Below are 56,763 nucleotides of genomic sequence, written 5' to 3' on the forward strand. Positions count from 1 at the left end.
CTCTCCTAATGCAGAGGCACTCTATATTACCAGGTCAATTCAGGGAGTAACCCTCGGCAGTTTTGCACCTGTTGCCTTCGCTTATTCTTTTGACCTTTTTCAGCCAAGGAGCCGTACGCTTCTGCTGGTTTTCATCAACACAGGATTTCTTGCTGCAGGCATACTTGGGCAGCTGATCAGCTCTGCAATTACTTTTTATTATAAATGGAACTATGCTTTTTATTTCTTTGCTGTTTGCTATTTCATTCTTTTCCTGGTCTCGTATAAAATACTCCCGCCCGCTTCTCGTCCCTTTAAATCAGAGATTTCCACTGTTACTATTATGAAAAAACTAATAAGACAGGGAAGCCTGCTCAGATGTTACGCTATCACCTTTACTCTTCTGTTTTCCTTCGCAGCTTTTTATGATGCAATAGGCAGGTCTTTCAGGGGAACTATGGAGGAATTGTTCACAATAAGGGCAGTGGGGTTGATTGGGGCTCTTTTGTCACTCTTTACCGGTAAATTAATTGCGCGGATTGGGGCTTACTCCACATTGAAGCTTGGTTTACTTTTGGGGACAGTAAGTATTATTAATATGTTTTTCTTCAGCAGCACGAAGGCCCTGATAGCTATTTCCATCATGTTTGTGGCCGCAATATCCCTTCTTGTTCCCACTGTTATCACATTGATTGGCATGCTTGCAGGAGCTGACCGTGCAAAAGCCCTTTCTCTCTATTCTTTTATCCTATTAACCGGTGCGAGCCTTGCACCGCCAGCAGCAATGATTCTTCAATTTCATAATGTATTGTATTTGCTTCTTGCGTTTTTTCTACTGAATTTTGTTTTTTGTTATTTTCTATCAAAAGAAGCTGCTCTTGATCTTCAGTCATAATAATAGGCTAAGCGCGGACCATATCCGCGCTTCTTCACTCTTTCCATTCCTTTCGGAGGAGGCCATAGAGATACATATCATGCCGTTTTCCATCGCGTTCCAGAAACTCTCTGTAGCAGCCTTCTCTCAGAAATCCAAGGCTTTCATAAAGAGTCTTGGCTCTGGTATTATACGAAAATACTGTAAGCTGCAGCCTATACAGATTCAGTTCCCTAAAAGCATAGCGGATCAGGCATTGCATAGCTTCTTTTCCATACCCTTTTCCCCATTTGGTTTCATCTGCAATGACTATGGTAACCCAGCCTGTTCTGTGCGGCCATAAAATACCGTCTAACTCTGCATAGCCGATTAATTCATTTCCTTCTTTTAACCTGAGCGAAAACCTGAAGGTGTCTTGCGGGCACTCATCAAGCCATTTCTTAATTTCTGTTTCCTTTTTAGGTTTTACCGGCAGAGCATCCAGATTTCTCATGATTTTTTCGTCCGCATGCCACTCGATTATTTTTTTGATATCTTCGTCAATAAACGACCCGAGAATAATATTTCCCCCTGATAATACTGTTCTGCTTAACACTTTATTCACTCCCGTAAAAATAATTATTCAGGAGATGGAATCCCTTGGATAAAGAAAGAGCTCCCGAAGGAACTCTTTATTCGTACGTTTCCACAAATACTGTGGCTCCCATTCCGCCTCCGACACATAAAGAAGCTATTCCTTTATGGCCTCCTCTTCTCTTTAACTCATGAACGAGACTCACGACAAGACGAGCACCTGTACATCCAATAGGGTGTCCAAGGCTGATTCCGCTTCCATTTACATTTACTTTTTCCCGGTTTAAGCCAAGTTCTCTCTCAACCGCCAAATATTGGGCCGCAAAGGCCTCATTAACTTCAATCAAATCCGCTTCTTCAAGCGACCAATTGACACTGGCAAGACCATTTTTAACTGCCGGAACAGGTCCTCTTCCCATTACTTTCGGATCTACTCCCGCAACAGAGAAGCCAGCAATCTTTGCCAGCGGCTTCAGTCCTCTTTCCAGAGCCAGCTCTTCCGGCATGAGGACCAGTGCTGCTCCGCCGTCATTCAGGCTGGATGAGTTTCCTGCTGTTACTGTTCCGCCCTTTCTAAAGACCGGCTTCAAGCTGCTCAGCTTTTCAGCTGATAAGTCAGCACGCGGGTTTTCATCTACTGCAACGGTTACTTCTCCTTTCCGGGTCTTCACAGTAATTGGAACGATCTGCGAATCAAAGTAACCGTTTTCAATCGCGTGCAGGGCTCTCTTATGGCTAAGCAATGCCACTTCATCTTGCTCTTCCCTTGTGATGGAATGACTTTCTGCCAGGTTTTCTGCTGTTTCCCCCATCATGATATGATGGATTGGATCTTCGAGAATCTCCCATACTGTGTCAGTTACCTGTCCATGCTGCATGCGGGCGCCCCAGCGATGCTGTTTTAATACATAAGGACTGGAGCTCATGGCTTCTACTCCTCCGGCAATCACGATATCTGACATGCCTGATGCAATCTGCAGGGCAGCGGAAATAATGGCCTGCATACCGGATGCACACTGTCTCTGGACTGTGAACCCTGTTGTCGTATCGTCAAAGCCTGCAAGCAATGCTGCTGTCCTTGCTGTGTTCGGTTCATCTGTACGCTGAATGCAGTGTCCCAAAATTACTTCATTCACGTCACCGCTCTGTAAGCCGCTTCTTTCGGCAGCCTCTTTTAATACTGGAACAATCAAATCTGTCGGCAGAAGATCCTTAAAAGCTCCTCCAAAAATCCCGACTGGTGTTCTTACTGCTGATGTTATTACAACATTTCTCATCCTTTTCCACCCCTTTTATTATCTGATTAACGAGCACTCGCTCGGAGTCAGTTTATTACATCATAATACCGCCATCTACATGCAGGACCGTGCCATTCACATAATCAGATTCATCCGAAGCCAGAAACAGATATGCATTCGCAATATCTTCCGGTTTTCCCAGCCTGCCCAGCGGAACCATTCCCTGCATTTGGCCAATCACCTTTTCCGGCACTTTTGCTGTCATGCCTGTAGAGATAAATCCTGGGGCCACGGCATTAACGTTAATTCCTTTTCGGCCGAGTTCTTTTGCCCATGTTTTAGTCATTCCAACCACACCCGCTTTGGCTGCAGCGTAGTTTGTCTGTCCGACATTCCCATAAATTCCGGAAACAGAAGACGTATTGATAATTTTTCCCCTTCCCTGCTCCAGCATGAATGGAAGCACTGCTTGTGTACAATGGAAAACACCTGACAGATTTACATCCATAACCGCCTGAAAATCATCCGGGGATAACTTTGAAAGCATCCCGTCCCTGGTTATTCCTGCATTATTGATAAGGATGTCAATTTTCCCAAATGCTGCTTTTACAGCTTCCGCCATACTGTCTATGCTTTGCCTGTCAGCCACATTAACCTGAAAGAACTCTGCATTTAACCCTTTTTCCTTGAGCTCTTGAGCCCTGGTTATTCCCATGTCCGCGTCATAATCTGCCATGGCTACTGCGGCTCCTTCACCTGCAAACCTTTCTGCTGCAGCGAGACCAATCCCATTGGCTGCACCTGTAATAATGGCGACTTTATCCTTAAGCCTCATTAATTGCACCTCCACTATATGTACAAATATTCCGACATCAAAAACTAAAACAACTCCGGTAACGTGTACATTCGACAAAGCTCGCAGATTCTCCTGTATCCCCTGCAATTTATTCTCAATGTCAAAAAACATTCCCCAGTCTTTCAAGGGAACTGATGGGAATTTTTTGAATCGGTTTAACCGCAGCCAAAATAGGCTAAGAAATATAAAACAATAGACATTAAATTAGAAAGGGGCATTTATCATGAAAGTTGTTTATGGATTGATGGCACAAAACGGAGACGCCCAGGAGCTGTTATGGGACTTGGGATTTTGGGAAAGTGAAGAATCCGCAATGGAATACTTAAATGCCGAAATGGCCAATTCACGCGGAATTACCGTAGAGCCTATTAATATTAATGACGCTATTCCCATTCACCCGGAAGAAATAGAAGAAGAAAAAATGGTTGCCTGTTCCCTTTGCGGAATTGAATACAATCGTGAAGATGTGAATATGACTGACTATGATGAAAACGTGTGTGTGAACTGCGAACCTGAATATAGGGATAATCCTAATTTGCATGTTATCTAAGATTAGCCTTTTCTGCAAAAATAAGGGACTCGAAAATTCGAGTCCCTTATACTATAAGATCTGTTAGAATGACGCATCCATTTCATCAAGCGGCCAATAGCGCAGGTTTACTTTCCCTACAACCTGGCCGGCTGAAATAAATCCAAAATGCCGGCTGTCCCAGCTTCCGAGACGATTATCTCCCATAACAAAAAGTTTACCCTCTGGGACAGTTTCTGTGCCCGTCATCTCCAGCAATGTAAAGTCACCTGTCAGTTTGCCTCCTGAGATTTCTTTCCGGTACTTATCCAAATAATGTTCATCCACTTTCTTGCCATTAATAAATAATTCATCATTACGGTATGCAATTTCATCCCCTGGCATTCCTATTATTCTTTTTACAAAATCCTCTTCATCATTATGATGGAAAACAATTACGTCAAAGCGTTCTAAATCGCTGACCTGATAGCCGATTTTATTGACAATCAGCTTATTTCCATCCTGGAGGGTCGGCATCATGGATTCACCTTCGACAACGTAATTGGAGAAGAAAAAAGTCCGTATAAAAGCAAAGATGATAATGCCTATTGCAAAAGCCTTCAGCCATTCCGCTCCTTCTTTTCTCAATCCTTCCTTCACCATTCATCTCCCCTAGTACTTATGCATTTAATGCTTTTTATTCCCGCGATCTTTTTCTACGCTCATATTCATCTTTATTTCAATAATTTTGCCGACATACCAAAGAATGAAAATGACCAGTGCAACAATGGCAGTGCGAATTGGCTGTGTTATTAATGATCTGATATCATATCCGACAAAGCTTATTGTAAAAATCATCACTATTTTTCCGGTCAGGACTGCCAGCATATATTGAGCAATACTGATATTTGAAAGACCTGCTACAATATTGACAACCGCTGAAGGAGTAAATGGAAAACAAAGCAGGATGAACAATGGTCCGAACCCATGTTTTTCAACCCATTTCATAAGCTTCTGTACCTGCTTATGATTTTTCAAAAAACGGAGTATTCGTTTCTGGCCATATTTTCTGACCAGCAGGAAAACAATCAGCGCTCCTGCGACCGCTCCGACCCAGGAGTATAAAAATCCCAGCCAGAGACCAAATGCACTCGCATTTGCCATAACAAACAAAAACAGAGGCAGAAAGGGCAAAAATGCTTCTAGCATTGGAAGCAGAATACCCGGAAGAGGCCCAAATGAACGATACTCCCGGATTAAATCCATTATATTCTCTAATGTAAACCAATCTTTGAGCAGTTCAAAATCCATTAGTATCTCCTTGTCCAATATCCAGCAATACCTTATTCGACTCGTTTTGATAAAGTGAAACTTCAATCAGTGGGGGTCTTTATCCCCCACTGATTGTTAGTTGAGGCCCACAGGAAGTGGGTCACAAAGACGTTGCTACAGGATGTGGCGTTCTTAGTCTTTGTCCTTCTTTCGGGCCTCTACGGGCTGTTTGACCCCCACTTACCCTCCCTTGATTCCTCTGAGTCTTGAAGTGGGGGTCTTACTGCCCGTTAGACTGCGATAAATAATAAGTTTCCCCTAGTTTTACCATTTCCCCTTTTATTGTACACCTAATCCGGCAAAAACAGTGTTTCTAACTTTTTTTATTTTCGCACTTTCCGTATAAATTGTTGTTTTTCGCCTATCAATGCTGTCCGTTGATTTCCGCTCCATTCAACTCAGGTAAATTATACACAAAAAGCAGCAAACCTTGCGAAAACAGTCGTCTTTATTTTGAAAGAAATTCATGGATTGCCGCTTTATTCGCCTCTTTATCTATGCCCAAAACCGCAGCACCATTAATTCTCTCGTTTTCAAATGTTCCATCAACAGGAACGCGAAGAGTCTCTACATTCCTGTTATCCTTAGATACGAAATCTTTTCCGATATACAGAATGTCACCCGTGTTCATATTGGTATTTACAAAAGGAGTTACCACCCCGATGAGTTTTGGAAGCTTTGTAATGGTCTGAAGGCTTGTAAACTGGCTTGCTACTTCTTTCATTACCTTCTGCTGGCGTTCTACTCTTCCAAAATCCCCTACTGCATCCTGCCTGAACCTGACGTACCCAAGGAGATGCTCTCCATCAAGCCGCTGCAGGCCCGGTTCCAGTGTAACACCAATATTGGCAGACATTCTTTTTTCCACATCAATTTCTACCCCTCTGGGAAAAGCTTCATCAATTAAATGTACAAAGCCTTCAAAGTCAACAATGGAGTAATATTTAATATCTAAATCAAAGTTCTCTTTAAGCGTCTGCCTCAATAACTCAGGGCCTCCATAAGCAAGAGCAGAATTTATTCTGTTTTGCCCATGTCCCGGTATGTCCACATACATGTCTCTCATAAAAGAAATAAGCTTATATGTGCCCTTTTCAGGATGATACTGGGCAACCATTATGGTATCAGCCCTTGATTTCTCCTCTCCCCTTGCATCACTTCCAAGAATCAGGATATTCGTCCCGCCATATTTATCTTTTTCGCCATTGAATTCAAACTCTTCTGTCTGTATATTTGCTTCTCCTTCTGTCTGGGAAACACCTTGCTTAAATTGAAAATAAGAATAGCCAAGGGTTCCTGCAATCAAGAGAAGCAGAATCAGGAGGACAGATTTCCACTTTCCTTTCTTTTTCTTCTTTTCATATCTATCTGATCTCATAAGAATAAGTCCTTTCTTTAAAGCAAATTATGGAACAGTGTAAACACCTTCACTTATATTTGACTGCAGAGTTCAATAAAAAGTTTCGATAGCTATGCTGGTATATCCTGTATACCTTATATTTTGCAGATGAATTGAATTCTTTGCAATTTATTTTAAATGGTTTCTTGCATAAAAAATGACAACATTGTTATATCGGCAAGTTTTGTGTTCCTTTACAGCCTTATGAAAAAACCGCAAACCCGAAGGTCTGCGGTTTTATCTTAGAGATATTCATCAAACCAGCCGGCTATATAGTTTAGTCGGCTGATTCGCAAATTCGGTTTTCCGCTTCTTGAAAGCTCGTGATTGGCTTCAGGGAACCGGACAAATTTTGCTGTTTTCTTCCGATGCTTTAAGGAAATGAATAATTGCTCTGCCTGTTCAATTGGACAGCGATAGTCTTTTTCACTGTGCAGAATCAGTAGTGGTGTATTTATATCATTCACATAAGCAAGCGGAGAGTGTTTCCATAGTTTTTCTATATCATTCATATCACTCTTGATTTGCCAATCAGTAAAATAGTAGCCGATATCACTTACTCCATAAAAGCTGATCCAGTTGGAAATGGAGCGCTGGGTGACAGCTGCCTTGAACCGGCTGGTGTGTCCAATAATCCAGTTGGTCATAAAGCCTCCATAGCTTCCTCCTGTTACGCCAAGCCTTTCTTTATCGATGAAATCGAAGTTTTCGAGCGCGTAATCGACCGCATCCATAATATCCTCATAATCCTTGCCCCCGTAATCTCCTCTGACAGCGTCTACAAAATGCTGGCCATATCCATGGCTTCCCCGCGGGTTGATAAACAATACCGCATAGCCTTTTGCAGCAAGGCATTGGAATTCATGGAAATAAGAATTGGCATACATAGCATGAGGACCGCCATGGATCTCAAGCACAAGCGGTGCTTTTTGGCCCTCTTTTAGATGGACTGGTTTCATGATCCAGCCATGGAGGTCCCACTCATCCGAAGATTTAAACTGAATGGGCTCTGCATCTGCCAGCTCCACTCCGCTCAGGAACTCTTCATTGACTTTTGTCAGCTGTTTTAATTCCCCTGTCGGAACATCAAGTAAAAATAACTCCCCGGGAGATGACGGTCTGCTGATGGCTACAACCGCTTTATTGATAGTTCCGCCTGTTGTCAGTCCATATACATGCTGCTGATCCAGCAGGGCAGGATATAATTCCCCATCTAAAGAGCCATAATAAACAACTGTATTGCCATGATCAGTTGCCAGGAAATAGAAGCTTCTGCTGTCCTCTGCCCAAAGAATTCCCGGTGTTACTGCACCCTGCTGGAAATCTCCGATGGCATAATCACCAGCCAAAATGTCTGATTCTGCAGTCAGGCACTGCAAATCTTCAAATTCCAGGTTATACACCCATACTTTGGTATGCGTAGCATTTTCGTATTCCCTTTCATGCCCGAACAATCCTATGTATTTTCCATCCGGTGACCATGCAGCGCTTCCGAAATAACCTTTTCCATTTGTAATCTTTTTCATGTCTTTTGTTTCAAGATGGATGATATACACATCGCCTAGAAAAGAAAAATCCTTATCTTCACTCAAATCTGCCGAAACAGCAACCCATTTCCCATCTGGAGACCAGTCCTGCAATTGGAAATCATGTTCTCCGGTTGTCAGCTGCTCCATCTCGCCAGTTTCTATATCTATTAAGGCAACCTGGCTGTACCTTCCGTTCCAAAAACCCTGGGCGTCAGATTTGTGTTTCATTTTTTCAATTTCAATCGGTATTGGCTTTTCTTCCTTTTTTTCCTGATTTTCTAGTGTTTCTGCGTCTTCACCCGATTTTATTGAAAGATTGAAGGCAAGTTTATTTCCATCAGGGGACCAGACAGGATTTGAAGCACCATTTGCACAATGTGTCAGCTGTCTGGCTTCTCCGCCTGCTTTGCTCATTACATAAATCTGTGACTTCCCGCCTCTGTCTGATACAAATGCAATTAACTCCCCATCTGGAGACCAGCGGGGTGAATGATTGCGGTGTTTGCCGTAAGTCCACTGAACAGGCTTATTGCTTTTTGCAGTATTTATGTAAAAAACATTTGAACAATATGTATTTTCTTCTTCAAGCATTTTGGTCTCGACAAAAGCCAAATCAGATCCATTCCTGGAAAGCTGCGGATCAGCTACAGATTTTAAATGATAAAGGTCTTCTGGTTTAATTGTTCTTTTTTGCGTCATTTATTTCATCCTTCCTAACTGTGTGTTCTACTTATTTCGACATCAGAAATAAAATCCCTTCCCAATTAGCTTCAGACTGAAACTTTTTTTCATTATTGGAAATGATGAGTATAACAGTATTTCGACAAATATAGGCTCTTGCAAGATAAAACATTCCTTTGTAAAATTAGATAAGAACATATGTTCTTTCGCTAGGCAGGATACTATTATTTAAGGGGAGCAGAACAATATGACCAGAATTCCTGAGGAAGACCGTAATATCATGGAACAGGCTATTTATCTGCCAATGGTGCTGACGGTTTTAAATCGCGACTCCATTGTCATTAATAAAAGCCCGTTTAAACTAAAACAGCCTTATCTTGATTTGGTTGAAGAAACAATGAAGGTCATTCAAAGTGAACTCTCTGAGGTAAAACGCTATATGAATAAAAACCAGCTAAAGGTACAGGAAATAAAGAGGGATGAGGCATTTACTATGTTTATGTTCCTGTACAAAGGATATGAGGAACATCATAATTATTTTAATCCCCGAATCCGCAATAAAGTTCAGGAGCTAATGACGTATTATCTTATTAAAAAACCTTTGCCGGGACCAGAGAAAAATCGGAAAGCCAATTAATTTTTGTATAAGAAAGCCTGCATCTAATAAGGTAATATACTACGGAAAATAGAAGCATGAAACTCCGCATGCTTCTTGGTTATCCTTCAATTCCAGCCCTTTTCTATTGGTAGGCTCCTTTTCTCTCCGAAGCATTCATTATTTTGGAACCATTCGCATAGTAAAGTGACTTTCTCTCTGAATCTTCTATCCTTTTTGTCAATGTCGTTTTCAGCAGTGCTGTTCTGAGCACCTGGTTATTCAGAGTCGTATATGAGACTGGAATTATAAAGCTTTGTTTATTCTTAAAAACTACCTGGGTTTGTGCGTTCTCCGCTCTCTTGAAGTAATTTATGTGATCCAATGCAATCCACATACATTCCGGATTGCTTGGAGAGGCTGTCGGGAAAAAATAAATGAAATTTGTGGGGTCAATCGTTATCGGAGCTTTATGGGTAAAGCCGGTTAATTGGCGTGTACCCTCTTTTCTTCCTTCATAGCTTGATCCAAAATATTTACAGCTGCTTTTAATAATTTCAATCGGCTTAAAGGGAGAAGTTACTTCCTCATCAAGCTCCCAGATTTGCGAATAGACTTTTATCCCATAAGAGAGAGGTTTAATAATCATCGTATTTGGATTGATTTCATATTCTTCAATTATTTGAATATTTTGGGTCATACATTTTCATCTCCTTTTCTATTTCGTGCTCGCTTTTCCATATTAACACCAATTTATCTAAAAATTACTAATTTATTCAATAGTTTCTAAATTGTTCACATTTTAGACATCCGGAAAATATTTTCTAAAAATTTAAAAAATTAGTTGATTATTCAGAAGCAATTCCATATAATATTAAAAAGCTCAGGGGTGGTTTCCATGAAGGAAAAATCATACACCGACTTAATGAAAACGAGTGGATCTAAGCGGAAAAATCTTAAGGAATCTTATGTACTGGATCTTTACCTTGATATGCTTATTTCCGAAATACTGCTGAATAATGAAAGAGAAAAGCTGATGAAAAAAGTAGACGCAGCGATTGATGAAGGAAATAAACCGGCATTTATGCATTTTTCGAAGCAATACAAAGAACTTTCCAAGCGTTTTGGCACATAAAAAGCAGTTTGCCCCCGCCAATCAGCGGGGTATTTTATTTTTAGTCAGGAAGGCGAGGAATAATGAACAGCAGGCATTTATTTTTAATGGGCGGAAGCCCTCCATTTGGGCAAAGGTTAGGAAGAATGTTTACAGAGCTTGCCTGCGGCTCGGATGGCAAAATAGCTATACTCTTTTTGGAAAGGGAAGGCTGGGAGATGTATATGAAGAAGTATACTTCTGCCTTAATTTCTTATGGAGCCAGGAGTTTCTGCTATCTCCCGCTTTCCCCTGACCCAGCAGAATCTTACCTTCAAGAATTAATGTCCTGTTCCGGCATCATTATTGGAGGGGGTAACACAGAAAATTACAGAAAATTAATTGTTGATAGTGAAACCGGAGAATGCATTAGAAGGATGTACATGAATGGTATTCCTGTAGCAGGCTTTTCGGCAGGCGCCCTGATCATCCCGGAACATTGCATCATTCCCCCTATTGATACACCTAAAAGACAGCACCTCTTTTTGAAAGGGCTCGGGTTAATCAGGGGTTGCGCCATCAGTGTCCATTTTACCAAGTGGAATGAACGGGAAAATCTAAAGGCAGCGGCAGGAAAAGTCAGTGCTGCGACTGATTATGGAATTGACGATGATGCAGGCGTCTATTTTCACAATGAAATTCAGGCTGACGATGAAGGAAGCATACATATTTATAAAAATGGAATTTAAAAAAAGCAAGCCGATTGGCCTACTTTTTTAGTTATAATGAAGCAACTCATTCCTCTGTCTGCTTCCGTTCTTTCTGCCTCTGTTCCATTTCAAATTCTTCCAGCATAGAAATGCGCTCAAGCATCGTTGGATGCCCATATCGGAATACTTTCACAAGAAGCGGCGGATTTACCTGGCTTAAACCGGCACGTGTCAGCTCCTGAAATGTTTCTATTGCGGCTTTTGAATCCTTTGTCATTTCAATGGCATAGCGGTCTGCCCTTGTTTCCTGATACCGTGAAACAAGATTGGATAGAGGGCTTGAAATAAAGAGCAGCATTGAAAGAATCATCAAAAAAAGCGGCAGGGAACGTATGTCATTTACTGCAGGAATTTTTAGCGCTCTTCCCCATTTATCTACTGCTTTTTCCATTAATTTAGCAGTCAAATACAGCCCCAGCAGAGAAAGCAGCAAGTATCCTCCAATTCCGATGTAAATATGCTTCTCCACGTAGTGGGCCATTTCATGTGCCATTATAAACAGAATTTGGTCTTCAGTTAATTTATTTAGAGTTGTGTCCCAAAGAACAATTCTTGAATTTGAGCCGATCCCTGTTACATATGCATTCAGCGCATTCGTTTTCTCGGCCATATCGACCTCAAAGACATGTTCAGCCGGTATTTTAGCCTGATTGGCCAAATCAAGAATTTTCGTTTCAAGCTGTTTATCTTTTAAAGGATAAAAATCATTATACAGAGGGTCAATGACAACCGGCTGCAGAAACATCATAAATAAGGTAAATGGAACTGATAATAGCCATGCGTAAAGCCACCATCTTTTCCTGCTCTTATTAATCAGCCAGTAAAGAACAGACACGATAAGAAGCATCATTCCATAATTAACCCAAAAATCAATGAGTTCATCCTTCATCCACCCACTGAAGCTCTGAGTGGAGATATTATACGTTTTTGAAAGCGAAAAGCTGATATAGCTTAATGGCATCGTAGCAATAAAGGCGAAAAAAGAAAGCCAAATCAAATAGATTGCCGTTTGCAGGAATTTGTATGGCGCAGTCTGTTCCGCCCATTTTTTAAAAGCCTTTGATAAGCCAAATAAAAGAATAAATAAATAAAATATCCATTCAAAAGGTGTAGAAATAAAAAACAGCAGGTTTCTTATTTTAGAATATTCCTCACTGAGCATCAGTTCCCTGCCGTTCAGGAAAGTTGCCGGATCTGCCCGTGACCCTTCATACTCAAAGGGCAGACTGGCATCAGCAAAATAGAATAGATACCAATAAAAAAATAAACCGTATACGAAAAAGGCCAGAGCCCCATAAAAACCTAATTTCCGCGCCATCCAATTCCCCTCCTATGGTACAACCTTTCTATATTTAGTTTAGTATAAAAATCTGTAAATAGAACTCAATTGATGGGACAATCATTTCTTTCTATTCCAGCTGTTCTATTGAAAAAGCCGGTTCAAGAAGGAACCGGCTAAAGAACATCCATCATTATCTTTTCTAAAATAAAAAAGAATATACAGATAACACAGCTATTGATCCCAGTACAACGACAATTACATTTGCGCCTAAAAAGGCTGCCAGAAAAGCAGCAGCTGCACCGAGCAGACCAAACCAAATATCTTCATTTATAAAAAGAATACCCGGAAAAATGAGTGCCCCTAATGTCGCATAAGGCACATTCTTTAATATCCCCTGAACAAAGCCGGGAAGCTCCTTCCCCTTAAAAAGCACAAAAGGCAGCAGCCTTGGGATATAAGTAACTGCTGCCATCCCAACAATCATCCACACAATATGGCTACTCATGCTCCTGCCCCCTGTCCCTGTTTTTTACACTTTCTATCCATTCCACTATTACAGCAGATAAAAGCGTGGCCGATACAATTGCCCAGCCTGTCGATAGCGTATTAGTCAAAGTGAAAATCGTGTTAAAACACGCTGCAAGTGCGGCAAGAAAAACAACTTTTGCACTTTTTTTCATAGACGGAACAAGAAGGCCGACAAACATGGCATAAAGTGCAACAGACATGCTTTCCTGCAAGGTCTGCGGAAGGCTCGCCCCAATAAGATGCCCAAGCCCCGAACATATGACCCAGCTTGCATAGGAAACCGATATGAGCCCCAGCATATAACCGCTTGTTACCTTTTCTTCACGTACTGCTGCAACTGAAAAGGTTTCATCCGTAATCCCAAATGATAAAATCACCTTGTTGGCAGCCTGTTCATCGTCCCACTTTTCATTAAGAGAAGTAGACATCAAAAAGTGCCTGATATTCACGATAAAAGTTGTTAAAACAATTTCAAATATGCCTGTTCCCAGTGTAAGCAGGCTCAGGGATATGTACTGTGCTGCCCCGGCAAATACAAGCAAACTCATTAAAACTGTTTCACCTATTGTAAGACCGGTTGTTTTGGCAAGCAGCCCAAATGTTAAAGCAATGGGTGCATATCCTATCGCGATGCTGATTCCCGACTGCACCCCTTTTCTAACTTCACCGGAAGGCTTGCCGACTGCAAGTTCTGCCATGATGCTCACCGCCTAAAAATATAATAAAAGGTTCTAAAAATTATACTATAATAGACTTAAAATTAGAAGAATATGTTATCGTCTTTGAATTTTGATATAATGCCGCTTGAACAAAAAATCCGAACAAGGCAAAAACCTTGTCCGGTCCACAAATCTAAATAAGAATCGCCTTGTCGCTGTTCATTTTCTCCCCACGGATTTTCTGGAATTCCTCCAGCAGTTTTTCCACTGTCAAATCTTTCTTCTCTTCCTCATTTGTTTCAAAAATAATCTGGCCTTTGTCCATCATGATCAGCCTATTTCCCAGGTCAAGCGCCTGCTGCATATTATGGGTTACCATTAATGTGGTAAGATTATATTTTTCCACAATCTCTTTCGTAAGGCTGGTAATTAATTCTGCACGAGCCGGGTCCAAGGCAGCGGTATGTTCGTCCAAAAGTAATATTTTTGGCTCTGTGAAGGTCGCCATCAGCAGGGAGAGCGCCTGCCGTTCTCCGCCTGACAGCAGTCCAACTTTTGCTGAAAGTCTATTTTCCAATCCCAGATGAAGCATTTCCAGGTGACTCTGGAAAAAGTCACGCCGTCTCCTGGAAACCCCTTTGCGAAGTCCGCGCGCCGCAGTTCTCGCATAAGCAATGGCCAGATTTTCCTCTATCGTCATGGAAGGGGCTGTTCCGGCCATCGGATCCTGGAAAACACGTCCAATCAGCCTGGATCTTTTATGTTCCTTCACGAGAGTGACATCCTTTCCATCAACCAGCACTTCTCCCATATCAGGAATCAATTTGCCTGAGATCATGTTCATAAGAGTTGATTTTCCCGCTCCATTACTGCCGATAACCGTCATGAAGTCCCCTGGTTTCAGGTGAAGATCTATTTTGTGTAGAGCTGTTTTTTCATCTGGTGTTCCCTCATTAAACACTTTATGAATCTGATTTAATTGCAGCAAATTGTTCACCACTTTTCCCGTAAGCATTCGTTTTTTTCGCTTCTGCCAATCTCCTGCGCTTTCTCTGCTTCTCCTTCTGCTGCTGAATAAGCTTGGGCAGAATTAGCGCACCAATCACGATTACTGCTGTAATCAGCTTCATATCTCCTGTTTCAAGGAATTCCACTCTCAATGCAAGAGTTACGATAATCCGGTATAGAATGGCTCCTCCGATGACAGCCAATGTAGCTCTGACAATTGTTTTTGCACCGAAAATTGCTTCTCCGATGATTACGGATGCAAGCCCGATGATTATCATCCCGATTCCCATTCCGACATCACTGAATCCGTTATACTGTGCCACTAATGCTCCTGAAAATGCCACCAGTGCGTTTGAAATACCCAAACCGGCTATCTTCAGGAGGTCTGTATCAGCAGAAAAGCTGCGGATCATCGTCTCATTGTCTCCTGTCGCCCGTATAGCCAATCCAATATCTGTCTTTAAAAAAAGATCAATCAGTACCTTAACAGCAAATGCTAAAACCAGCATAAGCAATAGAATCCCCCAGGTCTTAGGAACAAAACTCATTCCCACCGCTCCGAGCAGGCTTTGGATAGTCTGATCAATTCCAAGTCCCTGCCAGAATGCTGTAATCTTTGTAATAGCCGTTTCCTCAGACAGCAGAGGAACATTTGACTTACCCATAATCCTGAGATTTATAGAGTATAATGCAATCATCATTAATATTCCTGATAAAAGCGCGTTAATTTTTCCTTTTGTATGAAGAAGGCCTGTAAGGCAGCCTGCTGCAAAACCCGCAAGCAATGCTGCCATAGTCGCCAAAAATGGATTGTATCCCCCTGTTATCATGACAGCAGCAACAGATGCACCCGTTACAAAACTTCCATCAACCGTCAGATCGGGGAAATCCAATATTCTGAATGAGAGGTAAACGCCCAGCGCCATTAAGGCATAAATAGCGCCTGCTTCAATGGAGCCAAAGATGGCAGTTGGCATAGTAATCTTCCTTTCTATTAGAAAAGCGCTAATAATTTGCAGACATTACTCCACAAACTCAGCAAGCCCGTTCCATTCATCTTTTAAGTCAATGCCCATTTCTTCTGCAGCCTTTTTATTGATTACCAGCTTTAGGTTCTGCGGATATTGGACAGGCAGTTCGGATGGCTTCTTGCCTTCATTTAAAATTTTTGCCGCCATTTCCCCGGCTTCATATCCGATATCTTCATAGTCAAATCCGTATGCAGCAAATCCCCCGCGTTTTACAGAATCCAGCTCTCCCACGAAAAGCGGGATATCATTGTCGTTTGAAACTTGAATGACAGATTCCAAAGCGGAAACGACAGTATTATCGGTAATAATATAGATGGCATCTGCTTTTCCGACAAGTGATTCTGCAGCCTGTTTCACTTCAGAAGAATTGGATACGGTAGCTTCGGCCAATTTCATATTTGTACCAGAAAGAGCTTCCTTCACCTTATCAATCTGCACCTCTGAATTTTGTTCTCCTGAATTGTAAATAACACCTACCGTTCCAGCCTCAAATTGCTCATCTATAAATTTAACCATGCTGGGTATCGCATCAGGATGGGTATCTGTTGTACCAGTTATATTTCCTTCAGGTGCATCCAGTGATTTAACTAATTGCGCACCCACTGGATCAGTTACTGAAGTAAATACAATTGGTATATCTTTCGTTGCATTCAGTGCACTTAATGCACTGGGTGTAGAGTTGGCAAAGATCAGGTCCACTCCATCTCCGGCAAAATTATTGGCAATGGATTGATTATTATTCTGGTCCCCCTGAGCAATCTGGACATCGTAGCTTGCTTTAATGCCTGAATCCTCCAATGCCTTTCTAAAGCCCTCCAGCGCCGCATCTAACGAAGGATGTTCGACAATCTGAGTAACTCCTATATTAATTGACTCTCCCTTTTCTTTATCCGAAGAGCCGGCTTCCCCATTTGTACTTTCACTTCCGCAGCCGCTTAGCAGTAAAGTTCCTATAAGGCCTGCCGCAGCTATAGCTTTAAATGTTTTTACTCTCTCTAACATACTGGTTGTCCCCCTCTTATCTCTATCTTTTACTTCAGTACTTTTATGCTTTTATGCTTTTATTCACTAAATTATATAGTCAATAGCTGTACGATTCAAGTGATTTTTTAATAATTTTCAAAAAATTTATTATATTAATAAAGAAACACCGCATTAAATGCTGCGGTGTCTCATATTACTAATTTATTTTATTTCCCTTTAAACTCAGGTTTTCTTTTTTCGGCAAAAGCTGAAAGAGCTTCAACTCTATCTTCCGTTGGAATAATAACTTCGTATGCCTTCCTTTCAATCTGCAGCCCAGTCTGCAAATCAACACCCATTCCATGCTTTACAGCAAATTTAGCCTGCTGAAGGGCAATTGGCCCGTTGTTAAGCATTTGTCCGGCAAACTCAAAGCAATCATGTAATAGATTATCCTTTTCAGTCACTTTAGTAAGGATGCCGTAATTAAGCGCTTCTTCAGAAGTGAGCCTCTTTGCCGTCAATATTAACTCAAGGGCTTTAGCCTGGCCAATCAGTCTTGGAAGCCTCTGTGTGCCTCCTGCACCCGGTATTATGGCTAAGCTTGTTTCTGTAAGTCCCATGGAAGTGCCGGAAACTGCAATGCGGAAGTCGCAGGATAGTGCCAATTCCATCCCGCCTCCGAACGCAAAACCGTTTATGGCAGCGATAGTAGGCTGCGGAAGCTGATCAACCAGGGAGAATACCTCACCTATTTTATATACATTCCTGCGTACTTCCTCATCAGATAATGTCCTGCGCTCTTTAAGATCCGCTCCGACGCTGAATGCTTTTTCTCCAGCCCCTGTAAAAATAACAACACGAACATCCGGACTGGTGCGCAGTTTTTCAACTGATTCCTGGAGCTCCGACAAAGTTTCATAATTAAAAGCATTCATTGCATCAGGGCGGTTAATCGTTACTACCGCAATATGACCTTTTCTTTCGACTGCAATAGAACTCATATGTATCTCTCCTCTTTCTTTTGCTACCTAATAATTCGATAAATTCCGCGAAAACCCTTTCAAATTTAGCAATTCAAATGAAGAATAGAAAAAGACAGACACATGTCATGCCTGCCCTTAAAAGCCTATTTAGCCTGAAGAACCTGATTCTTCAATGCCCTTCGTAAGATTTTGCCAGTTGTATTCTTGGGAAGCTCCTCTAAAAATTCGATCGATGATGGCACTTTATATCTAGCCAGATGCTCTTCACAGTATGCAAGCAGCAATTCTTCTGTCAGCTGGGGATTATTTGTTACTACGTAACACTTTACCGCTTCACCCAGATTCGGGTCAGGCACGCCCAATACAGCAGCTTCTACGACCTCCCTGTGATTATAGAGCACCTCTTCTACTTCCCGCGGATACACATTATAGCCGCCGACTAAAATAAGGTCCTTTTTACGGTCAACGATATAAAAATAGCCTTCCTCATCCCTTTTTGCAAGGTCTCCTGTATAAAGCCAGCCATCACGGATTGTGGCCGCGGTTTCTTCCGGCAGCTTGTAGTACCCCTTCATTACGTTTGGCCCGCGTACGGTCAATTCACCAACTTCGCCAACAGAAACTTCCTCTCCCAATTCATTTACGACTTTATTCTCAACGTTCATAATGGATTGCCCGATCGAGCCTGCTTTACGCGGTTTATCAAGCGGATTGAAGCATGTAACCGGAGAAGCTTCTGAAAGACCGTATCCTTCCGAAACAATGACACTGAATTTTTTCTCAAAACCATGGAGAAGCGCAACCGGCATGGCAGCACCACCTGATATGCACAGCCTTAATGATTTCAGATCTTCCGGATTGCCATCTTCATACTGAAGAAGGAAATTGTACATGGTCGGAACTCCGGCAAAAACAGTAGGTTCATATTTTTTGGCTAGCCTGAAAATCTCTTTCGGGCTGAATTTTGGATCTATTAAAATGGTAGCCCCATTCATGAGAGGTGCATTGAGAGCAACCGTTAAACAGAAAACATGGAACATAGGCAGAGTAGTAATAACCCGGTCATTCTCATTCATGTGTAAATAGTCGCTTACATCCTTTGCATTGCTGTAGAGGTTTTTATGTGTAAGCATGGCACCTTTTGGCTTTCCTGTCGTACCGGATGTATATAGAATAACGGCTGTATCATCTTCTTCGAGTTCAGGGCCCTTAAACCCAATATCTCCTAAAGCAATTAATTGTGTAAACGATTTCATTTTTGAAAAAGCAGATAATGCAGACAGATCCTGTTCTGTAGCTTGTCCCTGGGGTGTATCACAAATAATATAGTTTTCTACCTTTGGAAGCGCCTGATGCATCTTTTCAATTAAAGGCACTAATAGATCAAGCGTGACAACCGCTTTTACATCACCATTATTTACAATGTAGCCGATTTCATCAGGTGTATAAATTGGGTTGATCGGTATAACAGTTGCTCCAAGCCGCAGTGCTCCATGCAGGCCGATGACAAAATGCGGTGAATTCCCCAGTAAAAGAGCAATATGATCCCCTTTTTTCACTCCCAGCTTTGAAAGCCCATCCGCAAATTTGGTTACAGCACCATCAAGCTCCGCGTACGTACTGGACTGATCCATAAAATAATAGGCAGTCTTATCGCCCATCTTAATCGCCGTTTCATGCAGCTGCTCTGTTAAATTCATTTACACTCCCCCTATAATGAATGAATAGTCATTCATTTTTATTAAATAAATTTTCTAAATATATTATATTGAAAGAAATTTTTGTATTCAAGTAGGAAAGCGAATCTTTCACAATTTCTTTTTTTCAGAGTGACTGGCTCGCAAGACTTTATATAAGAATAAGAAAAGCCGGCATTATGCCAGCTTTCTCTCATTAATACACCAGGTTAACGAATTCTTCTTTAGTCACATTTCCGAAGTAATGCTTAATTTCCAATCCTTCAAGAGCCTTTTCAACCTCTGACTTTTCATAGCGAATTCCTGTTAGCTTGTTTTCAATTTCACTTACATCGCCAACCCCAAAGAAGTCCCCATATATTTTGCATCCCTCAATTTTTCCTTTTGTGACATTAAGTCTGATATCAATTTGACCAACTGGGAAGCGATAAGAATGCTGAAGATCAAATTTAGGTGATCTTCCATAATTCCAATCCCAGTTCTGATAGCGCTCCCTGGACAGCTGGTGAATTCTTTCCCAGTCCTCATCCGTAAGCTTGTACTCCGGAATTTCACCTAAATCTCCAAAAATATTCTTTAGAAGCAAAGTGCGAAATTCTTCAATCGTAATTTTTTCGCCCAGGAACTCCGAGATATTAGCAACCCGGCTTCGAATTGATTTAATGCCCTTTGATTCAATTTTATCCTTCTTTACCTTTAGCGCTGAAACGACACTTTCAATTTCGGAATCAAACAAGAGGGTGCCATGGCTAAACATTCTCCCTTTGGTGGAAAACTGGGCATTCCCGGATATTTTTCTGCCTTCTGCCATCAGATCATTCCGGCCGCTTAATTCAGCATTCACACCAAGCTTCTGCAAAGCTTCTGTAACTGGTTCGGTAAACTTTTGGAAGTTGTGAAAGCTGTCACCATCATCTTTTGTAATAAAACTGAAGTTGAGATTGCCTAAATCATGATAAACGGCCCCTCCTCCAGATAGCCTTCTAACAACATGGATGCCATTATCCTCCACGTATTCCGTATTAATCTCTTCTACTGTATTCTGGTTTTTTCCGATAATAATGGAAGGTTCATTAATATAAAACAGCAAATAGGTTTCTTCAATATCAAGATTCTTTAGTGCATATTCCTCAATAGCAAGATTAATTCTGGGATCTGTGATTCCCTGGTTGTCGATAAAAAGCATCTATTTTCCTCCTTAAAATATATGAGACCATTGGTAATCCGCTATAGAAATAGGACCGGCATATTTAGTCGATGCCTCCTCCTTCAGCTTTCGAAGTTCACCATAATGAGGCAAATGTGTCAGCAGCAGATTATTCACCTTTGCTTTGCTGGCCAATGTTCCAGCATCCAGGCTTGTCATATGCCCCGCATTTTCCCCGTTCTGATGACCATAAAAATTACACTCGCAAACTAATAGATCAGCATTTTCGCTAAATGCCACCAGCTCTTCTTTATAAGAAGTATCTGCCGTGTAAACAAGTGATTTGCCGCCTGCTTCAATTCTCATTGCATAGCATGGCACAGGATGATTGGTTTTCATAAAGCGAATCTGAAATGGTCCTGCTGTGAGAGTGCCTTCAGGATCATAGGCGACTCCTTTTGTAATATCCTTATATGTAAGTTTGGCAAATTCAGGCTGGTCGAAAGAATGTCCATAAATCGGGAGTGCAGCTGTTTTCTTGCCCATGAAGCCCTGAATGAGCCTTGCATGCTGCAGCACTCCTATATCCGCAATATGATCTGGATGGTAATGCGAGATAATCAGCCCATCTAAGTCTTCTGGCTGAAAAAAATTCTGCATTTTTGAAAGCACGCCGCTTCCGCAGTCTACCAGCAAATGAAATCCTTCATGCTCCAGCAAATACCCGGAACTGGCCCCATCTGCTTTAGGATAACCGCCCCAGCTGCCGATTACAGTTAACTTCATCACAAATTCCCTCCTAATTAGAAAAACGAAAGTCGTCTGAAGCTAGACAGTTAATTAACTTCAGAATTATACGCTATCTTAAAAGAAGGCTGTTTTCGCAAGGTTTGTTGCTTTTCGTTTATTATTTACTGAGTTGATTGGAGCGGAAGGTGCGAGATCCTCGAAAATGCTGGCGCATTTCCTTCGTGCGGTGCTTATTCGAGGATGCTTATTCAAAGTCCTGCGGGAATAGCGGGACAGGTGAGACCCCACAGACGCGGAGCGTCGAGGAGGCTCACCGCTCGCCCCGCGGAAAGCGAGCAGCCTGGAGCGGAAATCAACGGACAACATTGATAGTCGAAAAACAACGTTTTACACGAAAAGAGCCTAAAAGAAAGCACAAGCGAATTCGCTATTACTGGATAATCTGGCTTTCCTATGTCCAATATACTCGATTATGCCTATTTTTTCACTTTTTTAAAATTGTATTGAAACAGATGTTGACATAAAAACACTGTTATAATACAATGAACTTAAATAATCAAACTATTTAGAACAAAAACACAAATTAGGAGGCTTCAACATGATTCAAAACATTATGGAGTTTTTCAGAAACCTGCCGGCAAAACAATGTTCAGAATGCGGGAAGTCGATCGAAGAACAGCATGAATGCTACGGAAACAAGTGTGAAAAATGCATGGGAATGACAGATTTATAGAATAATATATCTAAAGCCAGCCCACACAGGGCTGGCTTTGCTTTTACTTATAATCAATCAGTCTGCTCTGCAGCAGCTGCAAATCTTTTCTTGTGCATGGCAGTAAAGTAAACAAAAGATCCTGCAATGAACAAGGCTCCAAAGCTCAGGAGAATTACCGCATTCTCCCACATAAAATCAAAATTGCCGCTTGAAATGACTGCCTTAAAACCGGAAACAGAATAGGTCATAGGCAAATATGAACTGATTGGCTGAAGTGCATTAGGAATCAGCTCAAGCGGAAAAGTACCGGCACTTGTTGTCAGCTGGAGTATTAAAATAATGATCGCAACAAACCGGCCTGGGTCACCCATGACAGTGACAAAGAATTGAATAAGCGCTATGAAAGTCAGACTGGTTAGGATTGTAAACAGAAGAAACAAAGGTACACTCTGAACTTCCAGGCCAAGTCCCAGCAATAGAATCATCGCTGCAATAAGACCCTGAATAATGCCTATTCCTGCAAGGATTCCGAACTTGCTTGCAAACCAGCTGAATCCTGAGCGCGGAACGCCAGCCGGTTCCCTAAGCGGGAATACAATGGAAAGCAGCAGAGCTCCAACAAAAAGACCAAGAGACAGAAAATAAGGTGCAAATCCTGTACCGTAGTTTGGAACTTCTGTAATCTTCTCATTATCTATTTCTACCGGATTTGCCATCATGTTATACGTTTTATCGCTGGCATTTACTGATGAAGCATTTTCAGCGCCATCAGCTAATTTATTTGCTAACTCAGACGACCCTTCATAAATTTGTGAATTACCCTCAGCAACTTTGCCTGCACCAGCTTCAAGCTGCTTCGAGCCGTCTGCAAATGCAGCTGAACCTTGTGTCAGTTTGCCAAGGCCTCCTGACAGATCTGCTGCACCGCCTGCCAGCCTGTCTGCTCCGGCCTGCGCATCACCAAACTTCTGAGCAAATGTTTCCATTCCTGCATCGAAATCTTTATGGCCCTGTACCAGCTTAAGGGAGCCATTTTCCAGCTCGGCTGTTCCCTGGGCAAGCTGATTTATTCCCTGCTGGAGCTGCTGCTGTCCTGCCTTTAACTGCCCCATTCTTTGGGATAATTCAGCTCCTCCACTTGATAGTTTGCCGGCTGATTCGGCAAGCTGGGCTGATCCGGTCTTCAGCTGTGCAAGTGCAGTCTGAAGCTCAGCCTTTTCAAGAGAACCTTCTGGAAGCTGCGATAAGATGCCCTGCAGCCTTTGTTCTAAAAGAGCAGTGCCTCCGCTGAGTTTTTGCGCTTCCGTCTGCCATTGATCCAGAGATGAAGATAATGTGTTTGCTCCATTTTCAAGCTGTTCGGTTCCATCGATCATAACTGGAAGTTTTTCTTTAACTGTTAAGATTCCTTCTTTTGTTTGTGTAACACCTGCAGAAAGATCTTCACTTCCTGACTTTAGCTGATCAGAAGCATTTCTCAATTCCGATTGGCCTCCTGCAAGTTGGCCTAAACCTTCTGAAAGAGATTTAGCACCTTCTGCCATTTCCTTAGAACCCTTGCTTGCTGTGCTTACGCCGTTATTGAACTCAATGGATTTATTGGCCAAAAGCTCAAGCTTCTCATGCAGGGTTTTGGAGCCGTCCTTAAGATCAGCTGCTCCTTCACTGATTTGAAAAGCACCATCACTTGCCTGTCCAATGCCATCTGCTAGTTCCCCTACCTTATCAAACATGGTTTCTGCATATGTTTCAGTTACTTTTTCTGACAGTGACGCTTTAATTTTTTCAACAGCCGTCCCGCCAATTTGAGCAGATAAGAAATTGTAGCTCTCATTAGGAACATAAATTAGATTCATTTTCTGCGGCTTGTCTTCCAGCAGAGTGGTAGCATTCTTGGAGAAATCCTTGGGAATTTCAACCAGCATATAGTATTGCTGATCATTTAGATCCTTATATGCTTCTTCTTTATCAACAAATTGAAAGTTAAAGTCCTTGCTTTCCTTTAAATTATCAACAAGATCATTGCCCAGGTGCATTTCATTTCCTTCCAATACAGCACCGGCATCTTCATTAACTATGGCAACCGGGAGATCATCTAAATGATCGTATGGATCCCAGAATGCCCACAGGAACATTCCACTGTATAAAACCGGAATAAACATGACTGCTATAATCGGAATCAGCAGCTTTTTGTTTTTTATAATGGCTGAAAACTCCTTAAGGAAAAGTTTGTTTTTCACCGTAAATCCCTCCAAATTACTTTTTGACCATTTTTCTCATTCGGTCATTTTCCTGAAAAAATAGAGGACTATCTAGTTCGATAATCCTTTCATAATGTATTGCTCAAACAGAAGAGCTATTTTTTCTTTTTCCAATGGTTCATGACGCTGTTCCCAATCAAAAATAAGTGCAATATAAAGCTTAAGCATGACAAAGGAAGTCAGTTCCGGATCGCATTCCCGGATTTCTCCTCTTTCAATGGCAAGTGTAACTTTATCTTTTACATATTTTATTATCGCATCCTCCACTTTCCCAATTACATCTGTAACAGCAGGAGTTCCCATTTCCTTTGCTTCCTGGAAAAGCTTGATTGTCAGCTGATGCTTCATGCGGAATTCAAGTATTTTATACAATCCCCGATGAACATTTTTGTGAAAGGGCAAAGAAGGATCAAGCGCTTCATCGGCTGCATTTTTCATTTCCGTGATAAGCGTATGGATAATTTCATCAAACAGCTCTTCTTTATTTTTAAAGAAATTATAGATAGTTCCTTTTCCAACATTCGCAAGCTTTGCAACCTGATCCATAGTGGTTGCTTTATAGCCGAAAAGAGAAAATGATTTTGTGGCTGCTTCAAGAATCTGCTGTTTCCGATCTGCTGACATAAACTCACCTCTTCGAAAATGACTAAATGAACAATTTGGTCATTAGTACATGAAGTAATGTATCATACTCTATTTGAAAAAGCAACCTGAAATGATGCCAATTTAAAAAGCTGTCACACACGGACAGCTTTTGGCTTGTTGATTTGCAGGTATTCTAATGTATTTCGAACTGCCTCTTCTGCCTGATCTATGCAGTCAGGAACACCAAGACCTTCATACGAACTTCCTGCCAGAAAAACGCCCGGCAGCTCATCCTGCGCCTGTTTCTTTGCCAATCCGACGCGTTCTTTATGTCCAACGGTATACTGAGGCATTGAATCCTTCCATCTTGTTACATAACTAAATTCAGGATTCATATTAATATTCATCGTTTTATTTAAGTCATCAAGCACAACTTTAACAATTTGATCATCTGACAGATCCACAACTGCTTCATCACCGGCTTTGCCAACGTAACAGCGCAGAAGCACTTTTCCTTTTGGGGTAGAATGAGGCCATTTTTTATGTGTCCAGGTACAGGCAGTAATAGTGTAATCACTGTGGCGTGAAACAACAAAACCCGTTCCATCTATATCCCTTTCAATCGCATCTTCTGGAAAAGCCAGAGCTACAGTTGCCACTGAAGTGGACGGCATTTCTTTAAACTGCTCAAAAAGTCCCCAGCCGGAGAAGATGCTGCACAACGCATGGTGGGGAACAGCCATAACTATGCAATCTGCATTAAGGCTTTCTCCCCCATTTATTTCAACGGTATAGCTTTTGCCATTCTTAATAACCGATTCAATGCGATGGCCTTTCAGCACAGTCCCGGGTTCAAGCTTGCTTTCGAGAGCATCGACAAGTGATTGAAGCCCTGATTTGAAAGTAAGAAACATTCCTTCTTTGCTTTTGCTGTTTCCGGCTTGTTTCGGCTGAGAGCCTGCAGCCTTCTTCATTCCCATTATTAAGCTTCTATACTTCTGCTCAACCTGATAAAACTGCGGGAAAGTGGCCATAAGGCTCAATTGATCAATATCGCCTGCATATATGCCAGAGAGAAGCGGTTCAATTAAATTATCGACAACTTCGTCACCAAGCCTTCTTCTGAAAAAGGCACCCAGAGACTGATCTGTGGAAGGATTGGAGCGCGGCAGCACAAAATCTGCCGCAGCTCTTGCCTTTCCTGCAGGAGAGAATAAGCCGGTAGTAATAAAGGGAGCAATTTGTGTCGGGATGCCCATGATGGATCCGCCAGGCATTGGATATAGTCGCTGCCTTACAAGTACGTAAGACTTGCCGGATGTATTTCTCACAAGTTCCTTTTCCAGTCCCGCTTCCATAGCAAGGCGCGCTGCACTTTGCTTACGGGCCAAAAAGGAGTCTGGCCCTCTTTCGATCACAAAACCGTCTCGTAATATTGTTTGAATCTTGCCGCCAAGGCGATGGGAAGCCTCTATGAGCTTAACATCCAGAGCCAAGCCCTTTTCTTTAGCTTCCCTCTGCAGATAGTAAGCTGCAGCAAGACCCGTAATTCCTCCTCCGGCAACAATAACTTTCTGTCTCTCTCCCTGCACGGTAAATCGCCTTCTTTTCTAATTTTTTGCATTATCGCAGTCAACAGGCAGTAAGCCCCCACTGAGTGAAGTTTCGCTTTATCTATTCAGCAATTTAATAATGGCATCTGACATTGCATCAATGAACTCAGGCTGTGAATTCGGCATTTCAGGGCGGTAATAGCTTGCTCCCAGCTCATCAGTGACTACTTTGCATTCATAATCATTATCGTACAGCACTTCAAGATGATCTGACACAAAACCTACTGGTGTGTAAACGAATGCTTTGTAGCCTTTATTCTCATAAAGATCTCTTGTCAAATCCTGTACATCAGGCCCAAGCCATGGCTCAGGTGTGTTTCCTGCACTTTGCCAGCCGACAGCATAGTTTTTGACACCAGCCTGTTCGGCTATGAGGTCAGCTGTTTCCTGCAGCTGAAGCGGATATGGATCCCCTGATTGCAGGATTTTTTCCGGCAAACTATGTGCAGAAACAATTAACACTGCAGAATCTTTTTCTTCAGCAGGCATTTTATCGAAGGTTTCTTTTACCCGATCAGCCCAATATTTAATAAACTTAGGCTCTTTATACCAGCTTTCAACTGACCTTATTTCAAGGCCGCCAAGCTTTTCAGCCTCTTCCTTGGCTCTGCCGTTATATGATTTCACGCTGAAGGTTGAAAAATGAGGCGCAAGAACAATGCTGACAGCTTCCTCAATCCCATCCTCATGCATTTGTTTAACCGCATCTTCTATGAACGGTTCGATATGCTTCAACCCAATATACATTTTGAATTCATACTCGTCCTGAATTTCATTTAAATGCTGTTCAAGTTTTTCAGCCTGATCTTTAGTAATTTCTGCAAGCGGCGATATTCCGCCGATCGCTTCATACCGGCTTCTTAAATCTTCAAGCATTTCCTCAGAAGGCTTTCTTCCTCTGCGGATATGTGTATAGTAACGCTCAATGTCTTCTTCCTTATAGGGAGTTCCATAAGCCATTACAAGTAAACCCATTCTCTTTTTACCCATGTCATCCACCTCAAATTCTGTCTCCAGTTTTTATTGTGCCAAAAAACAAATCGATTACCAAAACTAATGCTCATAGCAATATGCAAGTGCAGCCTGCTATCGCTTTAAGCAAGCCTGAGGCTATTTGCTTAATTTTGAGGCAGAGTATTCGTGAATAAAAGCAGTTAATTTCTTTAATGTGTCAGGATTAACCTCCGGGAAAACACCGTGTCCAAGGTTGAAAATATAACCCGGCTGAGCCATTCCCTGATCAAGAATAGCTTTTGCTTTTTCCTCGATAACCTCCCAAGGTGCAAGGAGAATCGCAGGGTCAAGATTACCCTGAACTGTTTTGGTGATGCCTTTTGCCCTTGCTTCCTGAATCGGAAGTCTCCAATCAAGCCCCACTACATCAAGCGGCAGATCATGCCACTCCAGTGCAAGATGGCTTGCGCCTACACCGAACATGATCAGCGGAACATTCTCTTCTTTCAAGGCAGAGAAAATGCGATTCATTACCGGCTTAATAAAATAGCGGTAATCTTCCACATTCAGGGCACCAACCCATGAATCGAATATCTGGATGGCTTTTGCACCTGCTTTGACTTGGGACTTCACGTAGGTAATAGTCATTTCTCCAAGCTTATCCATTAACGCAAACCAGGCTTCAGGCTCTGCATACATAAATGCTTTTGTTTTGTTGTAATTCTTTGATGGACCGCCTTCGATCATATAACTTGCAAGAGTAAACGGAGCACCTGCAAAACCGATAAGAGGAACAGTGAGCTGCTCTTGAGTAAGAAGCTTAATGGTATCCAGGACATATGGAACATCCTCTTCCGGATTGATTTCACCAAGCTTTTCTACATCTGCTTTGGAACGGATTGGATTTGATATAACAGGGCCGATTCCTGATTTAATTTCCACATCCACCCCAATGGCTGGAAGCGGTGACATAATGTCTTTATAAAGAATGGCAGCATCATTGTTATACTGCTCAACCGGCAGCCTTGTTACATAAGCACAAAGTTCTGGCTGATGTGTAATTTCGAATAGGGAGTATTTTTCTTTAATTGCTCTATACTCCGGCTGTGAGCGGCCAGCCTGGCGCATATACCATACAGGAACATGCTCTGTCTGTTCTCCTCTTGCTGCCTTCAGAAATGTATCATTAAATGAGTTCGTCATTAAATTTTATCCACCTTTCAAGTCTTGTCTGCGTATTATTGTAATATATATGTAACCAAATTAGAAATCTCGAATATCTATCCTTTATGACTATATCCTTTTTTCTCTGTTTTTGTATAGATTTGAAAGCCAAATGTCAAAAAATTGACGTTTTTAACTGTTTAAATAAGGGAAAATTGAAGATTGTAAGGATATAAGCACAATATAAATATATTTTAAATAATGTAGTGTTTATACTTCAGAGTGAACAATATAAAACTTTTCCAAGTGGAGTGAGAAAAAATGAAGCTTTATATGGCCAGAGGAACTTACGATTTTTTGAAAAAAATTGAGGATAAGCACCCAAATGAAAACATGGTTACAATGCAGAATACTGATACATCCTTATTAATTCATGAAACATCAGGCACCTCCATCTTTAAAGAGCCCCGTTCCTATGAAGTCATCGATTCTTCCGGAACCTTCTCGGGCGCAGGATTTGCCGTTCTGAACAATGTACCTGTTACAGATGAAGGCAGGCCGCTATTTGAGCACCGGCTGAAAAACAGGGCAGGACTTATCGAAAATGAACCGGGATTTATTGCTATCCGTGTCCTGCGGCCTCTTGAATCAAACACATATGTCACCCTAACTCTATGGCAGGATGAAAAATCATTTAAAAACTGGCAGAATTCCAAAGCATATGAAAAAGCACATGAAAAGCGCGGGACGGAGAGCGGCATTGATAAGACACCGAATATTTTTTCCAGCCCTCCATACGTGACCCAATATTATATCCCTGAAGAAGAGTAACAAGAAAAGAATGCTGGAGCCAGAAGTTCAAAGTTATCTTTTCTTACCTATAAAAAAAGGATGAGCCTTTATAGCTCATCCTTTTTTCGCCTGTTTTTTTATGATTCCATTTCGGTTGGCATAAACGGCTGCCTGTGTACGGTCTGTAACGCCCAGTTTACTGAGGATATTGCTTACGTGTGTTTTGACGGTTTTGATGCCAATGAACAATTCCTCACTGATTTCCTGGTTAGTCATCCCTTCCCCAATGCAGAGCAGAACATCAAATTCCCTCTCAGTTAAATCATCATGAGGCTTTTTCTCTTTTTCTCTGAAACGGCTTACCATTTTACCCGCAACCTTTGACTCAATGACAGGCTCACCCTGCGCAGCTTTCTTAATGGCATTTACAACTTCGGCAGCATTTGCCGTTTTCAGCATATAGCTGAAGGCACCCGCTTCAATGGCTGGAAAAACCTGCTCATCATCGTAAAAGCTGGTTATAATAATAATTCTGCATTCAGGATAACTTTTTAAAATCTCCCTTGTCGCTTCTATTCCGTTCCCATTTTCCATCAGGAGATCCATCAAAACGATTTCCGGCCGCTCATTCAGCACAAGCTTTACAGCTTCATTCCCACTGCCTGCTTCCCCAATGACCTCTATGCCAGATTCAGTTGCCAAATAAGAAATAATGCCCCTTCTTACCATTTCATGATCATCCACAACTGCTACCCTGATCATTTCAGCCTCTCCCCTTTTGCCGGAATTTTAATATCTATATAAGTTCCTTCGTTTTCTTTGGATCGTATTTTGAATATTCCGCCAACCTCCTCGCAGCGTTCCCTCATAGTTTTCAGCCCGTAAGAAGTGATTCTCTCTTTATGAGGATTAAACCCTTTTCCATTATCAGCAATAAAAAGATAGATGTAATCTTCCTCTTCCGTTAGGGTTACTCTGATCTTTCCTGCATCCGCATGTCGGAGTACATTAGATAAAGCCTCCTGGACAATCCTGAATAAATGTTCTTCCGCTGCTTTGGAAAGATTTTCAACCTCATCAATGCTTGCATGGAATTCGATGTTTGTCTTTGCCTTTAACTCCTGTATCAGCTTAATAATACCGTCACAGAGTCTGTCATTACTCAACTGCACAGGCCTAAGATGGAGGAGAAGAGCCCTCATTTCCCCCTGGGCTTTCGCAGCGATTTCAGAGATTTCATTTAACTGCTCTCTCGCTTTATCACTATCCAAATCAAAAACTCTCAGGGCTGCTGAAGACATCATACTTAATGCGAAAAGCTGCTGGCTCACTACATCGTGGAGATCCCTGGCCAGGCGCTGTCTTTCTTCCATTACAGCTGCTGAATGGGCGGTTTGTGCCAATGCAGACTTTTCATCAGCAAGCCGCTGCATGGAAAAAACCTGCTCCTGAATATTTTCGGCCAGCTGATTCAGTTCATCTGATATTAATCCTATTTCATCTTTTTCATAAGAGTCCATCCGATCAGCATACTTGCCGCTTCTTAAGGTCGAAACAAATAATAAAATATCACCGAGCCGCCCTTTTATTAAGTAGCTGCCCTTGAGCCCAAAATAGGCACCCGTAAGGAGTAATACCGTTAAAACATACAAAAACAGCCAAAAGGTGCTCTTTATAGTCAATGGCGATTCAGAATTGTAAAATAGATAGACCTGCAATCCGACAAAAAAGATTAATGAACTTATAATGGCCATCATAATAAAGCTCTGCACAAACCAATACCTGATTCCGCTTTTTTTCATCTTATACCCCTATACTTTATCGATCCGAATGGATCCAATTTTTACTTGTACAGCGATTTTCAGCTTTCTGGATGCTTCATCATAACCAGGTGACTTATATTGAAGACTGCGGTTGATGTCACCTGTCTTTTGATCAAAAATGCGGATGTCTCCTATATTAATATTTGACTGGATCATCACCGGAATGTTTTCGGGGATGATCATTTTCACATCTCCAATCCACCCTCTCACAATGACAGGCGTCTCTTTCTCCGGGATGAAAGCTTTGCTGAAATCGATAAAATAATCACCGATCATTGTATATAAATCCATCGGCTCGAGAGACCAATTCGGCTGTTTAAAATCCACATCGCCAATTGAAAAGCCTCTTATATTTTTAAGCGGCTGAGGGCTTTCATATTTTGAGATATTAATAACTTTTTTCTCCGCTGCACCTTTGTCTTTCCCATAGATATCTGCCGGAAAATCCTGTTCAAAATGTATCTTTAAACGATCTTTTTTCAAAAGAATATTAATGCCGATAAAAATAAGAAACAGGGGCCAGAGTTTCCAGATTTCCATAAACCTGAATTCAATTACTCCGAGACGATCAAAGATTAATAGCATTGAAAAGACAATTAGAAATAACCCGGGAAACATCCCGCTCCGGCTATTCTTCAGTATGTATGACAGCAGATAATAACACCCGGCAGCCAATAGGATAAAGGGGTAAATTACGACAAATACCTCTTTTATTTCCAAGGAAATGACACCTAAGTTCATAAGAAGAAGCAAAACCCCAATAGCTGATAAAGTTATCGCGAAGATTATTTGATTAACGGACCTGTATCTCATAGGCTTTCCCTTCCCTCTTTTCACCTATTCTTGTATTCGCTAATGCAAAAACATTTTCCTTCTGTACATTCATTTTATCAGTCAGCAATTCTATTGAAACATCCCCCGGTGTGTTTCAGCCTCCTCCTCTGGACGGATTCAATTCATATCACCATTTATTCTATTCCATCATATTCTGTACTACATTCCGAATCGGGTGATTCGCCTAAACCGGCGGTTCTCTTATGGAATTTTGAAAGGGGGAAAATCAAGTGGGAGTTGAGCTGACAGCCATCCATTGGATATATGTTCTTTTTAGTCTCTTCATCATCGGCTTCATGGTTATGAAGAGAGATACAACGCTTGTCTGTATTGCTGGCATCTTTTTAATTGCCATTACAGCTACCGGCTCCTTAAGCGGTTCAATCAGCAGTATTTTCACCAGTTTTATATTTGCGATAACAGAACTTCTTTCCACTATACTGGTCATTTCCATTATAGTGGCCATGAGCCGGACACTGACCACAACTGGAATTAATGATGTCATGATCTCTCCTTTTACCAGGTTAATCAGAACACCGGCACTTGCCTACTGGACGATCGGAATTTTGATGATGGTCATCTCCTGGTTTTTTTGGCCATCTCCTGCTGTTGCCTTAATGGGGGCCGTCCTTCTTCCCGTAGCCATCCGGGTAGGATTACCTGCTCTGGGTGTGGCAATGGCCATGAACCTGTTCGGTCACGGCGTCGCCCTATCCGGAGATTTTATAATCCAGGCTGCCCCGAAGTTAACTGCCGACGCTGCTGGTCTTCCTGTTGGCGAGGTCATATCAGCCAGTGTTCCGCTTGTTATTATTATGGGTGCAGTCACGACTATTACCGCTTTTTATCTTATCAAGAGAGATATGAAAAGCGGCAAGCTGACTGCAGATACTGGTCTTACTGGGGATACACCAGCTGAACTGCAGGCTGATTCCAGTCAAAAACATCTGCTTTCACTTAAACAAAAACGTTTTTTTGCGTTATTAATTCCAATCTTATTTGCTGCTGATGTAGCAGCCATGTTTGCGTTAGATCTTCAGGGCGGTGACGCAACAGCTTTGGTAGGCGGTACATCGATATTTATTCTCTTGCTGATCACGCTCGCTGCCCATCGTAATAGGGGCCTTGAAAAAACTACAGCCTATTTAGTTGAAGGCTTCCAGTTTGGATTTAGAGTATTTGGCCCTGTCATTCCAATTGCAGCTTTCTTTTATCTGGGGGACGCTGGATTTTCTCAGATGATAGGAGACTTTTTGCCAAAGGGCTCGCATGGAATTGTTAATGATCTTGGAGTGGGGCTAGCATCTGTTGTCCCTTTAAGCAAAGAGGTAGGCGCCATTACATTGACTGTCGTTGGCGCCATTACGGGGCTTGATGGATCCGGCTTTTCCGGCATCTCACTTGCCGGCTCCATTGCAAATCTATTTGCGACAGCTATCGGCACAGGTGCTGCAACCTTAACGGCTCTCGGGCAGGTAGCTGCCATCTGGGTAGGCGGTGGCACACTGGTTCCCTGGGCCCTTATTCCTGCAGCCGCAATCTGTAATGTAGATGCTTTTGAACTGGCTCGCCGGAACCTGCTTCCGGTCACAATTGGCTTAATTGTAACAACTATTGCAGCCATGTTCCTAATTTAATAGAAGCAAAAGAGACTATCGGGCGATAGTCTCTTTTGCTTCTATGCTGATTCCCGCTCATATGAATTTCTTCTGAATATTGACTTTAAGGCCGCGTAAAGTGAAATTGAAATGAATACCCAAATATAGCCTGCTGCAAATCCTGCTGCAATATCAGACGGATAATGTACACCCATCACGATCCGGCTGATTCCCATTAAAAAAATCCAAATGCCGGCTATAATCGCCGTGATCCATTTCGCTGACGATTTCTTCAGCTCGGTAATGATAAAATAGGCTAATAACGTATATAGAATCATCCCAATCATCGCGTGTCCGCTCGGAAAGCTGAGACTCGCCACATCAACAAGATGCTCCTGATCAGGGCGCGGCCTTCCAACAGCCTCTTTAAGCCACTTATTTACTTCATTTCCCGCTGCAACAGCAAAAACAACAGCTGCCATCGCCTCATAATTCCTATACTTGAGCCAAAGCAGCGCTAAGAAAGCCAATGTAATAATCCCTACACCGGTTTTACTCCCCATATTGTCCATGGCTTCAAAAAACGGATGGGTGCTTTCTGAAAATAATCCTGTAAAGAATTTTGACAAATAACGGTCAAAATCAAGAGTTTGTCCGTTAGTAACGGCAACAAGAAAATATAGAAAAATGGATGCGGATACAGCCAGGAAAAAATAGGTCCATTTAGATTTAAGCATTTCCAATCTTACTAATACCTCCCATTTTGGTCTTAAATTATATTATCATCTCTACTTTACTTTTATTATGTTAAGTTTGCATAAAAAAAACATTTTTCCCTTTATCTCATTAAAGAATGTTATAATAATGGAAAAATTACATCGATAGGAGAGGAAATCATGTCTGAATCACTATTTAAAAAACTGGAAAGCTATTACGATGAAATGGTCTCCATCCGGCGCTATCTTCATCAGAATCCTGAAGTATCTTTTAAGGAAGAAAAGACGGCTCACTATATCAAAACCTTTTATGAAAATCTGGGGATTGAAGTCCGGAGCCATGTAGGGGGAAATGGAGTGGTTGCCAGGATTCATGGCAGCAAACCAGGAAAGACCATCGCTTTAAGAGCCGATTTTGATGCACTTCCTATCCAGGATGAAAAGGATGTCCCATATAAATCATTGGTCCCTGGGGTAATGCATGCTTGCGGACATGATGGACATACGGCAACTTTACTTGTACTGGCGAAGGCACTAAATGAACTTCGCGATGAATTAGAAGGTACATATGTAATGATTCACCAGCACGCCGAGGAATATGCTCCGGGCGGAGCGATTTCGATGATCAAAGATGGCTGCCTTGAGGGTGTCGATGCCATTTTTGGAACACACCTGTGGGCATCAGAACCAACAGGGAAGATCCAATATCGGGTTGGCCCATTTATGGCGGCAGCAGACAGGTTTGAAGTTACCATCCAAGGAAAAGGCGGGCACGGAGCACAGCCTCACAAAACGAAAGATGCGATTGTAACTGCCTCCCAGCTGGTTGTCAATCTTCAGCAAATCGTCAGCAGAAAAGTAAATCCAATTGACTCTGCCGTTGTAACAGTTGGTTCCTTTGTAGCTGATAACGCATTTAATGTAATTGCTGATAGAGCAAAATTGATCGGTACTGTCCGCACATTTAACGAGGACGTCCGCACTAATATCGAAGAGGAAATCGAGCGCATTGTCAAAGGAACATGCTACACAGCAGACAGTGACTATGAGTATCAGTTCCATAGAGGCTACCCTGCTGTTGTCAATCATAAAAGGGAAACCGAATACCTGGCTGAACTGGCAGGAAAAATTGATGAAGTCAGATGGGCAGAAGAGACAGACCCTGAAATGGGCGGTGAAGATTTCGCATACTATCTGCAGCATGTGAAAGGCACCTTCTTCTTTACAGGGGCAAGACCTGAAAATACATCAGAAAATTACCCGCACCATCACCCAAAATTTGATATTGATGAAAAAGCCATGCTGATCGCAGCCAAAACACTGGGAGCAGCAGCTTTAAACTATCATAGCTATCAGGAAAGCAAGGACTCCGTTGAAGTAGGAAAATAAGAAGAAATTCGAGTGTGGGCCAGGTGACTGGCCCATTTTTTTGTGGTGGTGTGGGCCTGCTTTATGAGCCGTTTTAAGTTTTAGCATAATAACCACCCAAAATGAGCGCAATGAATCACACTCGCCTCAAGCAAAGTATTAAAAACAGCCCCAAGCCTAATCAGGCCTTGGGGCTGTCTTTAAAATTCTCATACGATAAGCATTTTTAGCGGTTTCACCTAAGTGATCTAGCAAATTATAGTTCGCATACGCCCCGACAGCAGCACCAATCCCCGGCACCAGCTGGAGCATTTTAACAAAGTCAATATAATCCCGGTATTCCTGCTGAAATACCTTCCAGTCCATATCAGCCAGTGTTTCCTTCCGGTCATCCCATTCTTCAATCAGCTTCAGCGTTTCTTTCCTTTTATCATCACTGGAAAATGCGAGCTGAAAGACATGGAGGAGAAACAGGCGCTCTTCATAATCTTTTGTATCAAATCCATATATGGAGGCAGATTCAAAAAGAAATTTCATCTTAATGCTCAGCAGCAAGGGAAAATCAGCAATGCCAAGGAGTATTCCCCCTGCCCCGGTTCCGGCACCTTCGACAGCAGCTGTTTTGCGGTAAGTCGAAATCTTTTCTTCCAGCATGAGATCCATGTTTTCCAGGCTGCGGCCGGCAGATTGTTTTTTTCTGGTGAGTGCATTCGATCCAACCAAAGTGGCCTTTACCATATTCTTAATGCTGTCAGTGATAATTTGATGAGCTTTTTCAGGTATTATACTATTTACCTTTGTCTGAGCTTTTTTGGAAAGGCGATTCAGCATGCTGGAGCGCTTGTTGATCCGTCTCTTCCATTCTTCAATTTCATAAAAAGCCTTTAATTCATACTCCATCATTTTTCCTACCTGCCTTTTTTCAGGGTGACTCTATATACGCACAAAAGACAGCAATGGTTTCATTTTAAGCCCGGCTGCCTGCCAGCCGTTTCTGAATATAGATATGAGTATATACATATGCAAATAAAACTCCAACGGCTAAAGCCAAAAGCGAAGCCAGCCATCCGCCATTTGCCAGTACAGCAAGAGATAATAGGAGTGCCTGAACATAAAGTATTCCTGTCAGCAGCTGTTTAAAGGACTTCTCCTGTATATCCTCTTTAATCGGATATAAATTCACCCACAGCTTATCCTGATGGTGATTCCATAGCGGCAGCAGCTGAAATCCGGTTAAGTACATGAATAACGGCACAAGCAGGATTTGTCCCATTCCATACGAAATCAAATAAATTGCTCCAGCACCAATAAGAGTTAAACGAATGAATAAACCGAAGTAATCACCGGAACGGAGAAATGTACGGACATAAAGGTTTTTAAAAGTTGCATCCTGTTTGAATGGAATTCCTGAAAGCAGCCAATCAAGCCACTTCCGTCTTTTTACGCGGTCTTTCAGCTTTGGAACATCTGTAAACATATTGGCCAGCCTGTAGAAGGAGGTCATTCTTCGCTCTTCCTGATCAATCAAATATTCCCATTTCAGCCCTTTATCCCTGGATTTCATGGTAAAGAACAAATACAGCAGGATCAGCAGCACACCTGCTGCCAGCATAAAAATGGGGGAAGCGCCGCTAAATAGAAAATATAGAAACACAGCGTTAACAGCATAACGGACACATGTATCCAATACATGTACGCTTGTTTCGATATAATATTGTATCTTCCAGCGTATCAGCAAATTGATCATTTTTAGCATCAGCAGGATCAGCAGAAATGGTAAAAACACTTTAAAATTGCCATCATTCACCGCTGCATATAAGGGCAATAAAACTCCAAGCCCCATAACAAGGAGATATGCATGCACAAAAAAGCTGACTGCCATCGAACGTCTGAAATATCCTGAAAGCCTGTCTTCAAGCGGCAGCAGAAAAATTTTGTCTGCTTCAGAAAAGAATGTATAAATTGGGCTGTATGTAACCAGAAGAGCTAAGATGATTGCTAAAACCGCTGCAGCAGGAAAATCACCGGGCAGGGTTTTTATCCACTCCTGATAATAAAAAGCTGCAGTTCCCAGAAGAAACACCATGACAATGACAATATGGCCATTAAAGATATAACGGAGATAGCGGGAAAGCTCTTTGACTGTCCTCCCGAATCTCTCCTTCCATAATTGTTTTTCATCAAACATAATCTTCTTCCTTTGTGAGCTGGATATATAAATCATCGAGGGTTGCTCCCGGCATTGCAAATTGCTGCTGCAGCTCCGCTAAAGTTCCCTTCGCCCTTACTTTGCCTTCATGTAATATCACAAAACGATCACAATACCTTTCAGCGGTTGCCAGGATATGGGTAGACATAAGAATGCCGGCACCGCTCTCTTTCATTTTCTTCATCAAATCGAGAAGTGACTGAATGCCAAGCGGGTCCAGACCTACAAATGGTTCATCAACAATGTATAATGACGGCTGCACCAAAAAAGCGCACATGATCATTACTTTCTGCTTCATCCCTTTAGAAAAATGAGCTGGAAACCATTTCAGTCTTTTTTCCATTCTGAATTCCTTCAGCAGTGTTTCCACTCTTTGTTTATACTCTGTTTCAGGCAGACCATATGCCATGGCTGTAATACGCAAATGCTCTTCGAGTGTAAGTTCATCATACAAAATTGGGGTTTCCGGAACAAAAGTGAATTGCTTGCGATATCCTTCCTTATCCTTAAGGAATTGCATGCCATTGATCGTTATTTCTCCCTCCTTCGGTTCCATTAAGCCAATTACATGTTTGATGGTCGTACTTTTTCCGGCTCCATTAAGGCCAATCAGGCCGACGATTTCATGTTCACCCACTTCAAAGGAGACATCCTTTAAGACCGGGTTTCTCGTATAGCCGCCGGTAACGTTTTTAATTTCAAGCAGCGCCATTCTCAACGTCCTTCCTACTATGTATAAGTCCATTGTAAAAAAAGCCAAAGTAAATTGTCCAGTTTAGACAAAATTCCTGTATATAAATTACGGGACGGGACATTCTAATCTATGAAGGGGAAACAAGTCATTTGAACACCATTCAGATGATCAAAACTTGAAATGAGGTGTCTGTCGCAGACAGTTTCCTTTCAGTATAAGCTTCAAACGTTCCTAATAAGGGGATGGTTGCATTGCACATGAAACCTGATGATCTTAAACACTTGATCGCTTTACCCGTAAGTGGTCACTAAGTCATTTTTTAAATGAGGTGTTTGTTAAAGACTATCATCCATGCTTTATACGCCTGTAAAAGCTTATAAAGAAAATAAGGGGATGGTCCGATTGAACAAAGATCGATTTTCTCTAGATATGAACACAATTCATTCATAAATGAGGTGTTTGTTAAAGAGAATTCACCTGAAATAGAAACGTACCAATAGAAGCTTCCCCTTCACGAAGGCAGGATTCCAAGCGGATCCTGCCTTTTATTTTTTAAGCTGTTTTCGTAAAGTTTGTTGCTTTTTTATAACTAGATTAGTTTGCTTGGTTGATTGGAGCGGAAAGTGCGAGATCCTCGAAAATGCTGCCGCATTTTCTTCGTGCGGTGTTTCTCGGGGGAGTTTATTCAACGTCCTGCGGGAGTAGCGGGACAGGTGAGACCCCGCAGATGCGCAGCGTCGAGGAGGCTCACCGCCCGCCCCGCTGTTCGCTGAGCATCCTGGAGGAAATCAACGGACAGTATTGATAGACGAAAACAACAATTTATGCGAAAAGAGCCATTTTTTATGACTAGACCCACGCCATAATCCCATCCCCTTTTGCTTTTTTGTTTTTTGGAGGATATGGTAGAATTGTGAAAAAGATATTTGGTTAGGAGCTGACATAATGAACGATTGTATATTCTGTAAAATAATCAATGGCGAGATTCCTTCAGCCAAAGTTTTTGAAAATGAGCATGTGATGGCATTTCTGGATATAAGCCAGGTCACAAAAGGGCATACACTTGTCATTCCGAAAGTACATAAAGAAAACTTATATGAAATGGATGCTGAAACAGCCCGGAACTACTTCGAAGCTGTTCCGGAGATTGCCAGAGCCATTAAGGCCGAATTCGATCCAATTGGCCTGAATTTAATTAATAACAACGGTGAACACGCCGGACAGACCGTTTTCCATTTCCACTCCCACCTTATTCCCCGTTATGGTGACGGAGATGGCTTAGGGGTTGTGTGGAAATCACATCAATCTGATTACTCAGCTTCAGATCTTAAGGAAATCTCTGATGCCATAAAAAAGCATCTGTAACCCTCTGATCCTCCTGTTACTGCAGGGGGAATTTTTTCTCCAATTTTTCAAAATGTTCATTTTTTCTCTGTACAAATCAATATAATTTGTTAACATATTAACTATCTTTATTTCTTCACAGCGTTATAGTGAATTGATTTTATATTTGGAGGGAGAAAAATGTACCGTGCTCTAAATTTTAATGCAGGTCCCGCAGCCCTGCCGGAAGAGGTATTAAAAGAAGCGGAAAAGAGTTTGCTGAACTTTGACAATACAGGAATGGGCATAATGGAGCTGAGCCATAGAAGCAACGAATATCAGGCAGTACATGATCAGGCAATCACACGCCTAAGAAGACTGCTGGCAATCCCGGATGACTTTGAAGTGCTTTTTATTCAGGGCGGGGCAAGTCTCCAGTTTTCCATGGTGCCGATGAACCTGCTGGGAAAAGACCAGGCAGCCCATTATATTCTTAGTGGTTCCTGGTCCGAGAAGGCTTTAAAAGAAGCAGATAAAATTGGCGAAACCGTCATTTCTGCCTCCAGTAAGGAACAAAAATACAGCTTTATCCCCGAATTTAGTCAAGATGATATGCCGGACAATGCTGCCTATCTTCATATTACCAGCAACAATACAATCTACGGCACACAATGGCAAAGCTTTCCTTCAAATAAAAAAACACCGGTAGTAGCAGATATGTCAAGCGATATTTTAAGCCGTCCTTTGAAAGTAGACCAATTTGATTTGATCTATGCCGGTGCCCAGAAAAATCTCGGCCCTTCCGGTGTAACAGTAGTCATTATCCGAAAAGAACTATTAAAAAGATCTTCTGAAACGCTCCCTATAATGCTGAATTACAATACATTTGCCAATAACAACTCTTTATATAACACGCCTCCTACTCTTTCAATCTATTTACTGTCACTTGTGCTTCAGTGGGCAGAGCAGATAGGCGGCCTTCAGCAGATTGAAAAGGCCAATGAGCAGAAGGCAAAAATGCTCTATGATGTTATTGATGAAAGTGAAGGTTTTTACATAGGGCATGCCCATAAAAACAGCAGGTCCCGTATGAATGTTACTTTTAATCTTCACAGCGAAGATCTCTCCAGGGAATTTCAGATACAGGCAAAAGAAGCAGGGTTCGTCGGGCTTGGCGGACACCGTTCTATCGGGGGGTGCCGCGCATCCATTTACAATGCTGTGCCAGAGCACCATGTTGAAAAGCTGGCCGCATTTATGAAAGCTTTTAAAAATAATAATTAATAAATATAACACCTTTGAATTACAGTAAAATATGTTATAATGAGTTAAAGTTTTTCGCTGCAGGCAAAGAGTGCACTGCAGGAGAGACGAACAGAGCTTAGTCAGAGAATAGCAGAGGAGAGATGAGAATTGAATACAAAAAATTTAGTGGCCTTATCCCTATTGGTCGGGATGGGCGCAGTGCTTCATGCCGTTGTTCCAGGTTTTTTTCTCGGAATGAAACCGGACATGATGCTTACCATGATGTTCTTAGGCATTATCCTTTTTCCAGACACCCGAAGCGTTTTGCTTTTAGGTTTAGTTACAGGCCTGATTTCCGGGTTTACCACAACCTTTCCCGGAGGATTAATCCCGAATATCATTGATAAGCCTGTTACTGCATTCACATTTTTGGCATTGTTCCTGATCGTAAAGAAATTCAGGAAGAATATCGTCAGTGCAGCTGTCTTAACAGCAGCAGGAACCATCGTATCCGGAATTGTGTTTTTAACTTCGGCATACCTGATTGTCGGACTGCCGGGACCTTTCACAGCATTATTTGCAGCAGTTGTACTTCCTGCAGCTGCAGTTAACACCGCTGCAATGGTAATCCTTTTTCCTGTAGCACATTCAATTGCAAACAGAACAAAGCTGACTCAGCAGACGATCAGCCAATAATTATATACAAAAAGCCCGCAAATAAGCGGGCTTTTTTATTTGGAAACTATTTAGAAACTGCCCACAATCAGACCCAGCAGGAACAAAAACGCCCCGCCTGCCGCTAAAGCAGCCGCCCTTTTTTTGAGAACATACTTCGGAGGATAGACTCCGGGTTTCTTTATTGAAAGGAAAAAATGAATACCTCCTAAAAACAGCACCACACTTAATGCAAAAATCCCCGCCGCTGCTCCGGACAACCTGCCTCCCCCTTTCGCAAAATATTCTTCTATTGAATTGTATGCCTGTTTGCCGGGAGCTATGAGAATATGGTTTACTCTTATATGTTTTGTGATATAGATATAGATAGAACATTTTTCATTTTCAGCTTTAGAAAAATGAAGATTGCAATAAAATAGACATATAAATAAGATTCTGAGGTGATGGTTATGAAAGCCAAATCGTTATTGCTTGGACTATTAGCTGGCGGTGCTGCAGCCGGCATATCCACCCTATTAACTGCACCTGCTTCAGGAAGGGATACCCGACAGCAGTTAAAAGAAAACACAAGCCTTCTGAAAGAGCAGCTTTTAGAATTAAAAACAGAATTGATGGCCATAAAGGAGTCAGCTTCATATGCTTCTAAGGAAGGTAAAACAGCCTTTAAGGAATTCTCAAGTGACATCAAATATTCAATCAGCAATTGGAAAAACGAGATCCTTCCCCATCAGCACAGGCTGCAGCGTGAATTGCAGGAAATTGAAGCAGCCATACACGAACTTGAAACAAATATAAAGTAAATAAAAAAACCCTTCTTTTTTCTTTGGTTAAAAAGAAGGATTTTTTTTATTTTGGAACGAAAACTAATATATTATTAAAATGCTTCAAATTTTTTTAAAACTTTAAATGGGCTCTCATCCCTTGACCTTAAGCCTTTTGTAGAAATATTTGATTATATTTCTAAAAATTTTGTAAATTTATATCTTTATTAATTTTTGTTTTATTGGCATAATGATACTATAAAAGAAAAATGAACTTCCGGCTGAATAGCCAGAATAATTAATTTTACAAAGTAGGTGAACTTTTGAATGTCGGACAAAGCAATTTCTATAAAGGAAGCAATGATTTTCAGCCAGAGAGTGGCACAGCTGAGTAAAGCCCTGTGGAAGTCTATAGAAAAAGATTGGCAGCAATGGATAAAACCCTACGATTTAAACATTAATGAACATCATATTTTATGGATTGCCTACCATTTAAACGGAGCATCGATTTCCGATGTTGCCAAGTTTGGTGTAATGCATGTTTCTACTGCATTCAACTTCTCCAAAAAGCTCGAAGAACGGGGTTTTCTTCAATTTTCTAAGAAAGAAAGCGATAAAAGAAATACCTATATTAAATTGACTGAGGATGGCGAAAAGGTATTATTAAGTCTTATGGAAACCTATTCACCTGAAAAAAACGCCGTGTTCTCTGGTGCAATGCCACTAAGAGAGCTTTATGGAAAATTTCCTGACATCATCGAAATCATGGCAATAGTCCGTAATATATATGGTGACGATTTCATGGAGATCTTTGAAAAATCCTTTGCAAACCTTGAAAATCAATTTGATGAAGATGAGGGCAAATTAAAGAAGAAACAAGCAGAAAAGGAACTTGCTTAATTAAAAAAGTTCCTTCCAACAATATGTAAACCCTTACAAAGCGAATCACATGCATTCGCTTTGTATTTATGAAAACGGTTGCTCACTGCTTCACATTGGTTTCATTTTTTTAAAGTTTTTTTCGACAAAATCTGTTTGTTTTCCCTATTGATTTTTTTATTTATTCATCGTAAAGTATCATAAGTGAGTTTGAAAGATTACTATTTTACTCCTTGTGGAGGTATTTTTATGATGAATTGCTGGAAGACGATTAACTTCACGAAGCAATATGGATCGCAGAGACTTTTTATTTTGTCTTCCTTAACCATGCTGGCTACTTTCATATTTACATATGTTCCTGCAACATATGTATTTATGCCAGGTTCCTTTTACGATAATTATTTCATTTTCTTTGCAGCGGGTCTATGGCTAATGTATCCAGTCCATAAGCTGCTTCACTACCTTCCAATTGCACACCTTGGAATTATCGTAAAAAAACAGCTGATTATTAAATATGGATTTATGCCAATTATATATATCCGAATAACGGAGCCTATTTCAAAACGGCTTTTCCTGACTGCCACTCTGGCACCTATGTTCATTATAAACAGCCTGCTTCTGGCTGCTTGCTTTGTTTTTCCTCATTATGTACATTATTTAGTCATTCTGTTTGCTTTCCATGCAGGCCTGTCTTTTTCTGACATTGTCTGCGCAAAAAACGTCCTTAATGCTCCAAATCAATCTTATGTAGAAGAAAATGAAGATGGATTTGAGATTTTACTTCGTTCGAACCATTAGCAGTAATCCCGGGTATCCTGACAAAGGATACCTTTTACTTACCTGACAGGCAATCTTAAATACTATCTTTTTTTCGTGAACTTTGTTATTGTAATTAACAGACAAAACATGTTACAGCAATCATATGACTGCCCAAGGAGGGAATCTTGGATGATCTCCATCTTTATTATTTTTGCCGTTTTTATTTTATTTTATATCAACAAGATGACAAATTCGCTTTGTCTCCAAAAAGAGATTCCTGAGGAACGGCAGCCCAAAGTATTCAGAACCATTAACATTCTTATCACCATATTGCTAATCTCTTCATTTGTAGAAATCTTGTATGCTTAGGATATCCTGAGCGCTCTTACCATGAGCAAAAGCGGCGGTAAATTTCCGCCGCTTTTTATATATACATTAATTTCACACATCAAAGCTTAGCAAAAACAAGAAGCTCCAATGATGATTAACAAAATGAACAGCACGACAACTAACGCAAAACCTCCGCCGCATCCATGTCCTCCAGACATATGGTTGCCTCCTCTCAAATTCCGGCACAGGGCCCTGTCAGACCCTATGCCAACCTAGATTTACAGCCACGCGCAGCCTACAATGATTAATAAAATAAACAATACAACGATTAACGCGAAACCTCCGCCGTATCCAGCACCCATGGATAACACCTCCCCTTCAGGTTGCTACCATATCCTATTCACTTGCCTATGTTGTCGGATAGGCTTCTATCCCGGCTATCCAAACTTTTTTAGGCTGCTTGAAACCTCCCATCAGAGGGTTCCATGTATCATATGTACAATTGTCCTGAATGGGATGGGCGAATACCCAAATTTTTTTAAAAAACAATGGTTTATGAACCAAGCATTACTTTCTTCTTTTGTTATTTTTTTCATTTATGGTATAGTAGAGAATGTGATAAATGAAGGCACTGTGAAGGCAATTGCTGGTTTTTAAGAAGTCTAAAAATTCAGCAGAAGACAGCAGTCAAGCTCTCCAGAGCCAAATTTGAAAATTAATTTAGGAGTGTTCAACATGAAGAAATGGATGCTATCGCTCTCCATTGCAGCTGGAGTAATTGGATTAAGCGCATGCAGCAGCACCGGCGGCGACTCAGGAGATGTTGTTGTTGAAACAAAGAGCGGAAACATTACGAAGGACGAGCTTTATGAAGCAATGAAGGAAAAATACGGCGAACAGGCGCTCCAGGAGCTCATTTATGAAAAAGTTCTTTCTGATAAATACAAAGTAACAGACAAGGAACTTAACGAGAAAATTGATGAACTAAAACAGCAGCTTGGCGCTAACTTCGAGATGGCACTTATGCAATATGGCTATAAGGATGAAGAAGATTTAAGGGAAACCTTTAAAACAGGCTTGCTTCAGGAAAAAGCCGCTATTAAGGATATTGAAGCAACAGAAAAAGAAGTTAAAGAATACTACGATAACTACAAGCCGGAAATTAAAGCACGCCATATCCTGGTAGAGGATGAAAAAACGGCGAACGAAGTAAAGAAAAAGCTTGATGAAGGCGGAAAGTTTGAAGATCTGGCCAAAGAATATTCTAAAGACCCTGGATCTGCTGCAAATGGCGGAGATTTAGGCTGGTTCGGCCCAGGTAAAATGGTTCCTGAATTTGAAGAGGCAGCTTATGCACTTGATGTTAATGAAATCAGCGCCCCTGTTCAATCAGAACATGGTTTCCATATTATTCAAGTAACTGAGAAAAAAGAGAAAAAGTCCTTTGATGAAATGAAGAAAGAAATGGAATATCAAGTAAAAGTCTCCAAGCTTGATGGCGAGAAAATACAGCAGGCAATGGATCGTGAACTAAAGGCTGCTGATGTTGATATTAAAGATAAGGAACTAAAAGGAGTTCTTGATAAACCTGAAGCTGAAGGTGAAGCTGGAACCGAAGCGAAATAAAAAAACGGGGCTCCATGCTGGAGTCCCGTTTTTTATGTGTTATTAAAGTCAGCCTGCTGATTGCTGAGCGGATTTCCGCTCTTCTTTTTCCCGTTCAAGACGCTTCATATAAATTTCACCCTCGCGTTCTATGCTGTCATGCTCCACTTTTTTCTCTTCCCTGCCTGTCCTTACCGCCATATATGCACTTATAACGATTCCGGCTGCAACAAAATATACCCAAATTGGAATCATCTTTTTCCCCTCTTTCTTTTCATATGGTTGTCCATTTACTATAAAATGTATGCTGAACCGGAAAAAATATGATAGACAGACACTAAAAATGCCATCCTTTCCCATTAGGAAGGATGGCATTTATTATTTATGAAAACTAGGCTTATAGAATGAACGGTTATCCAGAGCAAATACCCGCTCCGAAAACTCTCCAGGTTTTACCCTTTCAAGAGCTCTATCAAGCATATTCATTTTTGCATCAATATTATCAATATAATGAAGAATTTCTGCTTCCTTGATTAATGGCGGCTTCGGACTGCCCCATTCTGCTTTGCCGTGATGGGACAAGACCAGGTGCTGAAGGACCATAATCTCTTCACCGCTGATTCCCAGTTCCTCAGCAGCTTTTCCTATTTCAGTTATCATAATGGTTATATGCCCTAGAAGGTTTCCTTCTATTGTGTAGGATGTTGAAATCGGTCCGGACAGCTCTGTAATTTTCCCTAAATCGTGCAGGATGACTCCAGCGTACAATAAGTCCTTATCCAGGCTTGGATACAAACCGGAAATTACTTTAGCCAAATCCAGCATGGAAACAACATGATAGGCAAGACCGGAAACGAATTCATGATGATTCTTGGTAGCAGCCGGATATTCAAGAAAGTCCTTTTGATGCTTCTTCAGTAAATGGCGGGTGATCCGTTGAATGTTCGGATTTTTCATTTCAAATATATATTGAGTGATTTTACTCATCATTTCATCAGTACTTAAGGGGGCTGTTTCGAGAAAGTCTGCCAGCTTCACCGGATCAGTTGGAGAGGCCGGCCGTATTTGGCGGATTCTTAACTGATTGCGTCCACGGTAATTTAAAATATCCCCCGCCACTTTTACAATGGTTTCGGGACTGTAGTTTTTGGCATCTTCATCAGACACATCCCAAAGCTTTGCTTCAATTTCCCCGCTTTGGTCCTGGAAGATAAGGGTCAAGAATGGCTTTCCATTACTCGCAATACCCTTAGTTGCATTTTTGATGAGCAGAAAAAGCTCGATTTGTTCTCCTACTTCGTAATAAACAATTCCTTTTGACATACGTGCGCCGACGCTCCCTTCACGAGGTTGTTTAAAAAGGGCATTCAGAAATAGACACATCTTTTGCAGCCTCTTTAAACATGCAATTCTATTAACCTAGTATACCACACAGGTCCTGCTCTCTCCTAAATTAATCATGTCTTTTGTCCGCCATAAAAACCCATTCACTTTTTCATGAATGGGTTTTTTGATAATTGCGGGTTACAGCAAAAGCAGCAATATTGGAATAAATAACGAAAGGATAATTGCAGAAGTTGTCATGGCTATACACCCCATGGCACCTTCTTCCTCTCCCCACATGAGTGAACGGCTGGCTCCCAGCATCTGTGCTGAAGTGCCCATTGCCAATCCTTTGGCAGCTTTACTATTTATTCCAAGCCACTTCAATAGGTTTGGTCCCATCATAACGGAAAAAAGACCAGAAAATAGCACAAAGAAAACAGTAAATGCCGTGGTTCCTCCTAGGCCATCCGAGACCGTTAAGGCTACCGGGAGTGTTACCGAACGCGGAATAAGAGATGCCATGATCTCCTGATTAAAGTGAAAAACCTGTGACATAATGTAAACCGAAAATATGCCTAAGGAGGTCCCGGCAAAGACTCCTGAGAATATTTTCTTAAGATGTCTTTTCATTAAGGGCCACTCCTTATATAAAGGAACCGCAAAAGAGACAACCGAAAGCTGGAGGAGCAGTTCAAACAGACTGCTTCCTTTTTGATATACTGATAGAGGGATGTTGCCCAATAGAAGAAGGATAATCAAGAGCGCAGTTCCGGTGTATAAAGGATTTAGCCAGCTCTTCTTAAACTTCCTGAAAACTTGCAGGCTTGCGATATAACTGGCAAGAGTCATCAAGATGCACCCTATACTATTGAATAAAACAGAACTCATTTTTGGCGCCTCCTTCTTATATTTTCATATATTTGAACAGAATACGCTGTGCCCAATAAACAGCAAAAGCTGCTTAGAACCAGGACCAATAGGAAATGAAAATTTAATAGAGGAATAAAATTGGGAGATAAAAATAATCCAATGACAAAGGGGATAAACAGCAGGGACATATGTTTAATTTGAAAAGATGCTGCTTTCTCTATCCATTCTAATCTAATTAAATTGGTTACCAATAGGATCAATAACATAAGCATCCCTATGACACTTCCAGGAAGCGGAATATGAAAGAACGCAGCCGCAAAATTCCCTGTTATCAGAAAAATAGCGAGTAACAACACTTGAATCAGCCAGGGCAAATTATTTTCTCCTTCCTTACCACTTTTTATCATCTTACTGGATAAAATCAGAAAAAACATGATATTTGTAAGGTTTCTTTACACACTTTTTTAATTACCTGTTAGGTTTTGTTAGATTTGCTTACCATACAGATAAAAAAGCTGCCTGCTATAATTAGACAGGCAGCTTTTCCTTTGCAACTGATTGTATTTGTTCTTCCTGAAAATGCGGCAGAAGATGCTTATGACAGGTGAAAAATAAAATTTGCCTTCCTTTTAGATTCTTTAACAGGTTAATCATTCTTGCAGTTCGGACATGATCAAAATTCACGAAGCTATCATCAATAATAATGGGGAATGGGTATTTGCCATAAATCGTCATGGCGAGTGCAAGTCTAAAGGATACATATATCTGTTCCGCAGTCGCCTGGCTCAGCTCTTTTGCTTCAAAAACTGCTCCTGTCCTGCTTTCTATGAGAAAACCGCTCCCTTCCTCTTTAGGAAAAATCCGTACATAGCGGCCATTGGTTAAGTAAGAAAGATAGTGCTCTGCTTTATCCAGCATTTTTGGCAAGCGCTCATTTTTAAAGCTTCTTATCGTTCGATCTAATATATCCTTGGCAGCAGCATATTTTGCCCACTCCCTTGCTTCTGCTTCAAACTCAGATTTCAGCAAAGCGAATTTATGCAGGAGTTCCGCATATGTTCCGCCCTCCTCAAGAATTCCTATTTCATGTTTTACTTCTGAAAGTTTGCTCTGCAGATCAGGAATACTTTCCTTGAGCTGAGCAGCTTTTTCGCTAACGGCCTGGATCTCCGCTTCCGGTTTTGTCACATTGGAATATATTCCGATTTCCTCCTGTGAAAAAGAGTTAAGATCCATTTGCTTGCGGACCTGTTTTATCTGTTCTTCAAGTTCTGCTAATTTCTGTGCTTCAGCTGCTTTTTCCCGGTATTCATCTGAATTATCAGTGCCTGCGCTTGAGAACAGATTCTTGCATTCATTTTGGAAGTGGCTAAGTTCGGCAAGCACTGTGCTGAGTTCCAGCTTTAACTCCTTAAGCTTGGCTTCTCTTTCACCCTGCTTGATCTGTTTTTCCGTTTCTTCCTTCAGCCTTTTTTTCAGCTGATAGCCGATTTCCTGAACATTTCCCGTCTCGCCATTTAATAGAGTCTTTAGCTTTTGAAAAGTTTGGAGCTTCTCATTGATTCCCTTTCCTGCTGATGCCTTTCTTTCAAGGATGTATTTCTTTTCCCTGGTAAGGACTTTCAGCTTTTCAATCAGACTAAAAGCCTCGCTTAAATAGTTTTTGGCAATTTCAGAAGGAAGCAGCAGCTGTTTCCCCAGCTGCAGGAGTTCAGATTCAAGTTCGGCAGATTCCTTTTCCCAGTTTTCAAAGGAGTTAATGACCTTTTCATATTTCTCATTTGTTTGTTCAAGCTGAAATTGTAATTGGATAAGCTGATTTTGCCTTTCGCTGTCTTTCTTCAGCTGCGCCTCCAGACTCGCAGCATGCTGAATGTCAGGATGCTTTAATTTCTCCAGCAGTGATTGTTCTTTTTCACTCAGGGCTTTTATCTCATCTTTAATAAAGCTGTCCTCTCCCTTAGGCTCCTTTTTGCTTACACCGGCAAAACAAAAGGCTGCGCCTATCAAACCTGCAGCGGAAATCACCCATAATTGACTAAAGATTCCCCAGCCTGCAAAAGCTGCAAACAGAACTCCCAAAAATAAAAGCTGCCTCTGTTCCCGGTATGCTTTTTGCTGTCTTTTTTCCTGCTCCTTTTTTTCTGTTTTTTGAAGGAACTGAAGCCTTTCCTGAGTATCCTGCAGCTCTTTTTCGATAGTATGCTTATTCGCGGTGAAGCTCAGTGTTTCTCTAACGGCCGCACGTTCATCCTCCGTAAGAAGCAGCCCTGTCAATTCGCCAATTTTTTGTTCCGTATTCTCCAGCGCCGACCTTTCATCGTTAAACCGCCCGTCCAGCTCCAGTTTCATTGCTTGCAGATGATTTCGCCGGGAATTTACTGCATTAATCTTTTCCTTCATAAAAACACTCGTATCAGCTTGTTCAAGCTGCTGTTCGTCAATTTGAAGATGGAGTCTTTCCTGAAGATTTATGATTTCCTCTGAAATATTACCCAGCTTTATTGATAATTCTTTTTCCTCTTGAATTAATCTATCCAGCAGCGGCAGCCCCTCAACTGCTGCATTGATTTGCGGCTCATGCTTAAGGAGCAAGTAATCAGGCTGACTGCTTTCCAGCTCTTGTTCTAAAATGCTTATTCTGGATTCCAGACTGGCTCTTCGCCCTTCCAGCGGCTTTATAAGGCTTTCAAGCTTCTCCAATAGAGCAAGCCCATTTGCCGGAAAAGGCATGTCTCCAAATCTTCCCCTTTCTTTAATCAGCTCCTGCTCCTCTGCTAATAAAGGATAGAACTCCTTCCACTCTTTTAGCCGGGATAGTTTCTGCTGATATTGCTCCAACTCATGCTGTATTCTCTGTAAATCGTTTGCGATGCTATCTTTTTCCTGCAGCAATATCCAGTAATGCTCATTATTCTGCTCCGCTTTTTTCAAATCCCGATGCAGCTGCTTCATCTCTTTCAGCTTTACATTAAGGGCTGGCTTTTTTCCGTTTGGCTTAAAGCGGCTTTCCAATTCCTTTTGAAGTATATTTTCAGCAGAAACGAGATGATCCGTACCCAGTGAACCTGCTGAAAACAAATACCTGCCCAAATCTTCACCCTTCATTTGGTTCACACTTTGCAGCCCATGAATATTAAAAGAGAAAATAGATTGATACAAGTTTTTGTCAATATGGTGAAGGAGTCCGCTTAAAAGGTCTTCTCCTCCCCTGGTACCATCCTCAAGAAGGACGCTGACATCACCTGATGCTTTGCCTTTAACCCGCTCTATGACCGCCTTCCCTCTATCAGGAAAAACAGCGGTAATCCTGCCGCCATATTTTGCTCCTTCCTTAGGCTCATACCTTAATTCCGATTGAGTTTTTGCCGGAAAGCCGAAAAGAACGCTATGAATAAAAGACATGATGGTAGATTTGCCTGCCTCATTTTCTCCGTAAATAACCTGCAAGGATTGAATATCGTCAAGTTTAAAGTCAGCTAGCTTACCATAACCGTAAATTTGTATGTCTGTAATTATCAAGGGTCCACCTCCATTCATTGTCCTCAAGCTTTGTATAATAGGTCCACCAGCAGTGCTTCAGCTTCCTCGGCGATTCTCTGTTTTTCATCCTTAGTGAGTTCGTTCATAAATCTTCTTGCCAGGGGATGTGAATACAAAGGCAAAGCACTTTCACTGCGCTCTGCAAACTGATCCGCAGTTTTAAAAAGCTCACTGAAAAAATCTGATTCATGTGCCAGATTTTCTTTATTCCAGATTCTTTTTTCATTTACTGTGATACCGGAAATCCATACAAATGATTCCTCATCTGCCTCTTCCTCCTGCAGCGTTTCGAGGAGCTCGCCATTGGTTATGCTTCTTAATTCGTGATCTGGCATGCAAGTTTCTGTAAGTGTCAGATTCAGGACGGTTCCCCGCCTGTTTTGGCGCTTTTCTTCCATCAAATTTAAGCAAATATCATATACATCCTGATAGTTCTCCAATCCGGAAGCATCTATTTCTGCATTTTCCCAGATTACAGGAGCAGCTTCCAGAAACTCCGTCTTTGCACCCGAACTATCAAGCTCAACTAAATAGCATCCTTTCGGACCGGTTTCTTTCCGGTTTCTCCCCTGTATATTACCGGGGTAAATGACGGGTGGCTGGGAAATGATGATTTCCCGTTTATGTATATGTCCAAGAGCCCAGTAATCAAAGTCCTTTCCAAGCAAATCATTTATTCGGAACGGTGCATATGGAACGTGATCACTGCTGCCTTCAAAAGAGCCATGAAGTATTCCAATATGCAGATCAGCGCCATCTTCCCTGTTATATTGATCGATCATCCTTTCCAGCACATGTCTCTTAGGGTAGCTGAAACCATAAAGATGAACAGATGTGCCATTTTCAGCTGTATGCTTCACCACTTCAACTTCATGGGAAAAAATATGGACATTATCCGGCATTTGCAAATGGGCCCATCGGCCATCCATATGGTCATGATTACCATGAACTGCATAAACAGCAATCCCGCGTTCATCCAGCCTCTCCATCTCCTTACGAAAACGGGTTTGTGCCTTTATGCTCCTGTCTTCACCGTCAAATAAATCCCCGGCTAAGATGACAAAGTCAACAGCATGGAAAATGGCTAAGTCAATTATTCTGGTAAATGCGTTGAAAGTACTTTCCTGCAGTTTTTTAAAAATGGCCGGGGGCAAATGCCTCAAACCGGACATCGGACTATCCAGGTGTAAATCTGCAGCATGAATAAACGTAACCCTTTTCATGTAAACTTCCTTTCATTCCTTTTCTTTCATTTTACCTCATCCAAAAAGCGAATGCACGTTCCTATCCTAATTTATATAAGATAATTCTTCTTGAGTTTTCTTAATCGGTTTTAGACCGGGAAGCTTGTGCATAAAAATGTACAAGACTATTTCCTAGAGGACTGGCTTAGAGCTTCTGGGAAAATTTAAAGGGCGGAGTGGTATATTGGGAATTGGAATATATTTAAGTTACGTGTTTCTCGGACTGTCTCTGGCAGCTCCAATTGGGCCGGTTAATGCCGTCAGGCTTGAAAAAGGGATAAAAAATGGATTTTGGCATGCGTGGATTGTTGGAGTGGGCTCTATGTTTGCTGATGCGTTTTATATGCTGGTTGTATACCTTGGACTCGTCCACTTTTTGGACACCCCTGTTGTACAGATCTTCCTGTGGCTTTTTGGAGGATTTATTCTTTTATACACGGGGATCGAAAGTATTGTAAATGCCAATAAAATTTCCATAAGCTATGTGCGCAGCCAGGATTCATTGTTTAAATGTTTTTTCTCCGGATTTATTATGTCTATATCCAGTCCTCTTTCCATTCTGTTCTGGCTCGGCATTTACGGATCTGTACTTGCAAAAACAGCCGCTGCTTATGGAAAAACAGAGCTCTTTTTATACAGTACCATGATTTTTCTGGGACTGATGCTTTGGGATCTATTTGTCGCAGGATTGACCACAGGGTTCCGCCGATTCCTGACCTCCAAAGGGATCATCATCATATCGATTCTTTCAGGATTATCGCTGATTGGATTTGGGGCTTATTTTGCATTCGAAGGGTTAAAGGCATTATTTGAATAAAGAATATTATTGAAAAAAGCTCCGTTTCTTAAAGACGGAGCTTTTTTCAGATTATTCGTTTTTAGTAAGCTGTAATGCTTTTTTAATATCTTTAAACGAATTGGATTTGCCATACATCAATACTCCGCCCCTGTATACTCTCGCTCCAAAGACAGCGAGCAGTATAATGGAAACGAGAAGGATCACGATCCCGAGAATCGGCTCCCATACCGGCAGTGACAGCATCCCAACTCTCATGAACATGAGCATCGGAGTAAAGAATGGAATATAAGACGTGATCGTTACAAAGGAAGCTTCCGGCTGGCCTAAGCCAAACATAGCAATCATAAAGCCTGCCACAACCATCATGGTCATCGGAGTAATCATCTGCTGGATATCTTCAATCCTGCTTACCAGCGAACCAAGAAAAGCCGCCAGTGTGGCGTAAAGGAAATATCCAAGAATGAAAAAGATGAGTGCATAAGCGATCGTCGCAGCCGGAATGTTTCCAAATCCAAAGAATTCAAAAAAGCCGCCTTCCATCGTATCAAGATTTTGTTTGACTGAAAAATAACCAACTAATAGTATGAGTGCCATCTGTGTCAGGCTAAGCAGCCCGATTCCCAATATTTTTGCGAACATCTGCTTGATTGGTGAGACACTGGATATCAAAATTTCCATGACACGGGAAGACTTTTCTGTCGCTACCTCCATGGCAATCATATTAGCGTATAAGATGACGGCAAAATAAATGATGAATAACAGAACATAAACAAGCCCTCTTGCCTGATTCAGTTCTTCTTCTGTTTTAGCATTTTCTTCAAGAGCGGTCTTATCAAAAGGCACAGGCTCATACAGCTTGCTTAATTGCTCCGGGCTAAGGTTTATTTGAGTGGCGGCCATTTGCGTTTTCAGCTGCTGCAGCCCGCCCTGCAATTCGGATGGGATCGCTGAATCGGCTATGCTTCTTGCTTTATAGGCTGCTTCAGGCAGCTCTTCTTCAGTAAAGGATAACAATAAAAGTCCTTTATACTTTTCATCCTTAACAGCATTTTCTCCTTCTGCCTTTGACCCTTTGTAGGCAATTAAAGAAATATTGTTATTCAGGGCATCCATTTGTTCCTGAAGAGGAGCTAACAGCACACCTGTCTCATCGATTACGGCAATTCGTTCTTCATCATCCTTATCGAAATAATCAATAATACCGGATAAGTTGGCAAGCCCTGCAACTATCGCCACAGTAATGAGAGTCGTAACAATAAATGACTTGGTCTTCAGTTTGCTTAAATAAGTATGAAGAAGAATCGTCATAAAGTTATTCATAGGAAGCACCAGCCTTTTCTATAAAAATATCATTCAGTGACGGCTCTTCCAAAACAAATTTACGGACAAAACCCTTCTCTGCAACCTCTCTGAAAATGGCTTCAGCGGCATCTTCACCGGAAATCTGCAGCTGAATCCCCTCAGCTGTCTGTCTGGCTTTCACCACTCCCCTGCTATCCTTCAAAAAGCTTAAATCATAATCTGCATGGATAATAAGATTTTTCCTGCCAAAGGAACGTTTAATTTCTTTTAAAGATCCGTGCACTACTGGCCGCCCTTTTTGCATGATGCATAAGTGTTCACAAAGCTCTTCTACATGCTCCATCCTATGTGAGGAAAAAACAATAGTTGTACCGTTATCCCTTAACTCCAGTACAGCATCCTTCAGCAGTTCTACATTAACCGGATCCAATCCGCTGAATGGTTCATCCAGAATTAAAAGCTTTGGCTTATGTATAACAGCAGTAATAAACTGGATTTTCTGCTGGTTTCCCTTTGAAAGCTCTTCAATTTTTTTATTGGCGTATTCAGGAACTTTGAACCGCTCAAGCCAATAAGTTAATTCCATTAAACAGTCCTGTTTTCCCATCCCTCTCAGCTTAGCTAAATAGATAACCTGATCCTTGACCTTCAGCTTTGGATATAAACCTCTTTCTTCAGGAAGGTAGCCTATCAGCGGGCTGGTTGAATAATCGATGGGATTTCCATTCCACGTAATCTTTCCTCCGCTGGGATCCAATAGTCCCAGTATCATACGGAAAGTAGTCGTTTTACCGGCTCCATTCGCCCCCAGGAATCCAAACATCTCACTTTCTGGAATAGAAAGTGACAAATCGTCCACTGCCGTAAACTTTCCAAAGCGCTTTGTTACATGCTCAAGCTCTAAAGCCATTTCGAATTCCTCCTTTTCCTATTTAGCAATACGTACAGAATAGGAAAAAAGTTCCCTGATTTAAAGCAATTTTTCCGAATAAATTTTGCACATTCTAAGAAATTATGCAAGAATAATAGTAACTATCTGAATTTTATAATAAGAGAGGAGTCTCATTATGAAGACTTACAAGCTTACTGCATTTGAACAGGACGGGGAAAAGATATTGGATGAAGCATTCCAGGCAGCTTCTGATGACGAAGCTAAAAGTGTGGGAGAAAATCTCCTTAAGGAAAAAGGGCTGGATGAGAAAACTCACCGCTGCACCTCTCCTGCGGGCAAGCTGATACTGTTTCATAGATAGGAAGAAAAGTGGAGGCACCTTGCCCACGAAGGAACGCAGACAAAA

The 56,763-nt window shown here is 41.5% G+C and carries 60 protein-coding genes (1 of these 60 only partly in view); 19 read left to right on the plus strand and 41 right to left on the minus strand.

Going from position 1 to position 56,763, the window contains the following annotated elements:
• Window positions 1–874, plus strand: the 3' portion of a protein-coding gene (locus AC3WTL_RS09965) for an MFS transporter (RefSeq protein WP_492369331.1). 278 nt of this gene lie to the left of the window's left edge; 874 of the gene's 1,152 nt are visible here — the last part of the coding sequence; its start codon lies off the left edge, out of view; its stop codon occupies window positions 872–874.
• A gap of 34 nt (window positions 875–908) precedes the next feature.
• On the opposite strand, the gene AC3WTL_RS09970 is transcribed toward AC3WTL_RS09965, so the two are convergent.
• From AC3WTL_RS09970 to fabG, 3 genes are all read right to left on the minus strand, one after another.
• Entirely contained in the window at window positions 909–1,448 is a 540-nt protein-coding gene (locus AC3WTL_RS09970; protein WP_492369332.1) for a GNAT family N-acetyltransferase, read from the minus strand.
• Between the two features lie 76 nt (window positions 1,449–1,524).
• The gene (locus AC3WTL_RS09975; protein ID WP_492369333.1) at window positions 1,525–2,703 is read right to left on the minus strand and encodes a thiolase family protein; all 1,179 of its coding nucleotides are present in this window, start codon (window positions 2,701–2,703) and stop codon (window positions 1,525–1,527) included.
• A 55-nt stretch (window positions 2,704–2,758) separates the two neighbouring features.
• Window positions 2,759–3,499 carry a 3-oxoacyl-ACP reductase FabG gene (fabG, locus tag AC3WTL_RS09980; RefSeq protein WP_061792794.1) on the minus strand — a complete coding sequence of 247 codons (741 nt, stop codon included), beginning with the start codon at window positions 3,497–3,499 and terminating at the stop codon, window positions 2,759–2,761.
• A 244-nt stretch (window positions 3,500–3,743) separates the two neighbouring features.
• Here fabG and AC3WTL_RS09985 point away from each other — a divergent pair, with 244 nt between their 5' ends.
• Entirely contained in the window at window positions 3,744–4,070 is a 327-nt protein-coding gene (locus tag AC3WTL_RS09985; RefSeq protein WP_197207712.1) for a hypothetical protein, read from the plus strand.
• Between the two features lie 63 nt (window positions 4,071–4,133).
• On the opposite strand, the gene lepB is transcribed toward AC3WTL_RS09985, so the two are convergent.
• The 4 genes from lepB to AC3WTL_RS10005 all read right to left on the minus strand — a co-directional run bounded on the left by lepB (window position 4,134) and on the right by AC3WTL_RS10005 (window position 8,987).
• Window positions 4,134–4,688, minus strand: a complete 555-nt coding sequence (lepB, locus tag AC3WTL_RS09990) for a signal peptidase I (protein WP_048011209.1) — start codon at window positions 4,686–4,688, stop codon at window positions 4,134–4,136.
• A 27-nt stretch (window positions 4,689–4,715) separates the two neighbouring features.
• A complete protein-coding gene (locus tag AC3WTL_RS09995; RefSeq protein ID WP_048011193.1) occupies window positions 4,716–5,339 on the minus strand; it encodes a TVP38/TMEM64 family protein in 624 nt (207 codons plus the stop codon).
• 469 nt (window positions 5,340–5,808) lie between these two features.
• Window positions 5,809–6,738, minus strand: coding sequence for an LCP family protein (locus tag AC3WTL_RS10000; protein WP_175609148.1), 930 nt, complete (start codon window positions 6,736–6,738; stop codon window positions 5,809–5,811).
• A gap of 263 nt (window positions 6,739–7,001) precedes the next feature.
• Window positions 7,002–8,987 carry a S9 family peptidase gene (locus AC3WTL_RS10005; RefSeq protein ID WP_492369334.1) on the minus strand — a complete coding sequence of 662 codons (1,986 nt, stop codon included), beginning with the start codon at window positions 8,985–8,987 and terminating at the stop codon, window positions 7,002–7,004.
• Between the two features lie 229 nt (window positions 8,988–9,216).
• Here AC3WTL_RS10005 and AC3WTL_RS10010 point away from each other — a divergent pair, with 229 nt between their 5' ends.
• On the plus strand, window positions 9,217–9,606 hold the full coding sequence (locus AC3WTL_RS10010) for a YhjD family protein (protein WP_252221236.1): 390 nt from the start codon (window positions 9,217–9,219) through the stop codon (window positions 9,604–9,606).
• 103 nt (window positions 9,607–9,709) lie between these two features.
• Here AC3WTL_RS10010 and AC3WTL_RS10015 read toward each other — a convergent pair whose 3' ends face one another.
• Complete coding sequence (locus tag AC3WTL_RS10015) at window positions 9,710–10,264, minus strand: competence protein ComK (RefSeq protein WP_248346632.1); 555 nt, start codon at window positions 10,262–10,264, stop codon at window positions 9,710–9,712.
• Window positions 10,265–10,462: 198 nt separating this feature from the next.
• Here AC3WTL_RS10015 and AC3WTL_RS10020 point away from each other — a divergent pair, with 198 nt between their 5' ends.
• Complete coding sequence (locus AC3WTL_RS10020) at window positions 10,463–10,699, plus strand: IDEAL domain-containing protein (RefSeq protein ID WP_163143203.1); 237 nt, start codon at window positions 10,463–10,465, stop codon at window positions 10,697–10,699.
• 62 nt (window positions 10,700–10,761) lie between these two features.
• Complete coding sequence (locus AC3WTL_RS10025; protein ID WP_492369335.1) at window positions 10,762–11,406, plus strand: Type 1 glutamine amidotransferase-like domain-containing protein; 645 nt, start codon at window positions 10,762–10,764, stop codon at window positions 11,404–11,406.
• A 46-nt stretch (window positions 11,407–11,452) separates the two neighbouring features.
• On the opposite strand, the gene AC3WTL_RS10030 is transcribed toward AC3WTL_RS10025, so the two are convergent.
• From AC3WTL_RS10030 to AC3WTL_RS10075, 10 genes are all read right to left on the minus strand, one after another.
• The gene (locus AC3WTL_RS10030; RefSeq protein ID WP_048010685.1) at window positions 11,453–12,745 is read right to left on the minus strand and encodes a M48 family metallopeptidase; all 1,293 of its coding nucleotides are present in this window, start codon (window positions 12,743–12,745) and stop codon (window positions 11,453–11,455) included.
• A 163-nt stretch (window positions 12,746–12,908) separates the two neighbouring features.
• On the minus strand, window positions 12,909–13,214 hold the full coding sequence (locus AC3WTL_RS10035; RefSeq protein ID WP_009331384.1) for an AzlD domain-containing protein: 306 nt from the start codon (window positions 13,212–13,214) through the stop codon (window positions 12,909–12,911).
• Complete coding sequence (locus AC3WTL_RS10040) at window positions 13,207–13,935, minus strand: AzlC family ABC transporter permease (RefSeq protein WP_048010686.1); 729 nt, start codon at window positions 13,933–13,935, stop codon at window positions 13,207–13,209. Before AC3WTL_RS10040 ends, AC3WTL_RS10035 begins: the two co-directional genes overlap by 8 nt.
• 154 nt (window positions 13,936–14,089) lie before the next feature.
• The gene (locus AC3WTL_RS10045) at window positions 14,090–14,884 is read right to left on the minus strand and encodes an ABC transporter ATP-binding protein (RefSeq protein ID WP_163143209.1); all 795 of its coding nucleotides are present in this window, start codon (window positions 14,882–14,884) and stop codon (window positions 14,090–14,092) included.
• Complete coding sequence (locus AC3WTL_RS10050) at window positions 14,859–15,881, minus strand: ABC transporter permease (RefSeq protein WP_197214603.1); 1,023 nt, start codon at window positions 15,879–15,881, stop codon at window positions 14,859–14,861. The genes AC3WTL_RS10045 and AC3WTL_RS10050 overlap by 26 nt, the downstream gene beginning before the upstream one ends.
• 45 nt (window positions 15,882–15,926) lie before the next feature.
• Window positions 15,927–16,937 carry an ABC transporter substrate-binding protein gene (locus AC3WTL_RS10055; RefSeq protein WP_492369336.1) on the minus strand — a complete coding sequence of 337 codons (1,011 nt, stop codon included), beginning with the start codon at window positions 16,935–16,937 and terminating at the stop codon, window positions 15,927–15,929.
• A gap of 188 nt (window positions 16,938–17,125) precedes the next feature.
• The gene (locus tag AC3WTL_RS10060; protein ID WP_492369337.1) at window positions 17,126–17,902 is read right to left on the minus strand and encodes an enoyl-CoA hydratase-related protein; all 777 of its coding nucleotides are present in this window, start codon (window positions 17,900–17,902) and stop codon (window positions 17,126–17,128) included.
• A 125-nt stretch (window positions 17,903–18,027) separates the two neighbouring features.
• Window positions 18,028–19,584 carry a fatty acid--CoA ligase family protein gene (locus tag AC3WTL_RS10065; protein ID WP_492369338.1) on the minus strand — a complete coding sequence of 519 codons (1,557 nt, stop codon included), beginning with the start codon at window positions 19,582–19,584 and terminating at the stop codon, window positions 18,028–18,030.
• Between the two features lie 193 nt (window positions 19,585–19,777).
• Entirely contained in the window at window positions 19,778–20,767 is a 990-nt protein-coding gene (lplA, locus tag AC3WTL_RS10070) for a lipoate--protein ligase (protein ID WP_492369339.1), read from the minus strand.
• Between the two features lie 12 nt (window positions 20,768–20,779).
• On the minus strand, window positions 20,780–21,514 hold the full coding sequence (locus AC3WTL_RS10075) for an MBL fold metallo-hydrolase (RefSeq protein ID WP_492369389.1): 735 nt from the start codon (window positions 21,512–21,514) through the stop codon (window positions 20,780–20,782).
• A 562-nt stretch (window positions 21,515–22,076) separates the two neighbouring features.
• On the opposite strand from AC3WTL_RS10075, the gene yhfH reads away from it, so the two are divergent.
• Window positions 22,077–22,211, plus strand: coding sequence for a protein YhfH (gene yhfH / locus AC3WTL_RS10080; RefSeq protein WP_076261153.1), 135 nt, complete (start codon window positions 22,077–22,079; stop codon window positions 22,209–22,211).
• Window positions 22,212–22,264: 53 nt separating this feature from the next.
• On the opposite strand, the gene AC3WTL_RS10085 is transcribed toward yhfH, so the two are convergent.
• The 5 genes from AC3WTL_RS10085 to hemE all read right to left on the minus strand — a co-directional run bounded on the left by AC3WTL_RS10085 (window position 22,265) and on the right by hemE (window position 28,809).
• A complete protein-coding gene (locus AC3WTL_RS10085) occupies window positions 22,265–24,433 on the minus strand; it encodes a YhgE/Pip family protein (protein ID WP_492369340.1) in 2,169 nt (722 codons plus the stop codon).
• A gap of 72 nt (window positions 24,434–24,505) precedes the next feature.
• Complete coding sequence (locus AC3WTL_RS10090; RefSeq protein ID WP_035327005.1) at window positions 24,506–25,078, minus strand: TetR/AcrR family transcriptional regulator; 573 nt, start codon at window positions 25,076–25,078, stop codon at window positions 24,506–24,508.
• 113 nt (window positions 25,079–25,191) lie between these two features.
• On the minus strand, window positions 25,192–26,631 hold the full coding sequence (gene hemY, locus AC3WTL_RS10095) for a protoporphyrinogen oxidase (protein ID WP_492369341.1): 1,440 nt from the start codon (window positions 26,629–26,631) through the stop codon (window positions 25,192–25,194).
• A gap of 78 nt (window positions 26,632–26,709) precedes the next feature.
• A complete protein-coding gene (gene hemH, locus AC3WTL_RS10100; RefSeq protein ID WP_492369342.1) occupies window positions 26,710–27,642 on the minus strand; it encodes a ferrochelatase in 933 nt (310 codons plus the stop codon).
• Between the two features lie 120 nt (window positions 27,643–27,762).
• On the minus strand, window positions 27,763–28,809 hold the full coding sequence (hemE, locus tag AC3WTL_RS10105; RefSeq protein ID WP_048010698.1) for a uroporphyrinogen decarboxylase: 1,047 nt from the start codon (window positions 28,807–28,809) through the stop codon (window positions 27,763–27,765).
• Window positions 28,810–29,091: 282 nt separating this feature from the next.
• Between hemE and AC3WTL_RS10110 the strand changes: the two genes are divergently transcribed.
• Entirely contained in the window at window positions 29,092–29,601 is a 510-nt protein-coding gene (locus AC3WTL_RS10110) for an antibiotic biosynthesis monooxygenase family protein (protein ID WP_492369343.1), read from the plus strand.
• A 75-nt stretch (window positions 29,602–29,676) separates the two neighbouring features.
• Here AC3WTL_RS10110 and AC3WTL_RS10115 read toward each other — a convergent pair whose 3' ends face one another.
• Genes AC3WTL_RS10115 through liaF form a run of 3 tightly spaced genes read right to left on the minus strand, consistent with a single transcriptional unit; the run spans window position 29,677 to window position 32,198 of the window.
• Window positions 29,677–30,324 carry a response regulator gene (locus AC3WTL_RS10115; protein WP_492369344.1) on the minus strand — a complete coding sequence of 216 codons (648 nt, stop codon included), beginning with the start codon at window positions 30,322–30,324 and terminating at the stop codon, window positions 29,677–29,679.
• The gene (locus tag AC3WTL_RS10120) at window positions 30,321–31,364 is read right to left on the minus strand and encodes a sensor histidine kinase (RefSeq protein ID WP_492369345.1); all 1,044 of its coding nucleotides are present in this window, start codon (window positions 31,362–31,364) and stop codon (window positions 30,321–30,323) included. The genes AC3WTL_RS10115 and AC3WTL_RS10120 overlap by 4 nt, the downstream gene beginning before the upstream one ends.
• Before the next feature lie 9 nt (window positions 31,365–31,373).
• On the minus strand, window positions 31,374–32,198 hold the full coding sequence (gene liaF / locus AC3WTL_RS10125; RefSeq protein ID WP_492369346.1) for a cell wall-active antibiotics response protein LiaF: 825 nt from the start codon (window positions 32,196–32,198) through the stop codon (window positions 31,374–31,376).
• A 251-nt stretch (window positions 32,199–32,449) separates the two neighbouring features.
• On the opposite strand from liaF, the gene AC3WTL_RS10130 reads away from it, so the two are divergent.
• Entirely contained in the window at window positions 32,450–33,856 is a 1,407-nt protein-coding gene (locus AC3WTL_RS10130; RefSeq protein WP_492369347.1) for a hypothetical protein, read from the plus strand.
• Window positions 33,857–33,897: 41 nt separating this feature from the next.
• Here AC3WTL_RS10130 and AC3WTL_RS10135 read toward each other — a convergent pair whose 3' ends face one another.
• On the minus strand, window positions 33,898–34,554 hold the full coding sequence (locus tag AC3WTL_RS10135; RefSeq protein ID WP_492369390.1) for a phosphatase PAP2 family protein: 657 nt from the start codon (window positions 34,552–34,554) through the stop codon (window positions 33,898–33,900).
• Window positions 34,555–34,713: 159 nt separating this feature from the next.
• Here AC3WTL_RS10135 and AC3WTL_RS10140 point away from each other — a divergent pair, with 159 nt between their 5' ends.
• Window positions 34,714–35,922: a M20 family metallopeptidase gene (locus tag AC3WTL_RS10140; protein WP_197245408.1), complete on the plus strand. Its 1,209-nt coding sequence runs from the start codon at window positions 34,714–34,716 to the stop codon at window positions 35,920–35,922.
• 156 nt (window positions 35,923–36,078) lie between these two features.
• Here AC3WTL_RS10140 and AC3WTL_RS10145 read toward each other — a convergent pair whose 3' ends face one another.
• The 3 genes from AC3WTL_RS10145 to AC3WTL_RS10155 form a co-directional block, all read right to left on the minus strand.
• Window positions 36,079–36,804 carry an EcsC family protein gene (locus tag AC3WTL_RS10145; RefSeq protein ID WP_197245406.1) on the minus strand — a complete coding sequence of 242 codons (726 nt, stop codon included), beginning with the start codon at window positions 36,802–36,804 and terminating at the stop codon, window positions 36,079–36,081.
• A gap of 64 nt (window positions 36,805–36,868) precedes the next feature.
• Window positions 36,869–38,089, minus strand: coding sequence for an ABC transporter permease (locus AC3WTL_RS10150; protein WP_248346618.1), 1,221 nt, complete (start codon window positions 38,087–38,089; stop codon window positions 36,869–36,871).
• Window positions 38,082–38,822, minus strand: a complete 741-nt coding sequence (locus tag AC3WTL_RS10155) for an ABC transporter ATP-binding protein (protein WP_163143259.1) — start codon at window positions 38,820–38,822, stop codon at window positions 38,082–38,084. Before AC3WTL_RS10155 ends, AC3WTL_RS10150 begins: the two co-directional genes overlap by 8 nt.
• Window positions 38,823–39,749: 927 nt before the next feature.
• On the opposite strand from AC3WTL_RS10155, the gene AC3WTL_RS10160 reads away from it, so the two are divergent.
• From AC3WTL_RS10160 to AC3WTL_RS10170, 3 genes are all read left to right on the plus strand, one after another.
• Window positions 39,750–40,169 carry an HIT family protein gene (locus tag AC3WTL_RS10160; protein ID WP_159346512.1) on the plus strand — a complete coding sequence of 140 codons (420 nt, stop codon included), beginning with the start codon at window positions 39,750–39,752 and terminating at the stop codon, window positions 40,167–40,169.
• A 159-nt stretch (window positions 40,170–40,328) separates the two neighbouring features.
• Window positions 40,329–41,411 carry a 3-phosphoserine/phosphohydroxythreonine transaminase gene (gene serC, locus AC3WTL_RS10165; RefSeq protein ID WP_492369348.1) on the plus strand — a complete coding sequence of 361 codons (1,083 nt, stop codon included), beginning with the start codon at window positions 40,329–40,331 and terminating at the stop codon, window positions 41,409–41,411.
• 129 nt (window positions 41,412–41,540) lie between these two features.
• Window positions 41,541–42,068: a tryptophan transporter gene (locus AC3WTL_RS10170; protein ID WP_197214587.1), complete on the plus strand. Its 528-nt coding sequence runs from the start codon at window positions 41,541–41,543 to the stop codon at window positions 42,066–42,068.
• 50 nt (window positions 42,069–42,118) lie between these two features.
• Here AC3WTL_RS10170 and yhzF read toward each other — a convergent pair whose 3' ends face one another.
• Window positions 42,119–42,307 carry a membrane protein YhzF gene (gene yhzF, locus AC3WTL_RS10175; RefSeq protein WP_035326942.1) on the minus strand — a complete coding sequence of 63 codons (189 nt, stop codon included), beginning with the start codon at window positions 42,305–42,307 and terminating at the stop codon, window positions 42,119–42,121.
• A gap of 189 nt (window positions 42,308–42,496) precedes the next feature.
• Between yhzF and AC3WTL_RS10180 the strand changes: the two genes are divergently transcribed.
• From AC3WTL_RS10180 to AC3WTL_RS10195, 4 genes are all read left to right on the plus strand, one after another.
• Window positions 42,497–42,847, plus strand: coding sequence for a YtxH domain-containing protein (locus tag AC3WTL_RS10180; RefSeq protein WP_197245400.1), 351 nt, complete (start codon window positions 42,497–42,499; stop codon window positions 42,845–42,847).
• Between the two features lie 288 nt (window positions 42,848–43,135).
• The gene (locus AC3WTL_RS10185) at window positions 43,136–43,708 is read left to right on the plus strand and encodes an HTH-type transcriptional regulator Hpr (protein WP_048010713.1); all 573 of its coding nucleotides are present in this window, start codon (window positions 43,136–43,138) and stop codon (window positions 43,706–43,708) included.
• A gap of 228 nt (window positions 43,709–43,936) precedes the next feature.
• On the plus strand, window positions 43,937–44,485 hold the full coding sequence (locus AC3WTL_RS10190; protein WP_197207740.1) for a DUF3267 domain-containing protein: 549 nt from the start codon (window positions 43,937–43,939) through the stop codon (window positions 44,483–44,485).
• Between the two features lie 150 nt (window positions 44,486–44,635).
• Window positions 44,636–44,815 (plus strand): hypothetical protein, encoded by a 180-nt coding sequence (locus AC3WTL_RS10195; RefSeq protein ID WP_009331432.1) that lies wholly within the window; start codon window positions 44,636–44,638, stop codon window positions 44,813–44,815.
• Between the two features lie 86 nt (window positions 44,816–44,901).
• On the opposite strand, the gene AC3WTL_RS10200 is transcribed toward AC3WTL_RS10195, so the two are convergent.
• Both AC3WTL_RS10200 and AC3WTL_RS10205 read right to left on the minus strand, forming a co-directional pair.
• Window positions 44,902–44,994: a YjcZ family sporulation protein gene (locus AC3WTL_RS10200; protein WP_082139012.1), complete on the minus strand. Its 93-nt coding sequence runs from the start codon at window positions 44,992–44,994 to the stop codon at window positions 44,902–44,904.
• A gap of 60 nt (window positions 44,995–45,054) precedes the next feature.
• Window positions 45,055–45,138, minus strand: coding sequence for a YjcZ family sporulation protein (locus AC3WTL_RS10205; RefSeq protein ID WP_019381424.1), 84 nt, complete (start codon window positions 45,136–45,138; stop codon window positions 45,055–45,057).
• A 373-nt stretch (window positions 45,139–45,511) separates the two neighbouring features.
• Between AC3WTL_RS10205 and AC3WTL_RS10210 the strand changes: the two genes are divergently transcribed.
• A complete protein-coding gene (locus tag AC3WTL_RS10210) occupies window positions 45,512–46,402 on the plus strand; it encodes a peptidylprolyl isomerase (RefSeq protein WP_197214586.1) in 891 nt (296 codons plus the stop codon).
• Window positions 46,403–46,450: 48 nt separating this feature from the next.
• Here the strand turns inward: AC3WTL_RS10210 and AC3WTL_RS10215 are convergent, their stop codons facing one another.
• From AC3WTL_RS10215 to AC3WTL_RS10240, 6 genes are all read right to left on the minus strand, one after another.
• On the minus strand, window positions 46,451–46,636 hold the full coding sequence (locus AC3WTL_RS10215; RefSeq protein ID WP_035326924.1) for a sporulation YhaL family protein: 186 nt from the start codon (window positions 46,634–46,636) through the stop codon (window positions 46,451–46,453).
• Between the two features lie 123 nt (window positions 46,637–46,759).
• Window positions 46,760–47,704 (minus strand): 3'-5' exoribonuclease YhaM, encoded by a 945-nt coding sequence (yhaM, locus tag AC3WTL_RS10220; protein WP_197245396.1) that lies wholly within the window; start codon window positions 47,702–47,704, stop codon window positions 46,760–46,762.
• A gap of 201 nt (window positions 47,705–47,905) precedes the next feature.
• Window positions 47,906–48,595: an LrgB family protein gene (locus AC3WTL_RS10225; protein WP_048010718.1), complete on the minus strand. Its 690-nt coding sequence runs from the start codon at window positions 48,593–48,595 to the stop codon at window positions 47,906–47,908.
• A complete protein-coding gene (locus AC3WTL_RS10230; protein ID WP_492369349.1) occupies window positions 48,592–49,011 on the minus strand; it encodes a CidA/LrgA family protein in 420 nt (139 codons plus the stop codon). Before AC3WTL_RS10230 ends, AC3WTL_RS10225 begins: the two co-directional genes overlap by 4 nt.
• 94 nt (window positions 49,012–49,105) lie before the next feature.
• Window positions 49,106–52,099: an ATP-binding protein gene (locus AC3WTL_RS10235; RefSeq protein ID WP_492369350.1), complete on the minus strand. Its 2,994-nt coding sequence runs from the start codon at window positions 52,097–52,099 to the stop codon at window positions 49,106–49,108.
• A 23-nt stretch (window positions 52,100–52,122) separates the two neighbouring features.
• Entirely contained in the window at window positions 52,123–53,343 is a 1,221-nt protein-coding gene (locus AC3WTL_RS10240) for a metallophosphoesterase family protein (RefSeq protein ID WP_492369351.1), read from the minus strand.
• A gap of 205 nt (window positions 53,344–53,548) precedes the next feature.
• Here AC3WTL_RS10240 and AC3WTL_RS10245 point away from each other — a divergent pair, with 205 nt between their 5' ends.
• Complete coding sequence (locus AC3WTL_RS10245; RefSeq protein WP_197214582.1) at window positions 53,549–54,181, plus strand: LysE family transporter; 633 nt, start codon at window positions 53,549–53,551, stop codon at window positions 54,179–54,181.
• 51 nt (window positions 54,182–54,232) lie between these two features.
• Here the strand turns inward: AC3WTL_RS10245 and AC3WTL_RS10250 are convergent, their stop codons facing one another.
• Window positions 54,233–55,483, minus strand: coding sequence for an ABC transporter permease (locus tag AC3WTL_RS10250; protein ID WP_197214581.1), 1,251 nt, complete (start codon window positions 55,481–55,483; stop codon window positions 54,233–54,235).
• Entirely contained in the window at window positions 55,476–56,375 is a 900-nt protein-coding gene (locus tag AC3WTL_RS10255; RefSeq protein ID WP_197214580.1) for an ABC transporter ATP-binding protein, read from the minus strand. Before AC3WTL_RS10255 ends, AC3WTL_RS10250 begins: the two co-directional genes overlap by 8 nt.
• 157 nt (window positions 56,376–56,532) lie before the next feature.
• Here AC3WTL_RS10255 and AC3WTL_RS10260 point away from each other — a divergent pair, with 157 nt between their 5' ends.
• A complete protein-coding gene (locus AC3WTL_RS10260) occupies window positions 56,533–56,718 on the plus strand; it encodes a YhzD family protein (protein ID WP_048010724.1) in 186 nt (61 codons plus the stop codon).
• Window positions 56,719–56,763: the final 45 nt, after the last annotated feature.

It is taken from the genome of Cytobacillus sp. EB106-05-05-XG126 (genome assembly GCF_058791715.1).

Bases quoted from the DNA above. Each gene is read 5' to 3' on its own strand.
- AC3WTL_RS10020 (WP_163143203.1), top strand. From the start codon at position 10,463: ATGAAGGAAAAATCATACACCGACTTAATGAAAACGAGTGGATCTAAG.
- AC3WTL_RS10010 (WP_252221236.1), top strand. From the start codon at position 9,217: ATGACCAGAATTCCTGAGGAAGACCGTAATATCATGGAACAGGCTATT.
- AC3WTL_RS10050 (WP_197214603.1), bottom strand. From the start codon at position 15,881: ATGCCAACTGCCATCTTTGGCTCCATTGAAGCAGGCGCTATTTATGCC.
- AC3WTL_RS09995 (WP_048011193.1), bottom strand. From the start codon at position 5,339: ATGGATTTTGAACTGCTCAAAGATTGGTTTACATTAGAGAATATAATG.
- AC3WTL_RS09975 (WP_492369333.1), bottom strand. From the start codon at position 2,703: ATGAGAAATGTTGTAATAACATCAGCAGTAAGAACACCAGTCGGGATT.
- AC3WTL_RS10200 (WP_082139012.1), bottom strand. From the start codon at position 44,994: ATGTCTGGAGGACATGGATGCGGCGGAGGTTTTGCGTTAGTTGTCGTG.
- AC3WTL_RS10145 (WP_197245406.1), bottom strand. From the start codon at position 36,804: ATGATGGAGTATGAATTAAAGGCTTTTTATGAAATTGAAGAATGGAAG.
- fabG (WP_061792794.1), bottom strand. From the start codon at position 3,499: ATGAGGCTTAAGGATAAAGTCGCCATTATTACAGGTGCAGCCAATGGG.
- hemE (WP_048010698.1), bottom strand. From the start codon at position 28,809: ATGACGAACTCATTTAATGATACATTTCTGAAGGCAGCAAGAGGAGAA.
- AC3WTL_RS10260 (WP_048010724.1), top strand. From the start codon at position 56,533: ATGAAGACTTACAAGCTTACTGCATTTGAACAGGACGGGGAAAAGATA.
- AC3WTL_RS10135 (WP_492369390.1), bottom strand. From the start codon at position 34,554: ATGCTTAAATCTAAATGGACCTATTTTTTCCTGGCTGTATCCGCATCC.
- AC3WTL_RS10000 (WP_175609148.1), bottom strand. From the start codon at position 6,738: ATGAGATCAGATAGATATGAAAAGAAGAAAAAGAAAGGAAAGTGGAAA.
- AC3WTL_RS10155 (WP_163143259.1), bottom strand. From the start codon at position 38,822: ATGGCGCTGCTTGAAATTAAAAACGTTACCGGCGGCTATACGAGAAAC.
- AC3WTL_RS10160 (WP_159346512.1), top strand. From the start codon at position 39,750: ATGAACGATTGTATATTCTGTAAAATAATCAATGGCGAGATTCCTTCA.
- AC3WTL_RS10150 (WP_248346618.1), bottom strand. From the start codon at position 38,089: ATGTTTGATGAAAAACAATTATGGAAGGAGAGATTCGGGAGGACAGTC.
- liaF (WP_492369346.1), bottom strand. From the start codon at position 32,198: ATGAGATACAGGTCCGTTAATCAAATAATCTTCGCGATAACTTTATCA.
- AC3WTL_RS10055 (WP_492369336.1), bottom strand. From the start codon at position 16,937: ATGTTAGAGAGAGTAAAAACATTTAAAGCTATAGCTGCGGCAGGCCTT.
- serC (WP_492369348.1), top strand. From the start codon at position 40,329: ATGTACCGTGCTCTAAATTTTAATGCAGGTCCCGCAGCCCTGCCGGAA.
- AC3WTL_RS10215 (WP_035326924.1), bottom strand. From the start codon at position 46,636: ATGATTCCAATTTGGGTATATTTTGTTGCAGCCGGAATCGTTATAAGT.
- AC3WTL_RS10060 (WP_492369337.1), bottom strand. From the start codon at position 17,902: ATGAGTTCTATTGCAGTCGAAAGAAAAGGTCATATTGCGGTAGTAACG.
- AC3WTL_RS10110 (WP_492369343.1), top strand. From the start codon at position 29,092: ATGAAGCTTTATATGGCCAGAGGAACTTACGATTTTTTGAAAAAAATT.
- AC3WTL_RS10210 (WP_197214586.1), top strand. From the start codon at position 45,512: ATGAAGAAATGGATGCTATCGCTCTCCATTGCAGCTGGAGTAATTGGA.
- AC3WTL_RS10230 (WP_492369349.1), bottom strand. From the start codon at position 49,011: ATGTTTTTTCTGATTTTATCCAGTAAGATGATAAAAAGTGGTAAGGAA.
- AC3WTL_RS10075 (WP_492369389.1), bottom strand. From the start codon at position 21,514: ATGAAGTTAACTGTAATCGGCAGCTGGGGCGGTTATCCTAAAGCAGAT.
- AC3WTL_RS10195 (WP_009331432.1), top strand. From the start codon at position 44,636: ATGATCTCCATCTTTATTATTTTTGCCGTTTTTATTTTATTTTATATC.
- AC3WTL_RS10205 (WP_019381424.1), bottom strand. From the start codon at position 45,138: ATGGGTGCTGGATACGGCGGAGGTTTCGCGTTAATCGTTGTATTGTTT.
- AC3WTL_RS10025 (WP_492369335.1), top strand. From the start codon at position 10,762: ATGAACAGCAGGCATTTATTTTTAATGGGCGGAAGCCCTCCATTTGGG.
- AC3WTL_RS10040 (WP_048010686.1), bottom strand. From the start codon at position 13,935: ATGGCAGAACTTGCAGTCGGCAAGCCTTCCGGTGAAGTTAGAAAAGGG.
- AC3WTL_RS10030 (WP_048010685.1), bottom strand. From the start codon at position 12,745: ATGGCGCGGAAATTAGGTTTTTATGGGGCTCTGGCCTTTTTCGTATAC.
- yhaM (WP_197245396.1), bottom strand. From the start codon at position 47,704: ATGTCAAAAGGAATTGTTTATTACGAAGTAGGAGAACAAATCGAGCTT.
- lplA (WP_492369339.1), bottom strand. From the start codon at position 20,767: ATGCTTTTTATCGACAACCAGGGAATCACAGATCCCAGAATTAATCTT.
- AC3WTL_RS10255 (WP_197214580.1), bottom strand. From the start codon at position 56,375: ATGGCTTTAGAGCTTGAGCATGTAACAAAGCGCTTTGGAAAGTTTACG.
- AC3WTL_RS10015 (WP_248346632.1), bottom strand. From the start codon at position 10,264: ATGACCCAAAATATTCAAATAATTGAAGAATATGAAATCAATCCAAAT.
- AC3WTL_RS10185 (WP_048010713.1), top strand. From the start codon at position 43,136: ATGTCGGACAAAGCAATTTCTATAAAGGAAGCAATGATTTTCAGCCAG.
- AC3WTL_RS10225 (WP_048010718.1), bottom strand. From the start codon at position 48,595: ATGAGTTCTGTTTTATTCAATAGTATAGGGTGCATCTTGATGACTCTT.
- AC3WTL_RS10115 (WP_492369344.1), bottom strand. From the start codon at position 30,324: ATGATCAGGGTAGCAGTTGTGGATGATCATGAAATGGTAAGAAGGGGC.
- AC3WTL_RS10065 (WP_492369338.1), bottom strand. From the start codon at position 19,584: ATGAATTTAACAGAGCAGCTGCATGAAACGGCGATTAAGATGGGCGAT.
- AC3WTL_RS10190 (WP_197207740.1), top strand. From the start codon at position 43,937: ATGATGAATTGCTGGAAGACGATTAACTTCACGAAGCAATATGGATCG.
- AC3WTL_RS10005 (WP_492369334.1), bottom strand. From the start codon at position 8,987: ATGACGCAAAAAAGAACAATTAAACCAGAAGACCTTTATCATTTAAAA.
- yhfH (WP_076261153.1), top strand. From the start codon at position 22,077: ATGATTCAAAACATTATGGAGTTTTTCAGAAACCTGCCGGCAAAACAA.
- AC3WTL_RS10120 (WP_492369345.1), bottom strand. From the start codon at position 31,364: ATGAAAAAAAGCGGAATCAGGTATTGGTTTGTGCAGAGCTTTATTATG.
- AC3WTL_RS10240 (WP_492369351.1), bottom strand. From the start codon at position 53,343: ATGAAAAGGGTTACGTTTATTCATGCTGCAGATTTACACCTGGATAGT.
- AC3WTL_RS10035 (WP_009331384.1), bottom strand. From the start codon at position 13,214: ATGAGTAGCCATATTGTGTGGATGATTGTTGGGATGGCAGCAGTTACT.
- AC3WTL_RS10250 (WP_197214581.1), bottom strand. From the start codon at position 55,483: ATGAATAACTTTATGACGATTCTTCTTCATACTTATTTAAGCAAACTG.
- AC3WTL_RS10140 (WP_197245408.1), top strand. From the start codon at position 34,714: ATGTCTGAATCACTATTTAAAAAACTGGAAAGCTATTACGATGAAATG.
- AC3WTL_RS10090 (WP_035327005.1), bottom strand. From the start codon at position 25,078: ATGTCAGCAGATCGGAAACAGCAGATTCTTGAAGCAGCCACAAAATCA.
- AC3WTL_RS09985 (WP_197207712.1), top strand. From the start codon at position 3,744: ATGAAAGTTGTTTATGGATTGATGGCACAAAACGGAGACGCCCAGGAG.
- AC3WTL_RS10180 (WP_197245400.1), top strand. From the start codon at position 42,497: ATGAAAGCCAAATCGTTATTGCTTGGACTATTAGCTGGCGGTGCTGCA.
- hemH (WP_492369342.1), bottom strand. From the start codon at position 27,642: ATGGGTAAAAAGAGAATGGGTTTACTTGTAATGGCTTATGGAACTCCC.